The sequence below is a fragment of the Gardnerella sp. KA00718 genome, assembly GCF_049244285.1.
Taxonomy (GTDB): Bacteria; Actinomycetota; Actinomycetes; order Actinomycetales; family Bifidobacteriaceae; genus Bifidobacterium; species Bifidobacterium vaginale.
In genome coordinates this window covers 1,095,756-1,153,426 of record NZ_CP058370.1, presented here as the reverse complement: position 1 = coordinate 1,153,426, position 57,671 = coordinate 1,095,756, and the positions used below count along the sequence as shown (strand labels likewise).

42 protein-coding genes, 4 tRNA genes and 1 pseudogene (2 of these 47 cut by a window edge) are annotated in these 57,671 nt (G+C 39.4%); 29 read left to right on the top strand and 18 right to left on the bottom strand.

The window, feature by feature from the left end:
- Both HXT55_RS04670 and HXT55_RS04665 read right to left on the bottom strand, forming a co-directional pair.
- Positions 1-511 carry the 5' portion of an AAA family ATPase gene (locus HXT55_RS04670; protein ID WP_032812301.1) on the bottom strand. Its footprint begins 644 nt before the window's first position, so only the first 511 of its 1,155 coding nucleotides appear in the window; the start codon lies at positions 509-511; its stop codon lies beyond the left edge, outside the window.
- 61 nt (positions 512-572) lie between these two features.
- The gene (locus HXT55_RS04665) at positions 573-1,283 is read right to left on the bottom strand and encodes a uracil-DNA glycosylase (protein WP_421792587.1); all 711 of its coding nucleotides are present in this window, start codon (positions 1,281-1,283) and stop codon (positions 573-575) included.
- Positions 1,284-1,429: 146 nt separating this feature from the next.
- Here HXT55_RS04665 and HXT55_RS04660 point away from each other — a divergent pair, with 146 nt between their 5' ends.
- Together HXT55_RS04660 and groL are read left to right on the top strand one after the other, a co-directional pair.
- Positions 1,430-2,113 carry a LytR C-terminal domain-containing protein gene (locus HXT55_RS04660; protein ID WP_004115367.1) on the top strand — a complete coding sequence of 228 codons (684 nt, stop codon included), beginning with the start codon at positions 1,430-1,432 and terminating at the stop codon, positions 2,111-2,113.
- 273 nt (positions 2,114-2,386) lie between these two features.
- Positions 2,387-4,012: a chaperonin GroEL gene (gene groL, locus HXT55_RS04655; RefSeq protein ID WP_004112644.1), complete on the top strand. Its 1,626-nt coding sequence runs from the start codon at positions 2,387-2,389 to the stop codon at positions 4,010-4,012.
- Positions 4,013-4,130: 118 nt separating this feature from the next.
- On the opposite strand, the gene HXT55_RS04650 is transcribed toward groL, so the two are convergent.
- Positions 4,131-4,424 carry a WXG100 family type VII secretion target gene (locus HXT55_RS04650; RefSeq protein WP_004115363.1) on the bottom strand — a complete coding sequence of 98 codons (294 nt, stop codon included), beginning with the start codon at positions 4,422-4,424 and terminating at the stop codon, positions 4,131-4,133.
- Between the two features lie 186 nt (positions 4,425-4,610).
- On the opposite strand from HXT55_RS04650, the gene HXT55_RS04645 reads away from it, so the two are divergent.
- The 6 genes from HXT55_RS04645 to HXT55_RS04620 all read left to right on the top strand — a co-directional run bounded on the left by HXT55_RS04645 (position 4,611) and on the right by HXT55_RS04620 (position 12,589).
- A complete protein-coding gene (locus HXT55_RS04645) occupies positions 4,611-5,345 on the top strand; it encodes a hypothetical protein (RefSeq protein WP_421792584.1) in 735 nt (244 codons plus the stop codon).
- Positions 5,346-5,405: 60 nt separating this feature from the next.
- The gene (locus tag HXT55_RS04640; RefSeq protein WP_421792582.1) at positions 5,406-6,146 is read left to right on the top strand and encodes a response regulator transcription factor; all 741 of its coding nucleotides are present in this window, start codon (positions 5,406-5,408) and stop codon (positions 6,144-6,146) included.
- Between the two features lie 2 nt (positions 6,147-6,148).
- A complete protein-coding gene (locus tag HXT55_RS04635) occupies positions 6,149-8,182 on the top strand; it encodes a sensor histidine kinase (RefSeq protein ID WP_075038608.1) in 2,034 nt (677 codons plus the stop codon).
- A 189-nt stretch (positions 8,183-8,371) separates the two neighbouring features.
- Positions 8,372-8,761 (top strand): cold-shock protein, encoded by a 390-nt coding sequence (locus HXT55_RS04630; protein ID WP_004115360.1) that lies wholly within the window; start codon positions 8,372-8,374, stop codon positions 8,759-8,761.
- 18 nt (positions 8,762-8,779) lie between these two features.
- A complete protein-coding gene (locus tag HXT55_RS04625; RefSeq protein ID WP_421792579.1) occupies positions 8,780-10,030 on the top strand; it encodes a DUF3027 domain-containing protein in 1,251 nt (416 codons plus the stop codon).
- A 69-nt stretch (positions 10,031-10,099) separates the two neighbouring features.
- Positions 10,100-12,589 (top strand): ATP-dependent Clp protease ATP-binding subunit, encoded by a 2,490-nt coding sequence (locus HXT55_RS04620; protein ID WP_064623217.1) that lies wholly within the window; start codon positions 10,100-10,102, stop codon positions 12,587-12,589.
- A gap of 131 nt (positions 12,590-12,720) precedes the next feature.
- Here HXT55_RS04620 and HXT55_RS04615 read toward each other — a convergent pair whose 3' ends face one another.
- A complete protein-coding gene (locus HXT55_RS04615) occupies positions 12,721-14,901 on the bottom strand; it encodes a DUF2075 domain-containing protein (protein WP_014554642.1) in 2,181 nt (726 codons plus the stop codon).
- Positions 14,902-15,081: 180 nt separating this feature from the next.
- Here HXT55_RS04615 and HXT55_RS04610 point away from each other — a divergent pair, with 180 nt between their 5' ends.
- Positions 15,082-15,846, top strand: a complete 765-nt coding sequence (locus tag HXT55_RS04610; protein ID WP_101892076.1) for a helix-turn-helix domain-containing protein — start codon at positions 15,082-15,084, stop codon at positions 15,844-15,846.
- A 286-nt stretch (positions 15,847-16,132) separates the two neighbouring features.
- Here HXT55_RS04610 and HXT55_RS04605 read toward each other — a convergent pair whose 3' ends face one another.
- Entirely contained in the window at positions 16,133-16,819 is a 687-nt protein-coding gene (locus tag HXT55_RS04605; protein ID WP_014554640.1) for a DUF4190 domain-containing protein, read from the bottom strand.
- A 334-nt stretch (positions 16,820-17,153) separates the two neighbouring features.
- Positions 17,154-17,858, bottom strand: coding sequence for a hypothetical protein (locus HXT55_RS04600; protein WP_421792576.1), 705 nt, complete (start codon positions 17,856-17,858; stop codon positions 17,154-17,156).
- Between the two features lie 642 nt (positions 17,859-18,500).
- Here HXT55_RS04600 and HXT55_RS04595 point away from each other — a divergent pair.
- The 4 genes from HXT55_RS04595 (at position 18,501) to HXT55_RS04580 (ending at position 18,888) form a co-directional block, all read left to right on the top strand.
- Positions 18,501-18,573: transfer RNA gene (locus HXT55_RS04595), tRNA-Gly, on the top strand.
- A gap of 28 nt (positions 18,574-18,601) precedes the next feature.
- A tRNA-Cys gene (locus tag HXT55_RS04590) sits at positions 18,602-18,672 on the top strand.
- A 31-nt stretch (positions 18,673-18,703) separates the two neighbouring features.
- A tRNA-Val gene (locus tag HXT55_RS04585) sits at positions 18,704-18,775 on the top strand.
- Between the two features lie 40 nt (positions 18,776-18,815).
- Positions 18,816-18,888: transfer RNA gene (locus tag HXT55_RS04580), tRNA-Val, on the top strand.
- Between the two features lie 285 nt (positions 18,889-19,173).
- Here the strand turns inward: HXT55_RS04580 and HXT55_RS04575 are convergent.
- The 3 genes from HXT55_RS04575 to HXT55_RS04565 all read right to left on the bottom strand — a co-directional run bounded on the left by HXT55_RS04575 (position 19,174) and on the right by HXT55_RS04565 (position 21,957).
- A complete protein-coding gene (locus HXT55_RS04575; RefSeq protein ID WP_014554638.1) occupies positions 19,174-20,106 on the bottom strand; it encodes a LysR family transcriptional regulator in 933 nt (310 codons plus the stop codon).
- Between the two features lie 106 nt (positions 20,107-20,212).
- Positions 20,213-20,899, bottom strand: a complete 687-nt coding sequence (locus HXT55_RS04570; protein ID WP_050792604.1) for an HAD family hydrolase — start codon at positions 20,897-20,899, stop codon at positions 20,213-20,215.
- 14 nt (positions 20,900-20,913) lie between these two features.
- Positions 20,914-21,957 carry an ADP-dependent NAD(P)H-hydrate dehydratase gene (locus HXT55_RS04565; RefSeq protein ID WP_064623425.1) on the bottom strand — a complete coding sequence of 348 codons (1,044 nt, stop codon included), beginning with the start codon at positions 21,955-21,957 and terminating at the stop codon, positions 20,914-20,916.
- Positions 21,958-22,283: 326 nt separating this feature from the next.
- Here HXT55_RS04565 and HXT55_RS04560 point away from each other — a divergent pair, with 326 nt between their 5' ends.
- The 5 genes from HXT55_RS04560 (at position 22,284) to thrS (ending at position 28,375) form a co-directional block, all read left to right on the top strand.
- Positions 22,284-23,468, top strand: a complete 1,185-nt coding sequence (locus tag HXT55_RS04560) for a metal ABC transporter solute-binding protein, Zn/Mn family (RefSeq protein WP_004111898.1) — start codon at positions 22,284-22,286, stop codon at positions 23,466-23,468.
- Positions 23,469-23,563: 95 nt separating this feature from the next.
- On the top strand, positions 23,564-24,376 hold the full coding sequence (locus tag HXT55_RS04555; protein ID WP_004111896.1) for a metal ABC transporter ATP-binding protein: 813 nt from the start codon (positions 23,564-23,566) through the stop codon (positions 24,374-24,376).
- Entirely contained in the window at positions 24,366-25,298 is a 933-nt protein-coding gene (locus tag HXT55_RS04550; RefSeq protein ID WP_064623184.1) for a metal ABC transporter permease, read from the top strand. The genes HXT55_RS04555 and HXT55_RS04550 overlap by 11 nt, the downstream gene beginning before the upstream one ends.
- Positions 25,299-25,300: 2 nt before the next feature.
- Positions 25,301-26,200 (top strand): metal ABC transporter permease, encoded by a 900-nt coding sequence (locus tag HXT55_RS04545; protein ID WP_016635373.1) that lies wholly within the window; start codon positions 25,301-25,303, stop codon positions 26,198-26,200.
- Positions 26,201-26,344: 144 nt separating this feature from the next.
- Positions 26,345-28,375 (top strand): threonine--tRNA ligase, encoded by a 2,031-nt coding sequence (gene thrS, locus HXT55_RS04540; RefSeq protein ID WP_004117944.1) that lies wholly within the window; start codon positions 26,345-26,347, stop codon positions 28,373-28,375.
- Between the two features lie 118 nt (positions 28,376-28,493).
- Here thrS and HXT55_RS04535 read toward each other — a convergent pair whose 3' ends face one another.
- From HXT55_RS04535 to HXT55_RS04515, 5 genes are all read right to left on the bottom strand, one after another.
- Entirely contained in the window at positions 28,494-29,408 is a 915-nt protein-coding gene (locus tag HXT55_RS04535; protein WP_014554634.1) for a dihydrodipicolinate synthase family protein, read from the bottom strand.
- Between the two features lie 123 nt (positions 29,409-29,531).
- On the bottom strand, positions 29,532-30,305 hold the full coding sequence (locus HXT55_RS04530; RefSeq protein WP_421792571.1) for an amidohydrolase family protein: 774 nt from the start codon (positions 30,303-30,305) through the stop codon (positions 29,532-29,534).
- A 66-nt stretch (positions 30,306-30,371) separates the two neighbouring features.
- Positions 30,372-31,658, bottom strand: a complete 1,287-nt coding sequence (locus HXT55_RS04525; RefSeq protein ID WP_421792569.1) for an MFS transporter — start codon at positions 31,656-31,658, stop codon at positions 30,372-30,374.
- Between the two features lie 142 nt (positions 31,659-31,800).
- Complete coding sequence (locus tag HXT55_RS04520) at positions 31,801-32,592, bottom strand: SDR family oxidoreductase (RefSeq protein ID WP_004111884.1); 792 nt, start codon at positions 32,590-32,592, stop codon at positions 31,801-31,803.
- Positions 32,593-32,726: 134 nt separating this feature from the next.
- Entirely contained in the window at positions 32,727-34,010 is a 1,284-nt protein-coding gene (locus tag HXT55_RS04515; protein ID WP_174142820.1) for an enolase C-terminal domain-like protein, read from the bottom strand.
- 489 nt (positions 34,011-34,499) lie between these two features.
- On the opposite strand from HXT55_RS04515, the gene HXT55_RS04510 reads away from it, so the two are divergent.
- Positions 34,500-35,543 (top strand): LacI family DNA-binding transcriptional regulator, encoded by a 1,044-nt coding sequence (locus HXT55_RS04510; protein WP_004138220.1) that lies wholly within the window; start codon positions 34,500-34,502, stop codon positions 35,541-35,543.
- A gap of 155 nt (positions 35,544-35,698) precedes the next feature.
- Here HXT55_RS04510 and fucO read toward each other — a convergent pair whose 3' ends face one another.
- Complete coding sequence (fucO, locus tag HXT55_RS04505) at positions 35,699-36,850, bottom strand: lactaldehyde reductase (RefSeq protein WP_116692147.1); 1,152 nt, start codon at positions 36,848-36,850, stop codon at positions 35,699-35,701.
- Positions 36,851-37,427: 577 nt separating this feature from the next.
- Here fucO and HXT55_RS04500 point away from each other — a divergent pair.
- From HXT55_RS04500 to HXT55_RS04490, 3 genes are all read left to right on the top strand, one after another.
- Positions 37,428-38,255 (top strand): ABC transporter ATP-binding protein, encoded by an 828-nt coding sequence (locus HXT55_RS04500; RefSeq protein ID WP_004111879.1) that lies wholly within the window; start codon positions 37,428-37,430, stop codon positions 38,253-38,255.
- A gap of 17 nt (positions 38,256-38,272) precedes the next feature.
- Positions 38,273-40,966, top strand: coding sequence for an ABC transporter permease (locus HXT55_RS04495; protein WP_009994141.1), 2,694 nt, complete (start codon positions 38,273-38,275; stop codon positions 40,964-40,966).
- Between the two features lie 371 nt (positions 40,967-41,337).
- Complete coding sequence (locus tag HXT55_RS04490) at positions 41,338-42,789, top strand: hypothetical protein (RefSeq protein ID WP_004111876.1); 1,452 nt, start codon at positions 41,338-41,340, stop codon at positions 42,787-42,789.
- 205 nt (positions 42,790-42,994) lie between these two features.
- Here HXT55_RS04490 and HXT55_RS04485 read toward each other — a convergent pair whose 3' ends face one another.
- Together HXT55_RS04485 and HXT55_RS04480 are read right to left on the bottom strand one after the other, a co-directional pair.
- Complete coding sequence (locus HXT55_RS04485; protein WP_013399561.1) at positions 42,995-43,726, bottom strand: response regulator; 732 nt, start codon at positions 43,724-43,726, stop codon at positions 42,995-42,997.
- Between the two features lie 23 nt (positions 43,727-43,749).
- A pseudogene (locus HXT55_RS04480) lies at positions 43,750-46,279 on the bottom strand (histidine kinase).
- Between the two features lie 129 nt (positions 46,280-46,408).
- Between HXT55_RS04480 and HXT55_RS04475 the strand changes: the two are divergent.
- The 4 genes from HXT55_RS04475 to HXT55_RS04460 all read left to right on the top strand — a co-directional run bounded on the left by HXT55_RS04475 (position 46,409) and on the right by HXT55_RS04460 (position 50,742).
- On the top strand, positions 46,409-47,788 hold the full coding sequence (locus HXT55_RS04475; RefSeq protein ID WP_004111864.1) for an alpha/beta fold hydrolase: 1,380 nt from the start codon (positions 46,409-46,411) through the stop codon (positions 47,786-47,788).
- A gap of 135 nt (positions 47,789-47,923) precedes the next feature.
- The gene (proC, locus tag HXT55_RS04470; protein WP_004115289.1) at positions 47,924-48,727 is read left to right on the top strand and encodes a pyrroline-5-carboxylate reductase; all 804 of its coding nucleotides are present in this window, start codon (positions 47,924-47,926) and stop codon (positions 48,725-48,727) included.
- Positions 48,728-48,784: 57 nt separating this feature from the next.
- Complete coding sequence (ychF, locus tag HXT55_RS04465; RefSeq protein ID WP_004111854.1) at positions 48,785-49,873, top strand: redox-regulated ATPase YchF; 1,089 nt, start codon at positions 48,785-48,787, stop codon at positions 49,871-49,873.
- Between the two features lie 113 nt (positions 49,874-49,986).
- Positions 49,987-50,742 carry a L,D-transpeptidase gene (locus HXT55_RS04460; protein ID WP_004115287.1) on the top strand — a complete coding sequence of 252 codons (756 nt, stop codon included), beginning with the start codon at positions 49,987-49,989 and terminating at the stop codon, positions 50,740-50,742.
- Between the two features lie 80 nt (positions 50,743-50,822).
- Here the strand turns inward: HXT55_RS04460 and HXT55_RS04455 are convergent, their stop codons facing one another.
- A complete protein-coding gene (locus tag HXT55_RS04455) occupies positions 50,823-51,884 on the bottom strand; it encodes a YeiH family protein (protein ID WP_020759525.1) in 1,062 nt (353 codons plus the stop codon).
- 248 nt (positions 51,885-52,132) lie between these two features.
- On the opposite strand from HXT55_RS04455, the gene HXT55_RS04450 reads away from it, so the two are divergent.
- The 3 genes from HXT55_RS04450 to HXT55_RS04440 all read left to right on the top strand — a co-directional run.
- Complete coding sequence (locus HXT55_RS04450; RefSeq protein ID WP_004115283.1) at positions 52,133-52,501, top strand: DUF488 domain-containing protein; 369 nt, start codon at positions 52,133-52,135, stop codon at positions 52,499-52,501.
- Positions 52,502-52,845: 344 nt separating this feature from the next.
- Positions 52,846-54,135 (top strand): uracil-xanthine permease family protein, encoded by a 1,290-nt coding sequence (locus HXT55_RS04445; RefSeq protein WP_013399566.1) that lies wholly within the window; start codon positions 52,846-52,848, stop codon positions 54,133-54,135.
- A 132-nt stretch (positions 54,136-54,267) separates the two neighbouring features.
- Positions 54,268-57,671, top strand: the 5' portion of a protein-coding gene (locus HXT55_RS04440; RefSeq protein ID WP_248902379.1) for a UPF0182 family protein. Its footprint extends 151 nt past the window's final position; 3,404 of the gene's 3,555 nt are visible here — the first part of the coding sequence; its start codon is at positions 54,268-54,270; its stop codon lies off the right edge, out of view.

Sequence of the window (57,671 nt, the reverse complement as noted above, 5' to 3'; positions counted from 1 at the left end):
AACGATTAATTTCATCTAGAAGAATTACGTTAGCGTGAATAGGTCCAATTTGTGTTGTGAATCTTTGAGAAGCGAAGTCAAAAACTTGTGTTCCAACCAAATCTGCTGGCATTAAATCAGGAGTGCATTGCACTCTTTTGAAACTTCCAGACATTGCTGTAGCAAGAGTTTGAGCCGCTGTGGTTTTAGCCAATCCAGGAACGGACTCAATAAGAATATGTCCTCCAGCAGCAAGAGTTAAAATAAGTGATTCTCTGAGAGAATCTTGCCCAACAAGTGTTTGTGCAAACCTAGAACGAAGAATATCAGCGATCTGTTGAGCTCGTTTAATATCTTCATTAGAAACACCAGCAGATACTGGTTGATTTATAGAGTCAACAATTTGATTAGCTATTGTATTGCTGACCATTGTATTGTTAGGTGTAACTGCACGTGGTTGTGGAGGAAGATTAAATACGCCAGTATTAGCGTTATCGTTTTGTTTGCTTGGTTGTGGAGGGAATAATGCCATGCGTTTCATTCTAACTGATGTTTACTACTTTAGATGATTTTACTACTTTAAATAATCTTTACTATTCGCTAGGGAGAGTCCAATCTATTGGTGTTGATCCTAACGATATTAAAGCCTGGTTTGCTCTTGAAAATGGACGAGAACCAAAGAATCCTCTAGAGGCAGAAAGAGGACTTGGGTGAGGGGATTGAATAATGATTGCGTTTGTAAGAAGAGGAGCAAGACTTTGAGCATTTCTTCCCCACAAAATTGCAACCAGAGGAATATGCTTGCCGTTATTATCTACACGGTTATTCAATGCGGTAATAGCTGCATCGGTAATTTCTTCCCAGCCCTTTCCCTGATGACTATTAGGTCTACCTACTTCAACGCTAAGGCACCTGTTTAGTAGCATAACGCCTTTTTGAGTCCACGGTGTTAAGTCACCATTCTTTGGCATTGGTACATTTAAATCACTAACTAATTCTTTATAAATATTAATAAGACTTTTAGGTAATGGTTTAACGTTTGGAGCAACGCAGAAACTAAGCCCTACAGGATGACCTGGAGTAGGATATGGATCTTGACCAACAATAAGAACCTTTATTTCTTTAAAAGGTATTGTAAAAGCTCTGAGAATATTGTGACTTTCTGGCAGGAATCGCCTCCCGTTAGATAGTTCATCTCTTAAAAAGTCTCCCATTTTGTGAACTTGTGGTTCTACTGTCTCAAGAGCGTCTGCCCAATCTGGTTCTATTAAATCGTGTAAAGACTTTCGCTGTTTAATCTCCATGGTTAATAACTTTAAAACATAAATGACAAATATGTGCAGCAAATAATAATAATTTTTTATATTTCCATTTATCTTATGTTTTGTGCGAGGCATTCGCTAGTATGTATTCCATACTGTTTTAATGATTTTTTGGAAGGGATACAATTATGGCGAACAATAGCCAGAACGTGTCATTCACGACTGATGATTTCGATAATCCACCAGAAGGTCCTGTTGGAGTACATCGTGGAAATCGCGCGTGGTATGCTGTATTGTTCCCATATGTTGTTGTGCTAGTTGTTGCTGTTGTGTTGGGTCTTCTGGCATGGGCGGTTATGTCTGGAGAAATCAACAATATTCGTATGCCTTGGAGTGCAAATAATTCAGCAATTTCCAAGTCTTCTAATGGCAATAAAAATGGCAAAATTGATGAGAGCAAGAGTAAATCTGACAAAGCTGATGGCGATGATTCAGACGAGGATAAGGACCCAGAAGAAACAAATAAGTCAGATAAAAAGCAAGATAAAGAAGATAAGAATTCTTCTAAAGACTCTAATGCTAACAATGACTCTTCGACAGCAGATATTAACAAGACAGTTCAAGTAAAAGTTGTTAATGCAACTAAAATTCAGGGTCATGCAGCTCAAGAAGCTGGAAAGCTTAAGCAAGCTGGTTATGCAAATGTAGAAGCTGCAAATCCTAAAGGTAATGTTCCTTCGGATTCTGTTGTTTGGTACAAGGGAGATGAAAATCGTGCTGCTGCACAAGACATTGCTAAAACTTTGGGTATTAGCAATGTTGAGGCAACTAGTGAAATAACTACCACAATAGTTGTTGTTTTGTGCAAGTAAATTGCGATTTACTCATTTTGCAATAAATTTCAATAATAAATAATTTCTTAAATAGTCGAGTAGAAAGTCATCTAGAGTGGCTTTTTGCTTGGCTATTTTTGATTTTGCTTATAGATTTTTTCTATATATTTTTGAATATAGTTGGCACTCGGGCACTTAGAGTGCTAATCTTCATTTAGCACTCTAATGTTGCAGGTTTAATCAACAGCTGACGGTTGGTTAGATTTCGACGGTTTGAGTGAGTGTTCCATAGTTAAGTTATGTGGAGGAATAATGGCAAAGATTATTGCCTATGAAGAAGATGCCCGTCAGGGTATGCTTGCTGGTCTTGATAAGCTTGCAAATACAGTAAAGGTGACTCTTGGTCCAAAGGGTCGTAACGTTGTTCTTGATAAGTCTTACGGCGCCCCAACCATCACTAATGATGGCGTTTCAATCGCTAAGGAGATCGATCTTGAAGATCCATACGAGCGTATTGGCGCCGAATTGGTAAAGGAAGTTGCTAAGAAGACTGACGACGTTGCAGGTGACGGCACTACAACCGCTACCGTGTTGGCTCAATCTCTGGTGCACGAAGGCTTAAAGAACGTTGTTGCCGGTAGCAACCCAATCGCTCTTCGTCGCGGAATTGAAAAGGCTTCAGAAGCAATTGTTAAGGAACTTCTCGCATCTGCTAAGGATGTTGAAACCAAGGATCAGATTGCAGCTACTGCAACTATTTCTGCAGCAGATCCTGAAGTTGGCGAAAAGATTGCTGAAGCTTTGGATAAGGTTGGTCAGGACGGTGTTGTTACCGTTGAAGACAACAACAAGTTTGGTCTTGATTTGGACTTCACTGAAGGTATGCGTTTTGATAAGGGGTATATTTCCCCTTACTTCGTCACTAATGCAGAAGATCAGACTGCTGTTCTTGAAGACCCATACATTTTGCTCACTTCTGGCAAGGTTTCTAGCCAGCAGGACATTGTTCATGTTGCTGAACTTGTTATGAAGTCTGGTAAGCCATTGCTCATTATTGCTGAAGATGTTGATGGCGAAGCATTACCAACTCTTGTTCTTAACAAGATTCGCGGTACTTTCAATACTGTTGCAGTAAAGGCTCCAGGATTTGGCGATCGCCGTAAGGCAATGCTTCAGGATATGGCTATTTTGACTGGTGCTCAGGTTGTTTCTGACGACCTTGGTTTGAAGCTTGATTCTATCGACGCTTCTGTGTTTGGTCATGCTGCAAAGGTTATTGTTTCTAAGGATGAAACAACTATCGTTTCTGGCGCTGGCTCTAAGGAAGATGTTGAGGCTCGTGTTGCTCAGATTCGCGCCGAAATTGAGAACACTGATTCCGATTACGATCGCGAAAAGCTTCAGGAACGTCTTGCTAAGCTCGCTGGCGGCGTTGCTGTTATTAAGGTTGGTGCTGCTACGGAAGTTGAGGCTAAGGAACGTAAGCATCGCATTGAAGATGCAGTTCGTAATGCTAAGGCTGCTATCGAGGAGGGTTTGCTTCCAGGCGGTGGTGTAGCTTTGGTTCAGGCTGCCGCTAAGGTTGAGAAGTCTGCTGATATTGTTGCTCTTAGTGGAGAAGAAGCCACGGGTGCTGCAATTGTGTTCCGTGCTGTAGAAGCTCCAATCAAGCAGATTGCTCAGAATTCCGGCGTTTCTGGAGACGTTGTGCTCAACAAGGTCCGTGAGCTTCCAGAAGGCGAAGGCTTCAATGCTGCAACTAATGCTTATGAAGATTTGTTGGCTGCAGGCGTTACCGACCCAGTTAAGGTAACTCGTTCTGCTCTACAGAATGCTGCTTCTATCGCTGGCTTGTTCTTAACTACAGAAGCTGTGGTTGCTAATAAGCCTGAGAAGCCAGCTGCTGCACCACAGGCTGGCGCAGAGATGGGCTACTAAATAAAAGTTAGACGTATTGCTTAGCTTTTAGCTAGTTGTTATATGTGAGCGGTGAGTTGTTATAAAATACAAGTCATCGCTCACGTTTTTTATTTATTCTATTGTTTAATTATTTTGTTTATCCCATTGAAAACAAAGATGTAGCTTGCGCTTCTGTATCCATGTAAATGTTAGAAGCATTTTGCATAGCGAGTTGAATGGATTGCAATGATTGTTCCATTTGCTGGTGTGCTGCACGCCATTGCCCAGCTGTTGATGCAAATTGTGTAGCTGCAGGACCAGTCCATACACTTTGCAATTGTTGGAGATTTGCGTACATTCCATTTGTGGCGTCTCGAATCGCATTAATCGAAGATGCAACTGCTGCAGCAGATTGCTGAATTTGTTCTGAATCAACTCTAAATTGTGTCATTTTTTCTCCTCATTTAGTGTAGTTAATTTTCTTATAGTTATTCATTTAGTTTTTGCCGTGCAAACTTATCTTTTGTATAAATTAATTTGTATAAATCAAATTTATAATTTTTTAACTTTTGTTTTGCCTAAATTGCTCTATTTTGCGCTTGTTTCTTGTAATCTAAAAACACGGTATTATGAATATATGCCGTCGAGAAAGTTTATAAAAGATTTTTTTATCAATGTGGTTAAAGGCTTATCTGCTTTTGTAATTATTGTATTTTTGAGCGAAAGTGTTTTGTTTCCAACAACAGCTTTTGCTAATGATGGATTATCAAAAGCGGATTCTCAGAATAAAAACACTAAGAATTTGGGTATTGTTGCAACAGATTCTATTACGGATACAGAAAATCTTCTTGGAGATTCTGTTACAAAAGTTTCAGATATGATTTCAATAACCAAAAAACAAACAGGTGTATCGGTTAAATTACTTTATTTATCTAATTTTACTGGAAATAAAAATCCGTCAAAATGGGCTAGTGATTTACTTACAAGCACTAATCCAGATCGTAATACTGTTCTTCTTGCTGTTGCTACTCATGATGGAAAGCTTGTAGTAGCAGTTTCATCTAATTCTGATGAATGGCTTAAAAGAAAAACAACCGTGGATTTGCTTTCTGATGCGGCGTATCGTCCTCTTATTAGTTCTCAAGGTGCTGATTGGTCTCAATCTGCAATCATGCTTATGAAGCAGATTGCTCGGTCTAAGAAAACTTCTGTAACTTCCAGAACAAGTGTAGTTTCAACAATTGTTATGGTTGTTATTATTGTTGCTTTGTTTGTTCTTGTTGCACTTATTTTGTGGAGAAGAAACTATATTCTAAAACAAGTATCACTAGGGTTGAGAAGAGCTAAGAGACGCCATGCGGCGCGTAAATAAATCGATTTTTTTCAGGAAACACTCAGGAAACATTCAGTTTTATAAGTGATGCTAATCAGTATGGGTAAGAATGTAGAAGCATCTATTGTTGTGGTCGATGACGAACCTTCAATTCGTGAGCTTTTGGTAGCATCGCTACACTTTGCAGGATTTGATGTAGAAACAGCAGCTTCTGGATCAGAAGCTATTGATGTTATTGAGCGTGTACATCCAGATCTTATTGTTATGGACGTTATGCTCCCAGATATAGACGGATTTACGGTTATAAGGCGAATTCGCCAGAATGGTGTTGCTGTTCCTGTGTTATTCCTTACTGCTAGAGACGACACTCAGGATAAGATTATGGGTCTTACTGTTGGTGGCGACGATTATGTTACAAAGCCTTTTAGTCTAGAAGAAGTAGTTGCGAGAATTCGTGCAATATTGCGTAGAACTCAAGATCCAGATGAAGATACTCCTGTTGTGCGCGTTGCTGATTTGGAAATTAATGAGGATTCGCATGATGTCTCCAGATCTGGTGTTCCAATTGAATTAAGTCCTACGGAGTATAAACTGCTTCATTATTTGATGGACAATGAAGGTAGAGTATTGTCTAAGAGTCAGATTCTCAATCATGTTTGGCAATATGATTGGGGTGGAGATGCGGCAATCGTAGAATCCTATATTTCTTATCTTCGTAAAAAGATTGATGGTATTGAAATTAAAAATGAGGATGGAAGCTTAAAGAAGGTTGTTCCTCTTATTGAAACAAAGCGTGGTATTGGCTATATGATTCGCGTTCCGAAAGCAGGTCAAGCCTGATTATGCGTGAGAGCAAATCTGTGGATGGTTCGCTTTACAATAATGGTTCCAAAACATCTGGTTCTGATAACAGCGGATTAAATCAGTCCGAAGTTAGTGCTGATCGAAATGTTAAAGCCGAATTAGTGACTTATTCTGGTGATAATCCTAAAAAAACTAAGAATAAATCTAAGTCCAAATGGTTGCGGAGGCATATTGATGCTATACCGTTGAGTACTCGTTTGGTGGCGTGTACTTTGGTTGTTCTTACAATTGCTGCATTGTGTATTTCTCTTTCTATTAGGCAATTAGTTGGCAGTTATCTGCTGGATAAAACCGATGCTCAGCTTACAGATCAGGCTCAGCTTATTTACGACAATATAGATTTACTTCGTAGTAAGGATTCTGGAGAACAGGCTGCAGGTCCTAATGATTATTTCTTGCAGATTAGAGACACTAATAACAAGATTATTACTACACCTTTGATTCCAAAACTTAAGGGTGATGTTGTTTCTATGCCAACTCTTCCAGAAGATGGAGAAATTAATAATGTTGTTGTAAGACGTAGGCCTTTTACTGCTCCAGCGCGTGTACATGGAGATGTAAAAAGCATTGATGAAACAACTGCAAAAGCTGCGGAATCTCCTTGGCGAGTTCTTGTTCTTACATGGGGTCAGCGAAGCGGATATAATTCCGAAATGCATGTTAGAGGGTATGTTTATATAGCTCTTTCTTTAAGTGACCAATTAGATACTGTTAATACGCTTACACGCTATTGTGTGATGGTTAGTATAACAGTTATCCTTCTTGGTGCTGTTTTAGCCGCTCTTATTATTCAATCTACTCTTGTTCCACTAAAGAGAATAGAAAAAACTGCGTCGAAGATTGCTTCAGGAGATTTAAGTAGGCGAGTACCTTCCGCACCAGAAAACACGGAGGTTGGATCTTTAGCTGCTTCGTTGAACTCTATGCTTTCTAAGATTGAACAAGGATTTAACGACCAGGAAGCAATGACTGAGAAAATGAAACAATTTGTTTCTGATGCAAGTCATGAACTCCGTACTCCATTAGCTGCTATTCATGGATACGCTGAATTGTACTACATGTGGAGAGGTGTGCCTGGTCAGCAAGAAAAAGCTGATGATTCTATTGCTCATATTAAGGCTTCTAGTGAAAGAATGACGGAACTTGTAGAAGATTTGCTTTCACTGGCGCGATTTGACGAGGGTAGAGGAATAAATGTTTCTCAGACAGTTAAAGTAACTCCTATTCTTTCTGATGCGGCAAATGATTTGAGAGCGTTAGATCCAGTTCGAGTTATTCAGCAAGGCACTTTGCATTTAGCTGATGACTGGAAGTTGATGAATTGCTCTAAGCCAACAAATTGCAGTCTTGATAGAAAGTTTATTTTTACTCCAGGTGAGTTACCTAAAGTCACTTTAAAGGGTGACGGAGCTAGATTGCGACAAGTTCTTACAAATATTGTTGGAAACATTCATCGCTATACTCCAAGCGATTCTCCAGTAGAGATAGGTATGGGTGTTCTAAAGGCTTCTATTACTCCTGAAGCTCTTCAAAAAATGGGATCTGTATCTCGTTCATTGAAAGACTTCTTAGAAGCTGCGGAAGTGAGCCAATCTACTGGAACAGGCAGCTCATTTGTGGTTATTCGAGTGGTAGATCATGGACCTGGCGTACCTGAAGAATCTTTATCTCACATATTTGAGCGATTCTATATTGCAGATCCATCTCGTGCTAGAGAAAAGGGTGGTACTGGCTTAGGTATGTCTATTGCTCAGTCTGTTGTTAAAGCTCATCGTGGTTTTATATGTGCTACTACGTCTTGTGCATCTAGGACCAGCAGTGATCAGCTTATTGATGATACAATGGCAGGAAGCGAATCATCTGAATCTAAGCCTCATGGTTTAACTCTTACGGTTGTGTTGCCGAATGTGATATTTGACGATGAGAATAATAAGAAGGTTAAGAATAAAGATACTTCTAGCATGGTTACCGATAATAATATTGTAAAAATCGATAATAGTTTAAATTATTAATTATTTTATTTATAATTTTGCTTGTTTTGACATGTTTTTTCGGATAATTTATTGCTTATAGTTTTTGTTTTAGATTGTTCGGGATTCATGCGCTACAATTGATAAAGCGTGAGCCGAGTGAATGTTATGTGGATTATAGTAGAATATGATGATTCGCATAGAATTTAATGAATTCGAGTGAGGTGTGTTATGCCCAACGGGCGTGTTCGTTGGTACGATTCTAAAAAAGGATATGGCTTTATATGCGATGAGGAGGGCAAAGATGTATTCTTACCATCTTCTGCGCTGCCAGAATCAGTGAAAGAGCTGCGTAAAGGTACGCGTGTTGAATTCTCTGTTGTTGAAGGTCGTAAAGGGCCACAGGCAATGGGTCTCACTGTTGTGGCTTCTGCGCCTTCGCTAGTAAAAGCCACAAGACCAAAAGCTGAAGATATGGCTGCAATAGTAGAAGACCTTATTAAGCTTTTGGATTCTGCAGGCAATGGTTTACGACGTCGTCATTATCCGTCTACTGCTGAGAGTAAGAAACTTGCGCATTTGTTGCGTGCTGTAGCAGACAATTTTGACGTGCAGGACTGATATTTAACAGGATTTTTTATGGCAGATGAAGTAATTAATCCTCAGGAGCTTGCATATAGTATTGCTGTGGAAACTGCAGAGCGTGAAAACGCTGTTGGAGATTTCGTAAGTGCTACAGATCTTGGTAGTGATGTTACCGATTTTAGATTTGTTTGCAATATGCCTGGGTATGAAGGTTGGCAGTGGTCAGTAACGCTGTACCACGATGCTGATGTTGATCGTTGGACAGTTAATGAGTCAACTCTTGCCCCAACCGAGGATTCTTTACTACCTCCACCTTGGATTCCTTGGAAAGATAGACTTAAGCCAACGGATCTTTCGGTTATGGACTCTATTGGTACAGCCGAAGAAGATGAAAGGCTTGAGTCTGGAGTTAATCCAGAAGCTTTAGATTATAAAAAATCTAAAGCAAATGTTTCTGAAGATTCTGTAGAAACTGAATGCTCTGAATCGGAAAAGTCGCCAGCAACCGAACAGGATGACGAAACAGAGCAAAATAATGAATCTAAAGAAGATAATGAGTCTAAAGAATCTCAAGAAGATTTTGAAGAAGCAGTTGAGACTTTTAGATTAACTCGTAAGAGGGTTATGACTGCTGAGGCAATAGCTCAAACGGCGAAGCGATGGTATTCGGGACAACATGGTCCTAAATCGCTTTCTACTAAAATTGCGGATGGTAAAGCGTGTTCATCCTGCGGATTTATGATTCCGCTAGCTGGCAGCTTAGGAAACATGTTTGGAGTTTGCGCAAATATGTGGAGCCCAGACGATGGGAGAGTGGTGGCATTAGATCACGGGTGTGGAGAGCATTCCGAAATAGAGCCACCAGAGCCATCACAACTTTGGATTCAATCGACTCCAGCCTATGACGATTATCATATTGAGATAGCTCCTCAAGCTCCTAGAGACGAGAGAGCAGATGTAGAGCTTATCGAAGAAGCGATTGAAGATAGTAAGGAAAATCGTAAAAGACATCGCAGGTTGATAATTGAAGACGAGTCTGACGAGTTCAGTGAAAATAGCGAAAATAGCGAAAATAGCGATTCTGCAGAAATTGATTCAATTGATAGAAGTAATAATAAAGATAATAAAGCTAATGAAGATATTGAATCAGAAGATTTTGCAGATAGCACTGATAATTCTGATGATGTTGATAAGAGTGATGTTTCGGATGATGCAGATAGCGCAGATTATGCAGAATCTGGCGATGACTCGGATTCTGCAGACAATTCTGAAGATTTAAATAAGTCGTCATTAACCAATGAGTAACACTAAAAATAGTGTTAGAGTCATGGCAACTCGTTACCATAGAACGAAGGATAAGAACGGAAGGCAATTATGTTTGAACGGTTCACTGACCGCGCTCGGCGTGTGATTGTGCTAGCTCAGGAAGAAGCGCGCTCTCTTCAGCATAACTATATTGGTACCGAGCATATTCTCTTAGGTCTTATTAGAGAAGGCGAAGGAATAGCAGCAAAAGCTTTAAACGCCAAAGGCGTAGAATTAGACAATACTCGTAAACAAATAAAAGAAATGATTGGCACTGGTACTGTCTCGCCTAGTGGACACATACCTTTTACTCCGCATGCTAAACAAGTGCTTGAGCTTAGTTTGCGTGAAGCATTGCAATTGGGGCACAGCTATATTGGTACCGAGCATATTCTCTTAGGTCTTATTAGAGAAGGCGAAGGTGTTGGAACGCAGGTGCTTATTAAGATGGAGGTCGATTTAGGAGATCTTCGTAGCACTGCAATGGATTTGATTCGAGGAAATTCTGGATTACCAGAAGACGGTCAGAAGGGTGATTTGGCTAATGCTGGAGGAGTGCAGGATAAGAGGAATCAGTCTGGTTCTGCGCTGCTAGATCAGTTCGGAAGGAATCTTACTACAGAAGCTGAGCAAGGGAAGCTTGATCCTGTTATTGGTCGTTCAAAAGAGATTGAGCGCGTTATGGTTGTGCTTTCTCGCAGAACTAAGAATAATCCTGTTCTTATAGGTGAACCTGGTGTTGGTAAAACAGCTGTTGTGGAAGGTCTTGCACAGAAGATTGTTGCTGGAGATGTGCCAGAAACGTTAAAGGGCAAGCAGGTTTATTCTCTTGACTTGGGTTCGATGGTTGCTGGATCTCGTTATCGTGGCGATTTTGAAGAGCGCTTAAAGAAGGTGCTTAAAGAAATTAAGACTCGTGGAGATATAGTTCTATTTATTGATGAGATTCATACTATTGTTGGTGCTGGGTCTGCAGATGGTGCTTTGGGTGCTTCTGACATGCTTAAACCTATGCTTGCGCGTGGTGAGCTACAGACGATTGGTGCTACAACTACCGATGAGTATAGAAAGTATATTGAAAAGGATGCGGCTTTGGAACGAAGATTCCAGCCTATTCAAGTTCAAGAGCCTTCTATTGCAGAGACAATTGAGATTCTGAAAGGTTTGCGTGCGCGCTACGAGAATCATCATCACGTAACTATTACGGATGCTGCTTTGCAGTCTGCAGCAGAAATGTCTGCTCGCTATATTCAAGATAGGAATTTGCCAGATAAGGCGATTGATCTTATTGATGAAGCTGGAGCTCGCCTACGTATTAAGCGATTGACAGAGCCACCAGAGCTTAAGGAACTTGATTCTAAGATTTCTAAACTTTCAGAAAAGAAAGATGAAGCTATTAAGAATCAGGACTTTGAGAAGGCTGCCGACTTGCGAGATGAGCAGGAAAAGCTTGAGGAAGAACGTAAGAATAAAGAGCAGGCTTGGCGTGAGGGCGAGTCTAATGTGAATATGGTTGTAGACGAGGATGTTATTGCATCTGTTGTTTCTAATACAACTGGTATTCCTGTTTTTAAGCTAACTCAAGCGGAATCCAAAAAGTTGCTCGGTATGGAAGCGGAGCTTCATAAGCGTATTATTGGTCAAGATGAGGCTGTTTCTGCACTTTCTCGTTCTATTCGTCGTGCGCGAGTAGGATTGAAAGATCCAAAGCGTCCTTCTGGATCGTTTATTTTCGCTGGTCCTACAGGAGTTGGTAAGACAGAGCTTGCGAAAACCTTAGCTCAATTCCTGTTCGACGATGATGATGCTTTGATTCGTGTTGATATGTCGGAGTTTGCGGAAAAGTATGCGGCTTCTCGTCTTTTCGGTGCTCCTCCAGGATATGTTGGCTACGAGGAGGGTGGCGAGCTTACAGAGAAGGTTCGTAGAAAGCCATTCTCGGTGGTGCTTTTTGACGAAATTGAAAAGGCTCATCCAGATATTTTCAACACGCTTTTGCAAGTGTTAGACGACGGTCATTTAACAGATGGCCAGGGAAGAAAAGTTGATTTTAAGAACACGATTATTATCTTGACTACAAATCTTGGTACTCGTGATATTGCTAAGTCAGCGAATACTGGTTTTAGTCTTGGCAATAATGCGGATGCATCTTACCAGAGGATGAAGGATCAGGTTAATTCGGAATTGAAGCGTCAGTTCCGTCCGGAATTCCTAAACCGTTTGGATGATACGATTGTGTTCCGTCAGCTTACTGAGCCAGAGGTTCGTCAGATTGTTGATTTGGACGTTAAGCATTTGAATGACCGTCTGTTTGAACGTCATATGACTTTGGAGCTTACAGATGCAGCTAAGAATCTTCTTGCGCAAAAGGGCTTTGATCCTCTTCTTGGAGCAAGACCGTTGCGAAGAGTTATTCAGCGCGATATTGAGGATGCCATAAGTGAGAAGATTTTGCTTGGCGACTTAACAGATGGTGAACGCGTTGAAGTTGATGCAGAAGGCGAAGGTTTGCTGGGGGAGTTTATTTTCCGCGGCATAAAGTTTGATGTTGAGTCTTGATGTTGAGTTCTAAATAACGAAAATATTCTAAATAACGAAAATCCCGGTGTGTAAATCTCATCGGGATTTTTGGGTTTTATAAATCACTATTGTTCCGATAAATAAAATATGTTATTCCGATACTGTATTATTCAGATAAATGAATTACGCTGAGCATCTAATAATGCTTTTTCTAATTCCGTATCTACAGCAAAAATGTAGAGTCCATTAACTCCTCGTTTTAATAACACGTTAAGCTCATTTTTAAGATTATCAATTGAATAGTCTAACGTAATTTTCTTTTTTGCTGATAAATCTTTAGTGTGCCTTTTATTAGTTGCTTTATCGTTTCTACTATTTTCTGGGCAAAAAACAACTTTACCATTACGATACTGCACTGAAGGTCCAATTATTACCCCAGCATAATTTAAATCAAATCCTTGAACTGTAAATGTAGATCCAATCTCATTTATAGTATGAGGCTGTTCTGCCCATGATTTTTTTGTTTCCTTTATTGAATGTGAATGCTTCGAGCTATCTAACGATGACAATTGATAATTCCATGGATGGCTAAAAATTTTCCCTTCTCTTTCCAAAATTTCTAACTCGGAACTACTAGCATCAGCATATTCTCCAAGTCCCATATACCATTGTCCATTACTATCACAATGTAAATCTACATTCCAAGTACCATTTACAGCAGTAGGATTATTCTTATTGTTCTTATACTCCCAATCGTATGTTGCAACAATACGTGATAATCCGTGCCCATCGCACCCAGAAGCTTTTTCTTCAGATTTAGATTTGATAGCCTTAAACAGTTTAATAGGTGAATCAAATACCTTGAAATCAAAAGGTTTATCTGCATTATTCGAATCTGCATTTTTTATTTCAGAATTACTACATACTGGAAGAGTGCCAATACAACCATTGTATATAAAATTTTTAATCCATTCGAGAACATTTTTATTAGCTCTCATACGCATCTGATTTTCAAGAATAAAACGACGAACATTCACACTTATTGAATCATTTAAGGATAATGCTCCACAATCATTAGCACTATTACCAAAAGACTTCTTATCCTTGCAATATGTACCCAATAATTTTTCTAAGTCTTCTGAATTCCACCGTTGGTTACTTTGTAAAATTTGATTAGGATCAAAAGCTGCAATAACAACTCGAGACCTACATAAGATATCAGACAACATATTTGAACCAGAGTAAGCCTGATTAGCCTGTGTGTTCAGCAAGTGAGCTTCATCAATAAGAGCTACATCACAGCAACGCTTTGGTCTGTCAATAATACCACGACCTTGTTCGGTTTGCTCGCTAAAACGATTAATAAACTGAGAAGGTAGCATAACAAGTTCATCATTATTTTTTTGCAAACGTAATTTTGTTGCTATTTGATTGTATACATTCACTTGTTCTTTATGGTTTACAATTATGCAAGCAGTTTTCCTATTATTGATAGTTGAAAATTGTTTATATTCATAATCAGAATCTTCTTCGTTTTCTACTTCAACACTATCATAACTGTACTGGCGTAATTGATTTTTTATTTTGCTTAGCTTGTTACAAATTTTATAGAACAAATCACTAAGTAAAACTGTTTTTCCAGTACCAGCATCACCTTCTAGTAAAATAAGCGTAGACGAATCAGAGTCACACTTATTTTTTGATTTTAAAGCTTCATTAACGATATCTATAACTTTTCTTTCAATAGTCTTCTGTTCAGAAGTCAATTTATGAAATGGTGACGCCTTGAATAAAGCTGAGTCGCGAATAATTCCTTCCTCTGGAAATAAATCTGGATCCATGTCATGAAGCTGAACCCATATTCCAGAAAAAATACGTTCGAACTCTTCTTCTGGATAATATTCACCCTGAGGATTGGTTCTGCGATTAGTAACTTCATTAATTGAATCAACACTTAACAAATACTGCATGAAGCGGTTTTCAACATCTAAAGTAAGTGATTTATTAAAATGTTCATTAGCAATAATATATTGTTTTACTTCGCCTTCAGATAGTTTTTCCCAATCATCTCTGATTTTGGTATCAGCATTCAGATGTTGTTTTGTTCTCTCCTCAATATTATTAGTTTCACCAACATAAACCGTATATCTCTCATATTCTTTTTTATGAACAATATAAACAGTTGGAAATTTCAGCAAGTAATGCTTCAAAACTTGAATAGTTTGGTTATCAAGATCACTTCTTTTATACTTTAGATTTTCATTAATGCTATGTTCTAATTCATTATCTTTGAAAACTTTATAAGGTAAATTAACAATTATGGACTTAGGGGGAACAATAGCTTTCATCATGATTTAATGATAGCTATTTGATAAGAAATATTCTATTAATAAAAACTAGTAGCAATGGCGAATTTACAAATGTTTTTGAATTAGATATTTCTAACTCAATTTATAAATTTTCGATTATGAAAATTTAATCCGCGTATCAAAACTGTTTCCTTAACGCAACAATTTTGATACACTCGTGTTATGTCTATTTTTGTGAATGATACTCTTCTTACGCGTGAGGAAGCTGCAGCCAAGCTAGCAGTTAGCACTCAAAGAGTTAGCGCATTATGCTCGAATCATTTACTAACAACGTACACATTTGGAAGTAGGAAGATTTTAATTTCACTAGATTCTGTAAATCGTTATAAACAACAAAACTCTAAAAGCGGTAGGGCATATGCTCCGTCATTAGCTTTTGCAGCATTGTTTATGCTTAGCGGTTGTGAAGGTTCGTGGATCAATAGGCAGCAGAAGTATCGTATAGGAGCATATTTGCGTTCAATTACTCCGCAAGATTTGGTTAACCGATCTAAAAATCGCGCGAAAACAATGGAGTATTGGTGTAGAAAATCGCGTTTAGTAGAACTTTTAAAGCACTTAATACTTTCTGCTGCAACTGGAAATATGCACTCACAATTCCAGCTTAAGCAAACTGACAAAATAGAAGGATATATAAGCAGTAATAATTTAGAAGATTTGGTAAATAAATTTCATCTTAAGAATAAAGAAGACGGCGTAGATAATTCAATAATTAACGTTAAACTTCGCGTTATTGATTCTAAAGTTTTCGATTTTATTCGCCAAAATGTTTCTTCATGCATTACTGAAGACACACAAGAATCATCGACAAAATCCTTTATGCCAATCGCAGTGTGCTCTGTAGATTTGTCTGAATCTCTTGATGTTCGCGAGCGCCAAGCAGGATTAACCAAACTTGCGGAATTGATTGCTAAATATAATCACTAAACATAATCATGCAATAAAAGAATAAAAAATTATACCTTTTGCTAAAATTTAGAAACAATATTGGGGAGTTTTTGGGGGAATTTAATGATTGGCATAAGTGTATCTACGCCTACAGTTGAAGTTTCTAAGAGTGATAAAGAAGTTAAAGCAAGCAATATTGCCGAGTTATAAAAATAGAAGATTCAATAATAGCAAAATTAAATCTGTCTATATCTTACATGCATAAATAAAGAAAAAGCCTGATTAGAACGATAATCAGGCTTTTATTTTGTTATAAAACATTTTATTACTTAGTGGTTGTATCGGATGCCATGCACATTACGTTAGCAGCTGTTCCTGTTGCGCTTTTGTGAGATATTTGCTTTCCGTCAACGCTAATGGAACATTCAACTTGATAATTATCTTGCGTTGGATTGTTGATATCAAGTTTTGGTGTAGCCATAACAGTCCAGTCTTTTTTAGCATCTTTGCCAGTTAAAACTTTTTCCCAAGTACCATTATCTGAACTCTCATTGCTACTGGAACCAGCAACTGACAAATTAATATCAGTTGGACCTGTTCCTTTTACCTGAAGTTTCATTTCTTTAGCGTTTTCATTAGCAATACCTTTTGTCATATTATCTATTTTCTTGCTTGCCTTATCTAAGCTTGATGTAGCTTTATTTAGAGAATTGCTGAAACTCGCTTGCATGCACAAAGTAATCACTATTGAAAGAATGCCAAGAACGAGTCCAGCAACTACCATTCCGCGTCCTCGTTTGCTTCCATTCTTTCCTGTTGAGTGGAACGAGCAACCAGAAAATATAATGGCTAATATTCCCAAAACAAGACATATATTATTTATAATCGGAACGAATGAAAATACTATACCTATAATTCCTAATACGAGTGCAGATACACCAAGTCCACTTAAATGTTTGTATTCAGATTGAGAATTTTGATTTGTATGAATGGTTTCATTTCCTTCAGTCATCTTTCTTCCTTACCTAGTTTGATCTAAAATATGCAAAAAATAAAAGTAAATTTACAATTGCATATGCAAGATAAATTTTATTCGTTTTTTTTTTATGCAAGTAGGCATAGAATTGTGTAAAAGATGTGTGAATTGCTTGCAAATATTTTATGCAAGAGTATACATTTGCACTCTGCTGATGTGAGCTTGCAGAAAGTATTTAGAATACAAGCTAGTCGTTAAAATGTAATCTAAATAAAGTTGAAACCACTCGTTTATGTTTAGCAGTTTGTGTTAGGTGAGTAATAAGCGTGTAGATTCTAATTTGCTTATATTTTGTTTTATACTGTATATACTACCGTACTTTGCGCCAACGCAATCTTCCGTCGTTTACTCCTTCCTTACACATCATAAGAGTTCCTCGTATAGTCACTCCTTGTTGTCCAGAAGTAGAGCAGAAGCTTCCAGGATGTACTAGAGGAAGTTGCTGTTGTTGAGGCTGCTGCTGAGGTTGTTGCTGAGGAACGGGAGCTGGTTGTGGGGTAGGTGCTGGCGCCTGCTGCTGAACTGGTGCTTGGGCAGGTTGTTGATTATCTTGCTGTTCTTCTGCGTTCCTATTTTCAGATTGCGTAGAATTTGAATTGGAATTATCTACAGATGATTTGTTTGTTGGATTCTTTTTTGTGCCTGTCTTGTTAGTGTTAGTTTGATTTTTATTGTCAGAATCCCCATTTGAAGACGACTTATTGTCTTTGGAATCCTTGGATTTGTCATCTTTATCTTTTTGGGCAAAAATTGAATCCTTTTCAATTTCGCAAGACAAGTCGTTCTTTTTTACGGAGCAGATTTCGTCAGAGTAATGATTTATGGCAAATTCTATTTCTGCTTCATCAAACTTAAGGTCTTCAAGTTTTGACTTTGCGTCTTCTTTAGTTAAATTATTATCATCTTCTACGAGTAGCCTTAATTTTCTTACTGCCACATTGTTGAAATCGTAAGTGTCGTCCAAATAATTTATAGCAGATTCGGAATCTTTCGCAGAGCATTCGGAAGTTGTCATCTTTTTCTTAATAGCGGTTAAGGACAAAAAGTTATCGGCTACATAGTTTTTTGCTATATTTTTACATTCTGATGCACTTAACTTGGTTTTAGTGTTGTTTGGTTTATTTTGCTGAATTGAACCTATGACACCAGCTGCTAAAACGATTATTAATATAGTTAGGAGTATATGTTTAAGTTTTTTAGATTTTGGATTTTTTGGATTATTGGGCTTGTGGGACATATTACTCGGGTTCTTATCATATGATGTAGCGCTGTTATTTATAATTTGAGTTTTTTGTACGTCGATATTTTTGTCAGAAACATCATTGTTATTCATAGAATATCTTTCTCTACTGTAAATATTTGATATATCTTATTACCGTCTTTATGAGTACTGTTACAGTTTAACCGCATTTTGCTTATTTTGTGAATAGAATTTATGTTAAATATTTTCTATTCTTCAAATTAGAAAAATTTGTAAGCTTATGAAGATTAAGCACGTATCAAAACTGTTTCCTTAACGCAGCAATTTTGATACAGTTGCTATGAATATATGACACGCCAAGCGACACGCCAAAAGACGCAAAGCTTGCATTTGAGAATATTTCGGGTATAGTAGTTACTCGTGCTTCGGGCTGGCGGTGGTCAGTGTGAGAGCATTGCGGACATAGCTTAGTTGGTAAAGCGCAACCTTGCCAAGGTTGAGACCGCGGGTTCGAGTCCCGTTGTCCGCTCTAGGTCCGGTGAGTTATTCGACCTTACGGTGGGTTAGCCAAGCGGTTAGGCAGCGGCCTGCAAAGCCGTATAGATGAGTTCGACTCTCGTACCCACCTCGATTAAGCGGGTTAGCTTAATAAACAACCTGGGCGGTTGGCGCAGTGGTAGCGCACTTCCCTGACACGGAAGGGGTCACAAGTTCGAACCTTGTATCGCCCACTCGAAAGGATTGCCTTTCACGCATAATTAAAAAAATTTTGGGTGATTGGCGCAGCGGCTAGCGCACTTCCTTCACACGGAAGGGGTCATAGGTTCGATTCCTATATCACCCACAATATTGTTCAGTTTCGCGGTATGATATACCGCATTTTTTGTATCTACTGGTATGCCTCGGTATTAGTCAGCATTTTGTTAAGACATTTTTCGCGTATAGGTTGATTTAAGAATAAGCGTAGCGTCAAAATTAAATACTATTTTTGAGTTATGCACAAAAATAGTATTGGATAATGTAACGGTGCTGAATAGTGTAATTCCCAAAATCTCGCAGTTACGCTGTTCAGTTACACTGCTCGGTTACACTGCTCAGTCATGTTGCTTAATCACGCTGCTCAGTTCTACTATTTAGCTCTATTTATTACTTGATATCCGTGTTTAATTAACACAGATTCGAGTTGAGAAAGATACGCAATTGCTGCAGGGGAAAGATTCGTGCGCTCATTCTTAATCCACCCAACAAGCATGGTTTCTTCGCAATCCAGCGGAATGGTCACGATTTTCTCGTTATTCAAGTCGCCATTGTCGATTCCAGTGCAAATCGTAAAACCATTAAGACCAATAATAAAGTTCAAAATGGTTGCGCGATCAGTAACATTAATCTTTTTAGGTGGATGTTGAGGCCATACTGCTTCTTCTGTAAAGAAGAAGCTACCATCCTCACCCTGCTCATACTGAATAAACGGATATGGTCGCAAATCCTCCAAAGTGAGTTTTTTATGACCCGCAAGTGGATTGTTTCTAGAAATAAACACATGCAATTTAGCGCGGAAAAGTGGATGGAATTCAAGATGCTTTTCTCGAAGCATTTTTCCAATAACGTCTTTGTTGTAGTCGGAAAGATAAAGCAAACCAAGGTCTGCGCGCATTGAAGTCACTTGATTAATAATATTTTTTGTACGCGTCTCCCTTAGTGAAAACTCGTACTCGTTAGAATCAATGCTGCGAATCATGTCTACAAAAGCTTCAACAGCAAACATGTAGTGCTGAGTTGCAACGCTGCAAAGCTGTTTTCTAGGCTTAGTGCTGTTGTATCGCTCTTCAAGCAAATCTGCCTGGTCTAAAACTTGTCGTGCGTATGTTAAAAACTCAGCTCCGTCAACAGTTAATGCAATTCCTTGAGAAGACCTTGTAAAAATCTCAATGCCAAGCTCTCGTTCCAATTCTTTTACGGAAGAACTTAACGCTGGCTGTGAAACATAAAGTTCATGCGAAGCTTCGTTCATAGATCCACACTCTACGATTTTCACAATGTACTTTAATTGCAGCAGCGTCATTATTAAGAGCCTTCCGATTTTGGGATTTATACTTGACTATTTCCAACTATTACAACTATAACAACTATAAACTAACGCCTATAATCTTGCGACTTTGGCTTAGTGCTTATAATTTAACGCCCAGCGATGCTAAATCTTTGCGAGCTTGTTCGGTAGTAGTAAAAACAAACCCATGCATTCCAACATTATGCGCGCCATTAATATTTACTGGCTTATCGTCGAAGAAAACAGTTGTTTGCGGTTTCAATCCAAATCTGTTCATAGCAAGCTCAAAAATCTCAGGCTGTGGCTTATGCAATTTTTCAACGCCAGAAATAACCGTACCTTGTAAAAGCGTTTTCAATTCTGGGAATTTACGCAATGCGAGTGGGAAAGTTTCTTTAGACCAGTTAGTCAATCCCCAAACTCCGTAGCCAGCTTTGCGCAAATCGTGCAATAAATCAACCATTCCAGGCATCATTTGCGTAAGAACTTGGTCATAGTGTGCGCAATACCATTGAAAAGCGTTACTAAGCTCCTTGCCAAATCGCCTTTCATATTCTGGCAAAAGGTCTTTTAGTAGTTCGCCGCCGTCCATGCGGTCTTCAAACTCATAAAATCCAGCCAAATCGTCTTTTCCAAAAGTGCCATTAGGACAAATAGTGTCTACTAAATCTGGGAACTGTTTTTGTAAACAATTCCTGCAATTCCACTCGAGTAAGACCTTACAATAATCAAACATTACGTCGTGAATTTCAACAGATTCTACATTTTCATTTGTGTTGATATTTGTGTTGATATTTGTGTTTTTCATTTTTTCTTCTTTCACTAATTAAGATTCATTAAAAGACCAATAATGTAAGGCAGCGCATTAATAATATCGCTTGCTACAATTGGGTGATCTGAAGTTGAAGCATCATTTGATTCCACTATGTCTTGCGCCAATTGAGTGTAATTGTTTTCGCTGTTGATTTTAGATGCTAATGATGCTGAAATTCCGTGGATTACAGCTGCGCTCGCTGCAATAAAAGCATAGTTTTCGTTTTCTGCGTAATTCGCGTAGTTTTCTGCATAATTTTCTGCACAATTTTCATTATTTTCTTTTCTTTCGCGTTGCGCTAATAATGCTCCTAGAATTCCTGCCAGTACATCTCCTGAACCTGCGGTTGCGAGCCAAGATGGAGCGCATTTTGCAATATAAATGGGAGAGTGTAGTTCTGATGGTGATGCAACTGCTGTTGTTGCGCCTTTAACTAGCACAGTTGCTCCAGTAAGATCGGCTGCTTTTTGAGCGTAGTGTGTTGGATTGCTAGATATTTGTTGTGCGCTTATATTCAAGTCGTATCTAGTAAAAAGTGAGCTTAATTCTCCTGCGTGTGGAGTGAGAACTACTTTTGTGCAAACCTGTTTTGGCAGTAAATCTAACGCTCCAGCATCTACGCATATTGGTGGAAGATTATCTTTTTGACTTACTGATTGTTCTTTCGAATTATTATTTTCTTTCGCATATTGCGCAAGAATGCTCGCAATGTATTTTCTTTGATTTGCGCTAGCTTCAGTATTGCAATGATCCGCATCTGGTATTCCAGATCCAACTGTTATAGCGTCGATTTTTCCAGTCAATTGTTCCGAGGCTACTACTTCTGGAGATGTTTGTAATACTAAGTTTTGTGCGCGAAGAGGACCGGCATAACGAACCATTCCAATATTTGCGTGTGACGCAGCACTCGCGCTTAATATTGCAGCTCCAGGATACTCATTAGAACCTGTGACTAATCCCAGAACCCCACGCGAGTATTTATTGTAAAAAGGCTTAGGCTTTTTTAGACATTTGTTTACATCTTTTGCTTCTATGTTTAGAAGTTCACTCATGCTTACGATTGTAGTGAATATCTGGGATTGTTATTTGTGGTTTTGTTATTTGTCACATTGCATTCGCTATATACACCATTTATTTATATAACGCAAGAAAAATCGCAATTATATCAGACAAAAAATTTGCGACACGCCACTTTTGAAAAAATATAATAAATTTTCAAAATTTCATTGACCATCCATCATATTTTTTCTATGCTTTTAAACGTTATTGCTAACGATAATCTTTCCTAATTAAAAATAATGGAGAAAGTGAAAACGCTTTTTAAACAGATTACAAGACTTGCAATAATGTGAATTCATAGATTCCGGAAAGGAAAATAGTGAAAACTGCACGAATTTTTGCCACCGCAGCCACCGCCGCTTTGCTAACTGTTGGCTTGTGCGCATGTGGATCAACAGCTAAGACAGCAGATCAAAAGACTAACGGTAATCAAGTAAACGTAGTTGCAACCACCACTCAAATCTGCGATTATGTAACTCAAATCGCATCCACTGCAGATGCAAAATCTGGATTAAGCCTTAATAAAACCGATTCTCAAGGCAAAAAGTCTGTGATTGGCGCGCCTCAAGACAAAGCAAAGTCAACAATCAACCTTACATGCTTACTCGCTCCAAACGCGTCTGCACACGAGCATGAGATGACTCCAGCGCAATCCAAAGCGCTTTCTAAAGCAGATTTAATGCTTGTTTCTGGAGTAGATCTTGAGCACTTCTTAGATCAGGCTGTAAAAGCTACTGGATTTAAGGGCACAATGGGTGTAACTTCGGGCATTCTTACAGCAGACGAAATCAAGGATTCAAAGGCAGAAGCTGCTAAAGAAAAGAATCTTCCTTACAAGATTGACCGCGGTGTTGAAAAGGTTCATGCTGAAAAATGGCCATTCCCACCAGAAGAAGGCGAGAAAGAGCCAGAATTCCAGTATGATCCACATATTTGGACTAGCACCAAGAATACTATGATTCAAGTCAAGAATATTGGTAACTTCCTTGGCAAAGCTCTTCCAGAAAGCAAGTCAATCTTCGATGAGCATGTTGAAAAGTTCGTTAAGTCTCTTGCTGATTTAGACTCTTGGGCAACTAGTGCTTTGAACAGCGTGCCGCAGGAACATCGCGTTCTGTTTACTTCGCACGATGCATTCGGATACTTCTCACGCGACTACAATGTTAAGTTTATTGGCGCAGCTCTTTCTGACTTCAACAGTCAGCAGGATGCAACTGCAGACCATATTAAGGAGGCTGCAGAAGCTGTTAAAAAGTCTGGTGCCGTAGCAATTTTTGCCGAAAATTCCAACAATTCAAAGTCTATTAAGGCTGTGGCTGCTGCTGCAGGCGTAAAGGCGATTATTGGCGACGATGCGCTTTATGGCGATTCCCTTGGTCCTGTTGGCTCTGCTGGCGAGACCTATATTGGTTCCATTGTTCACAATGTTCAGACTCTTGTTAAGGCTTGGGATGGCAAAGTTCCAGACCTTCCAGAATCTGTAAAAACTGCTTTGAAAAAGTAGTTAAATAGGTGGCTATATAAGTAGCTGAAAATAATAAATCACTACAAAAGTAGTTACAAGAAGGTTAATTTATAGTGAATAAGAGCGTCCTAGCGATGAAAGATTGCGACCTAGCATACGGTTATAAAACTGTTGTGACTGGGCTTAACGGAAGTGTAGAAGCTGGAGAGGCTTTAGCTTTAATAGGACCTAATGGTTCTGGAAAAACAACGTTTTTGCAGGCGATTATTGGTATTGTGCGAGTAAGCCATGGAAGCTTAACAATGCCAAAAACGGTTTCTATAGGCTACGTTCCTCAACAAGTTGATTTGGATTTGACTTTTCCAATCACCGCTCGTCAGGTTGTAGCAATGGGCTTAAGCAGGCAAACTGGATTCCTCGGTTTGCTCAAAAAAAGCCAGAAAAAATCTGTTGAGGACGCTCTTAATCATGTTGGTTTGCTAAATAGGGCAGATGTGCGATTTGGTGATCTTTCTGGAGGTCAGCGCCAGCGAATATTGCTTGCTAGAGCTATTGTTGCGCGCCCTACGTTAATTCTTTTAGACGAGCCTTTTAACGGATTAGACGAGCCGAATCGAAAAGAACTGCTCAATATTATGAAGTCCGCAAAAGAAGATGGGATTTCGTTTGTTGTCTCTACTCACGACTTGGTAATCGCGGACGCGATTTGCGAAAAAGCCTTGCTTTTGGCTGGTCGTCAAGTATCTTTTGGGCCTCTTAGAAAAGTCATGACTAAAGAAAACATATCTTTGGCTTATGGTGGAAGTATGCCAGCTGCAAGTGCGGGTATTACTTTGAATCAATTAGCAAACAAAGATGATTCGTTAAATGCGGCGAGTGTCACAAGCACTTTTAGTGATTCAAGCATTTCGGGCACTTCTTCAGGAGACGAATCCAATGCTAGCTGAATTGGTTGAGTCTTTGCGCAAAATCCTCGAGCCAATACCAGGATTTGACTTTATTGCATCCGCTCCATACATTTTCAGACCTTTCTGTCTTCTTATTGTTCTTGCGATTGCTAGCGGAATAGTTGGTGTGTTTGTTAACTTAAGATGCGTCGAGTTTAATGCGGAGGCTTTGGTCCACGGGATTTTTCCTGGAATCGTAGTCGGAGCGTTATATGGTGGAATTGGGCAAATTATTCCAGGAGCTTCGATTTGCGCAATTTTTTTGGTCGCCGCTCTTGTGTGGGCATCTAGGTCTCAAAAAATCAACGAGTCAATAATTGCAACAGTTTTAACAACATTTTTTGCGCTTGGAATCGTAATATCTCTTAAAAAGGGAGATATGTCTGGCCAGCTTGAAGCACTTATGTTTGGACGTTTGTTAGATGTTACAGACGATAGAATGACTCAAGCAATGCTTATTTGTTTATTTGCAATCGCATTACTTGTTCTAACTTGGAAGAAGCAAATTGTTGTTGCGTTTGACCGCGCTAGTGCTCCTTTAATGGGTGTTAATACTTTACTTGTAGATATTGTGCTAAACGTTGCAATTGCGTCTGTTGTAGTTTCTGCATCTTCGGCTGTTGGCGTACTTCTTGTTATTGGATACCTTGTTATTCCTGGAGCTAGCGCAAGATTGGTTTCTCGCACTGTTGGGCGTATGGCGTTTGTTGGCGTTGCGGTTGGTATTTTTGGCGTTTTATTAGGCATGTACGCTATGAACTTGGAACTTGATCATCCAGTTTCTCCGCAAGCTGCAGTGGCACTAAGTATTTGCGCAATGTTCGTAGTCGTTTTGATTTTAAGATTCTTATACAGAGTTACATACGCACTAGTGTTTTCTAAAAAGAAAAAGTCTAGCGCAATAGATGGTGGTGGAAAGTAATAATGGTAAGTATTTGGCAAATTATTGCTCTTCCGATTGTAGAGGCAATCGCTGTTGGAGCATTATGCGGTTTTGTTGGATCCTTGGCTTTGCTTAATCAGCGTATTTTCTTCACCGAGTCTATAACTCACGCTGCTTTTCCAGGAGCTGTTATTGGAGTTGTAGTTACATCTGTTTATACGATTGACCAAAACGTTTTGTCTATTGGTCTTTTTATTGGCGCTGCTTTGGCTTGTATTGTTTTGTCTTTTATGATGCATGTGCTTTCTAAACTAAAGGGCATATCTTCTCAAGCATCTGCTGGAATAACTCTTACTGTTGGTTTTGCAAGCGGCTACTTTTTAAACAAGTGGTTTGCTCCTCTTCCATTGCGAATTGAGGGTTTTTTAACAGGATCTTTGCTTAATTGCACTCCTGCAGACGTGATTTTTGCGATTATTGCATTCGCTCTTGCACTAGGATTGTGGAGTTTTAATAGTGCTAATTTGATTCACTGCTCTTTTGACTCCACTAATTACAAAGCTTTAGGAGGCAGAAGCGGATTAATGCAAGGAATTGTTCTTGCGCTAATAATCATTACAGTTTCGGTAATTATTCCAGCTGTTGGAACTGTTGTTTCGGTATCTTTAATCGCAGCTCCTGCAGCAGCACTAAAGAGCAGAATGCGTTCCATTAACAAATTTGTGTTTGCGTGCGTATTGTCTTCTATTTTTATAGCGCTTTTAGGACTTGCCTTAGCTGTGATTTTAAGACTTTCTGCTGGCGGAACTATCGCGATTTGCGCTGGATGCTTCTATTTAGTTGTAAAGCTTAGTGAAAGCATCTTTTTGAAAATACATGAGATTTATTCTAGTTTTTGCAAAAAATCATTGTTAAAAAGTCGCTCTGTTGTTCTAGAGTAACAGAGAATTGCGCGTGAAAAATGCGTGCGATTGACGTCGTTTTTTGCGCGTTTTATTTATGTTTTAATCGCGTAAGTTTATCGACGCCACACAAGTCCAGGTCTGCACATTAGTAACGCAAGACCCCGATAGAAAAGGACAATTATGGCTGAAAATACCATCTCCATCACAGTAAACAATGAGCGCAAGGAGGTGGATGCAAGCTTCACTGGCGTTGAACTTTTCGCGGAAGATAAGAATATTATTGCCGTGCGTTTAAATGGCGAGTTGCGTGATTTGTACACGTCTCTTCATAACGGCGATACCGTGGAATCAGTAGCACTTGATAGTGAAGATGGCATCGCAATCATGCGTCATTCCGCTACACACGTGATGGCTCAAGCTGTTCAAGAAATTCGACCAGACGCAAAGTTGGGCGTAGGTCCTGTAATTAAAGACGGCTTTTACTACGATTTTGATGTTGATACTCCATTTACGCCAGACGATTTGAAGCAAATCGAAAAGCATATGCAGCGCATTATTAAAGAGTCTCAAAGCTTCCGCCGCCGCGTTGTAACAGAGGATGAAGCGCGCGAAGAAGAAGCAAATCAACCTTATAAGTTGGAGTTGATTGGAGATAAGGAAGCGGATCTTGATCCTGCTGCTGCTGGCGAAATCAGCAAGCATGAGCTTAGCATGTACGACAATTTGGATCGCGAAGGCAATAAGGTCTGGAGTGATTTGTGCCGTGGACCTCATTTGCCAAATACGCGCTATATTAAGGCTTTTAAGCTTGAGCGTGTTGCTGCAGCTTACTGGCGCGGTTCGGAGCATAATCCTATGCTTCAGCGCATTTACGGAACTGCATGGCCTAGCAAAGAAGAGCTTAAAGCTTATACAACTCGCATGGAAGAAGCTGCTAAGCGCGATCATCGTAAGCTTGGCCAAGAAATGGATTTGTTCTCATTCCCAGACGAGATTGGTCCAGGCTTAGCAGTGTTCCATCCAAAGGGTGCTGCAATCATTAACGCAATGGAAGATTATTCGCGCGAACAGCACAGAAAGCATCACTACAGCTTCGTACAAACTCCGCATATTACTAAGGGCGGCTTGTATGAGACTTCCGGCCATTTGCAGTGGTACAAGGATGGCATGTATCCTCCAATGAAGCTTGACGAAGAGCGCGACGAGAATGGCAATGTAACCCGCCAGGGTGCTGACTACTACTTGAAGCCAATGAACTGCCCAATGCATAATTTGATCTTCAAGTCTCGCCAGCGTTCGTATCGCGAGCTTCCTTTGCGCTTGTTTGAGTTTGGTACTGTGTATCGTTACGAAAAGTCTGGCGTTGTTCATGGCTTAACTCGCGTGCGTGGATTGACTCAGGATGATTCGCATATTTACTGCACTCGCGAGCAGATGCGCGATGAGTTGAAGAGCTTGCTTAACTTTGTGCTTGGTCTTCTTAAAGATTTCGGTTTGAACGACTTCTACTTGGAGCTTTCCACTAAGGATGAGCACAAGTTTGTTGGTTCCGACGAGATTTGGGAAGAAGCAACTAACACTTTGGCAGAGGTTGCTAAAGAGTCTGGTTTGGAACTTGTGGACGATCCAGGCGGAGCTGCATTCTATGGACCTAAGATTTCTGTGCAAGCGCGAGATGCAATCGGCCGCACTTGGCAGGTTTCTACTATTCAGCTTGACTTCAACTTGCCTGAGCGCTTTAAGTTGGAGTATATTGCAGCTGATGGTAGTCACCAGCGCCCAGTTATGATTCACCGCGCACTCTTCGGCTCTATTGAGCGTTTCTTCGCTATTTTGCTTGAGCATTATGCAGGAGCGTTCCCAGCATGGTTGGCTCCAGTTCAGGTGACTGGCGTTCCTGTTGCAGACGAGTTTGCTCCGCACTTGCAAAAGTTTATTAGCGATTTGGAAGAGAATATGGTTCGTTGCGAAATGGACAGCTCCGACGATCGCTTTGGCAAGAAGATTCGTAACGCTTCTAAGTCTAAGGTGCCTTTCACTTTGATTGCTGGCGAAGAGGATGTGAACAACAATGCTGTGAGCTTCCGCTTCCGCGATGGTAGCCAATTGAATGGTGTTCCAGTTGAGCAAGCTAAAGAGTGGATTTTGTCCATTATTAAGCAGCGCGTTCAAGTGAATACTGCAGAAGATTTTGAGCGCTACACAAAGTAGCATTCGCGATGCAACTTACGTAGCATAAATCAACGTAAGTCAATACAAAACAAACCCGCACTTCTTAACGTTGTGCGGGTTTATTCCTTTTATTCTTGATTTATTACGAGTGACTTAGTTACTTAAGCAGCGCACGAATTGCTTCGATTTGCTCGCTATTAACTTGACTTGCAGGCTCGCGAACAAGCGTGCTAATCGGCAATCCCTTAAGATTTACAGCAGCTTTAATAGCAGAAATAAACAAGTCGGTAGTGTTGTAAACTGCCATCAAATGGCTGATTCTTTTAGCACATTCAATAAGATGTGCAAAATCGCCAGCCTCATACGCCTTATGCAAAGATGCAAAAGTTTCTGGCTCTACATTTGTAAGACCACAAATCACGCCGTTTCCTCCAGCAATCCTGTTAGGAGTGTAATACTCATCAAATCCAGAGAAAACAACGAAATCTGGGTTTACGCGTCTAGTGGCTTCAATCATTGCGCGAGTATGGCTTATAGTATCTACCGTATCTTTAATACCAACAATATTCGGGTATTTTTCAGCAAGACTTGCAACTAAGCTTGGTGTTAAATCGCTGCCAGTTCGAGCAGGGAAGTTGTATAGAATAACGGGCAAGCTAGTTGCGTTAGCTATTGCGCCAAAGTATCGTTCGGCAGTTGGTGCAGTTGGTCCAAAGTAGTATGGAGATACAGCTACAACAGCGTCTGCTCCGCAACTTTGCGCAAACTTAGTAAAGTCAAGTACTTCGTTAAGATTTGTGTTTCCAACGCCTATAAGAACTGGAACTCTGTGATTAACATGTTCAATAGCAAACTTAGCAGCTTCCTTTTTTACGCTAAGTGGATATGCGTAGAATTCGCCGATGCTGCCAAAAATCAATATGCCATTAATCCCAGCATCAATCAGATGGTCTAAGTGCTTTGCCCATAAGTTGTAGTCAATGTTTCCGTCATCTTTGCTTACAGTTATTGATGGGCAGAAAACGCCCTTAAAAGCATGCAAATCAAGCTTTGCGCTACTAGAAGTAGTCATAAAATTCGTCCTTTTATTAATTATTTTGTGTATTGAATTATGGGGTATAAGACTTTAACTGGCAAAATCTTACACCCCATAAGCAATGATTATTCAAATCGATTATTCAAATAACTTAATTAATTACAGTTTAATACCATACGCCTTCTTTGCATTATTCATAAAGAAATCTTCGTCGTCGCCGAAAAGCTCAACCATTAAGTCAAGATGCTGCTTAAGTGAAGAATTCAACTTAACAACTGGCCAATTGGAGCTAAAGAGTAGGCGATCAGGGCTAAAGGTGTCTTTTACAAACTTAACAATATCTGGATTTACTGGATTATCTCCCGAAATCTTAATATAGCTGTGTGGAAGCTTTGCAAACGCACGCAAAGCATTGCAAGAATCGTCGTCTAATCCTGGAACATTGCCCAAATGGTTTAGAACAACAGTAACTTCTGGAACTTGCTCAAAAGCTTTAGCCATATCTCCAAGTTCTTCGCCACGATTGCAAAGCTCGAAAGGCATGCCATTCTTTGCCATTGCCTTAAGACCACCAATAAACGAAGGCTCTAGGCAACGTCCGCGTGGCTCGCTTGGAATATGAAGAGGCTCGCGAATACCGGTTGCGTGAATTGGAACGCGCATAAACGGATCCAACGTGACTCTAAGCATTTTAGCTAGAATTTTAGGATTAGGATTTTCGCCAATAAGCCTATCTTCTAGCTCGTGGTCTGCAGCATCAACCTCAACGTATACGCCGCCGAGGAAGTCAACTCCTAAATCTACATACTCTTTTTCTAGCTGCTCTAGAGTAAAAGTGTGGTTTAACTTGTCTAAGCCATCAAGCCAAGGCAAGACTTGCTTTGTTGGATCCCAAATATGAAAATGTGAATCCAAAATACGAAGTTGAGACATAATAAATTTTCCTTTCTAAAGACTTTCAAATAAAAACTTTGTAAAGACTTTGTAGTTATTCGCGAATTATTTAGCTTCTACAAGACCAATCTTTGAGCCCCAAAGAGCGTACCAAGCAACATACAAGAATCCTGGAACTGTGAGCAATACGGCGGCTTCGATCCCAGCAAAATCTTGTACCAAACCGAAAACTAACGGAATGATTGCAGCGCCAACAATGCTCATAACGAGTGCAGAAGAACCAGTCTTTGCTGCTGCTCCATGAATTCCCTTAAGAGTAAGAGAGAAGATTGTTGGGAAGCCAATGGAGATAAACAAGTACGCTACAATGTAGGCGATTACAGAAATCTGACCAAGTCCAAGGAATGCAACAAACATAAGCACTGCGCTTAAAGTCATGTACAATCCAAGAATCTTGCCACCATCAAACTTTGCCATCAAAGGAGTTGTAACAAAGCGGCCGATTGTAAACATTAAGGAAACGATTGCAAGCATAGAAGCAGCAACACCAGTGGTGATTCCAGTACCCCAATGCTTTAGAGCAAAGTCGGAGAACATTGCCATTCCAGCAACTTGAAGTCCAATAAAGATGAATTCTGCAATAATTCCAAGAGTAAAGTATGGCTTGCTCATAAGATGAATGAAGGAAGAATCACCCTTGCTTTCCTTGTCTGCCTCAACGTCTCCTGGAGGAGTAGGGAGTTTAAAGCAGAAGAAGATTGCAATAATCGCAATAAGAACAATGCCAATAACAATGTAAATCAAGCGAGTATCGCCAAGGAACTTTAGCTTAGCAACGTCGAAGCCTGGCTCGTTCTTTGCAACAGTTTTGCCTAAAATTTGACCAAGAATAAGAGGTCCAACAATGTTTCCAACTCCGTTGAAGCTCTGTGCCATGTTGATTCTAAATGATTCGCCCTTCTCATCGCCAAGCTTAGTAATGTAAGGGTTGCAATTCGTTTCCAAAGTTGCTGCGCCCAACGCTATAACAAACATTGCAACTAGGAACATTGCGTAGCTTGCGGTAGCTGTTGCAGGGATTACCGCAAATGCGCCAAGAGCAAAGAGTGCGAGGCCACTAATAACGCCGCCCTTGTATCCAAAACGCTTTGCGATTAAGCCTGCAGGAATTGCCATAACGAAGTATGCGCCAAAATATGCTACCTGCAGCAATGCTTTTTGAGTATTATTCAGTTCAAGATAATTGCCAAATGGTGAATTCAGTGCATTGACCAAATTCATGGTCAAGCCCCATACAAAGAACAAAGATGTTACCAATACGATGGCAATCATAGCTTTTGAGCCATTTTTACTATTCTTAACGACGGCATTGTCGTTTTCTTTTGTAGTCATCGTCACTCCTGTGTGAGAATAATTCTAAAAGTTTAAGATTTTAAGTTCTTAAATGATTTTGTGCAATGGTGCGCAAACACACATTCGCATTGCGCACCATTTACTAGCTAAACTGCATTAATCTTAAATTTGCATTTGTGATTTAAGACAAAGCGCGATCAAGATGCACGTAGCCTCCATCAACGAATACCCACTGACCAGTGGTGTGCGAAGAGCGATCCGAAAGCAGGAATGCAGCTTCGTTTCCAATCTCTTCCGTAGTAGTCATGCGGTTTTCCAGAGGAATCTTGTCTGTAATAACCTTCAAGCGAGCTTGCTGAGCAGCTTCGTCACCAAATGTCTTAATCCAATCTGCATACAGTGGAGTCCAGCATTCCGAAACAACAATCGCGTTTACGCGCACGCAATCATGGACAAGAGCTGCAGCCCATTCGCGAGTCAAGCCTAAGATTCCGCCCTTTGCAGCAGCATAAGCGCTAGTTTTGCCCTGGCCAGTTAGAGCAGTCTTAGAAGAAATGTTCACAACAGCTCCGTGGCTTTCCTTCAAGTACTTTACAGCAGCATGAACAGTTTCGTAGTAGTGAGTGAGGTTTCCGTGAATCGACTTCTCGAAGTCGCGCCAAGAAGTGGATTCCAAATCCTTGTTGTCGTTAACGCCAGCGTTATTTACAATGCCGTCAATATGACCATACTTCTTATAGGTTTCTTCAATAATTGGTGCAATCTCGTCCGTGTCGTTCAAGTCGAGAAGATAAACATCGTAGTTCTTTGTGTATTGCTCAATATCTTTGCGGAATGTTTCTTCTGCAGCATCTGCGCGGTTAATAACTACTGGAATTGCGCCTTCTCGAGCAAGTTGAAGCGTAATGCCTTTACCAATTCCCTTGAATCCACCTGTTACAATGAAAACCTTGCCTTCCAAATGCAAATCCATAATGAACTCCTTTGTTAAATGATGTGGTTTGCTTTTAGTTAATTTTTAAATTATAAAATTTTATGATTTATTTTTTACAAGTGGCTAATCGTTAATCACTATGCGACTAGCCACTTGTTTTTTTTTTACTATTTTTAGCCGCGATAAAGGTACTTTTCGGCTGTTTCCAGCGTCATCTCAGTGCCATTACCTGGGGCGGTTGGTGCAACGTAATTGCCATTCTTGATTTGTGTTGGATGTACAAAGTGCTCGTGCTGATTGTCTACGTATTCAATCATGCGACCTTCCTTTGTTCCAGAAACTGCAACATAATCAAACATTGCAAAGTGGCATACGGCTTCGCACAATCCAACTCCGCCTGCGTGTGGGCAAACTGGCTTGTTAAACTTACGAGCAAGCAAGTATTCGAGAACAACTTCTTGTGGACCTGCAACTCGAGTTGCGTCGATTTGCATGATTCCAAATGCGTTTGCTTGCAAGTATTGCTTGAACATGATTCTGCTTTGCATTTGCTCGCCAGTTGCAACTGGTATTGGGTTGATTGCGCGAGCGATTGTTGCGTGTCCAATAACGTCGTCTGGGCTTGTTGGCTCTTCTACCCAAGCTAAGTCGAAGTCGTGGAAGCGATTAATCCAAGTAATTGCTGTTGGAACATCCCACACTTGGTTTGCGTCTACTGCAAGATGAACATCTGGACCGATTGCTTCGCGCGCGAGTGCGAGTCTTCTTAAATCGTCGTCTACATTTTGACCAACCTTAAGCTTAATTTGCTTAAAGCCTTTAACTTGCGATTCTTCCTTAGCGATTGCAACCATCTTCTCGTCACTGTAACCGAGCCAGCCTGCAGCAGTGGAGTAGCCTGGGTAGCCGTTTACAAGCAAGTCAGCAATTCGATCTTCCTTGCCTTTTTGACCATCTTGCAAGAACTCGATTGCTTCTTCTGGCCTTAATGCATCGGTCATGTAGCGGAAGTCAAGGGTAGAAACTAATTCCTTTGGATCCATCTCGGCAAGTAAACGCCACAATGGCTTCCCAGCTCGCTTTGCTTTAATATCCCACAATGCGCTTAAAATCGCGCCAATTGCCATGTGTTCTACGCCTTTTTCAGGACCTAGCCAGCGAAGTTGTGAGTCGTGAACAAAAAGATCCCATGCAAGTCGCATGTTGTCTAGCAATTCTTCCACGTTCCTGCCAATAAGCACTTGAGACATGGAGTCGATTGCTGCGCAAACAACATCGTTTCCGCGACCAATCGTAAATACAAATCCAACGCCTTTAATGCCATCGTCTAGACTTGTTTTGATTTCTACGTATGCTGATGAATAATCTGGATCTTTGTTCATTGCGTCGGACCCAGAAAGCGTTTGCGACGTAGGGAATCTAAAATCATAGGTTTTTACTGATGTGATTGTACTCATAACGATTCATGCTCCTTTGCTTTAACATCGTTGTGACCTACTCCTATATTCTATAACTAAATAATAGAAAAATGTTCTAATCGTTAGGAAATTTTCGTAAATAATTTTTTGCGAATTTTTCCTAATCTCACGTTTTGTGATAAATGTCATATTTTGGATTTTAAGAATATTGAAAAATTGAGCTTTTATCTTTTATAACTGTTAAAAAATGATCACTTTTAGCATCGAGGTTATCTTTTAAATTCTGATTATTCGGCGTGTCGTAAGAAAATTTCTCGACTTTGTGTAGTCTGTAGCGAAATAACATATGATACTATTTCTATTAGGCCTGATAAGTCAAGCAATAATGCGATTTTTCTATTTTTTGAATTTTCGCATTGCTGCGGATTAATGCAAAATTAAGCAAGAAATTTTCTCTGCATTTGTTTGTGGTTTAAGAAAAATTTTGCGGCTTATAAGCATATGAGCATAGGAATTAGGAGAGTGCATATGCCAACTCGTAGTCACGCAACTAGCATTGCTGAAAATGAATCTTCAAAACCTCGCATAACGGAGTTGGCTAAAAAGGCGGGGGTATCGCCTTCTACAATTTCAAAGGTTATTAACGGTAGAACTGGCGTTTCAGATGAGACTCGCAAAAAAGTAGAAGAAGTTCTTTTAAAAAGTGGGCGCGAGTATTCGCTTGTAAGCACTAAGGTATCTCCGACAATTGAATTATTAGTAGATTATGTGGCAAATAATGGCACGATTGAGATGATTACTTACGCATCTCGTTGGGCGCAAAGAGAAGGATTAGCTCTTACAGTCGCTCAAACCGATAATGGTAAGAAACGTGATGAGTGTTTGCGTGGAATTGTAGATAGAAATCCTCTTGGTGTTATATCTCAAATGTCTGATCTTACGCAGAAAGATAAGGAATTTTTGCGTATGCGAAATATTCCGTTGATTATAATTGATCCCGTGTCTCTTTCTAATGGGGAAGATCACACGATTTCAATCGATAATTGGACAGGAGCTTATGAGCTTACAAAACATCTGATTAATCTGGGGCATAAGAGAATAGGCGTTATAACTGGTCCTCTTAATGTTCAATCTGGTGTAGCCCGATTTGCTGGCTATAACGCTGCAATGGAGCAGTCTGGCTTGACGATTGATAAAGATTTGGTTAAAGAGGGGGATTATCTTCCTGAACGCGGCTATGAAATGGCTTGTAAGATTTTGGATTTGCCTGAAGAAAAGCGTCCTACTGCTATTTTTGCTTGCAACGATATTACAGCTGTAAATGTGTATCGTGCTGCTCGCGAACGCGGTATTAAGTTAGGATCTGAGCTTTCTGTAGCTGGGTTTGATGACGTGTATCCTGCACAGTATTTGATGCCATCTTTAACAACTGTTAATCAGCCTTTTGACTCAATAGCAAAGAATGCCATTAGAATGATTCTTGAGATTAGGGAAGGTAAGGAGATTGAGAATCAACTGGTTCTTCCTGCACATGTTGTTATTAGAGACAGCACTCAGACTGTTGTCGATTGATAGAAGAGTTATTAGATATAGAATTTGACTTATGATTTATGGCTTATGACATAAATCAAATAAATGTGGACGCAGCCTAAATCAAGAGCTTAAATCAAGATAAGTTGCGTCCACAAATATTGCGTATTTATTTATTATTTTATTATTTTAGAAGACTACATCAAGCTTGTGTAAATCTTGCGAATGTCTTCCAAAGTGGCCTTGCGTGGGTTTCCTGGAGTGCAAACATCTGCCAAAGCGTCGTGGCTTAATCCTTCAATATCTGCCTGTGTAGCTCCAACTTCGCTAATCTTAGTAGGATTTCCAAGCTTAACCGTTAAGTCGTGAACAGCCTTTACAGCAGCATTGCGTACTGTTTCGAGGTCATCGGTGTATGCGTTTGGAACATCGAATGCAGCAGCAATATCGCGATACTTTTCGCCACTGTAATCCTTGTTATATTCCATAACAGGAGCGAGCAAAATTCCGTTTGCAACGCCATGAGCAACGCCAAGGCGACCGCCGAGTGGGTGAGCCATGCCGTGAACCAAGCCCAAACCAACGTTGGAGTATGCCATGCCAGTTATATAGCTTGCGTAAGCCATTTGTTCGCCTGCTGGAACATCTCCATCTGCGCTCTTTGCAAGGTTTTGTGCAATCATGCGGATTGTTTGCAAAGACAAGCAATCCGAAAGGCTCCATGCGCCTGGAGTAATGAAACCTTCGATTGCGTGGGTGAGTGCGTCCAAACCAGTTGCAACCTTAAGCGAACGTGGCATGGAATCGGTGAGGTCTGGGTCTACGAATGCAACGATTGGAATATCGTGAGGATCTACTGCAACGAACTTGCGAAGCTTTGCTGTATCGGTAACAACATAGTTGATTGTTGTTTCGGATGCGGTTCCTGCTGTTGTTGGTACGCCAAAGATTGGCACAGAAGGATTCTTTGTATCTGCAACGCCTTCTAGAGAAAGAACATCGCCAAACTCTGGGTTGGCTACAATAATTCCAATGCCCTTGCAGGTATCTTGTGGAGAGCCGCCGCCGAGACCAATAAGGAAGTCTGCGCCAGATGTCTTAAACTTTTCTACACCGTCTTGAATGCATTCAACAGGTGGATTTGGCTTTACATTGTCGAATACTTCGTATGGAAGACCAGCGGATTCTAGAACGTCTGTAACTCTTTTAACGGTTCCCGTCTTTACAAGAACTGGATCTGTTACTACAAATGCTTTTTTAAAGCCGTGTGCTTTAGCAACGTTTGGAATCTCTTTGATTGCTCCGCGGCCGAAGTAAGCAGTCTGGTTGAAAATCATTCTATAGACCATGCGAAAATCTCCTTTGAGTTTCATATTGGCATACGCCAAATTTTTGGTAGTCGACTAATATTTTACAATATTGCATGACATTTGGCGAGTGTGTTAAATAAGTGTTTTGTTACTAAAATTAACAAATAAACAATTAAAATGAACATAAACTAACTAATTTTATGCATTTTTATTTATTTTAGATATAAATAAGCACATTTATAAAAATTCGAGCACATGATTTGCAATGAATATGTTGAAAGAAAAATATTAATCACGTTAAGAAAAATTCTTTAATTGATTGGTGTTTTAGTTATCTAATTGATTTATTTTGAATTAAATAATCTATTTGGAATGCAAATTTAGATCTGTAATATTACGCCTGTGAATTTAAGCCTCTCATACTGGCTCTCATACTAAAGTATGACGATTTTATATAAGAGCATTTTTATATCAAAATTTAATATCAAAATTCCTATTATTTCAATGAGAATATCAGCCTTACGCACTATAGAGAATGCGTTTTTAATCCCGTAAATTGTAATTGTAAGGTAATTCCAATACTTGTAAGGAACTGCAAAAGTAAGCGAGGTGCAAAATGAGTGTTGAAAATAGTCAAGATACGCGTTTTACGCAAATGAATTATTCCGCTCAAGAAGGTTTGATTGGCGAGACTGCGGTTGCAGCTTTGCATGTTGTTAAAGATTTTGGCAAGGGTGCAGGCATTGTTCACGCTTTGCGAGATGTAAGCGTTAGTTTCGAGCGCGGCAAGTTTACTGCGATTATGGGTCCTTCGGGTTCTGGAAAGTCAACTTTAATGCATTCTTTGGCTGGTCTTGACAGCGTTAATTCTGGAAAAGTTTTGGTTGACGGCCTAGATATTACAGGCATGAGTGATAAGCAGCTTACGCTTATGCGCCGCGAGATGGTTGGTTTTATTTTCCAAAGTTTTAATCTTCTTCCAATGTTTAGCGCTGAGCAAAATATTCTTATGCCTCTTACTTTGGCAGGCAAAAAGCCAGATAAGCAATGGTTTAATACTTTGGTTAATACTCTTGGCTTGCAAGATCGTTTAAAGCATAGGCCTGCTGAGCTTTCTGGTGGTCAGCGTCAACGCGTTGCAATTGCTCGAGCTTTAATCTCTAAGCCTTCCGTAGTTTTTGCAGACGAGCCTACTGGCAATCTCGACTCTGCTTCCAGCTTGGAAGTTTTGCATTTCTTGAAGAAGTCTGTAACGGAGCTTGGTCAAACTGTGATTATGGTTACTCACGACGCTGTTGCAGCGTCTTACGCGGATCGGGCAATCGTGTTTGCAGATGGTCAAATCGTTGAAGACGTGCAAAATCCTACTGCAGAAGGAATGAGCAAGATGCTTATGGAGCGTAGCGAGGCTGGCGTTAATAATCAGCCTGCTCAATTGCAATAAAAGGTGGTGAACTTAGAATGTGGAAAATCGCACTAAAACTTATGCGTAAAAGCGTGCGCATGCTAATCGCCTCTGGAATTGCAATTCTTATAGGCAGCATGTTTATGAGCGCTACTTTGCTTTTTGCAAACAGCGTTGATGACTTGATGGTTCGAAACGCAACAAATGAATTCGGTAGCGCAAATTATGCAATCTCATTTAGAAATCCTAACAGTTCTCCGAGTAGTGAAATTCATTATAAAGATCTTCATTTAGACGAAATATCGAAGATGCCTGGTGTTAACGGTATTCGTAGTGACGATGCTACTGCGCTTGTAAGAGTAGAAAAAGGTGATAAATCAGTTACGAGTATTGCTTGGTCTAATGGTTTGTATGGAAATCTTCCTGTGTATAAATCAACAGAAGGTAGAGATCCGCAAGAAATAGGCGAAATCACGCTTATTAAAAGTATTGCTAAATCAATACATGCAAATATTGGCGATACTATAACTTTGGTTAAAGTAGATGACACTGGCGGAGATAAAGAAAAATCGTACGATGTTCGTGTGGTTGGTCTTGTTGACGATGGAGAACATTCTCAAATACCATTTTCAAATCGCGGCACGTATCTTGGTGGCATAACGAACGATTTTTGTGCAAAACTCGAAAATATTGAGAATTTTGACAATCAAGTTGTGCAAAGCAAAGTGTACATGAGTATTGATGAATCTAAAATAAACGATTTATCTCCTAAGATTAACGCTTTGCTTCCTTCGAGATTCTCTCTTATGTCTAGGCACGAAGTTGGTGTGAGATCTGTTCGAAATGTGTCTAACGGCACTAATTTTGTGACTATGTTTTTGCTATCTTTTGGTATTCTAGCGTTGCTTATTTCTTCGCTTGTTATAGCAAACACATTCCAAGTGCTGGTTGCTCAACGCAGACGAACTCTTGCGCTTTTGCGCGTAATTGGCGCACAATCTCACCAGCTTTATGCTGCAGTTTTGCTTGAAGCTGCAATACTTGGAGTTATTTCCGCGGCTGTTGGTGTGCTTTGCGCAATCGGATTTATGGGCGCAATTAGTAACGTGAATATTAATTCTGGACCGTTATCTAAGATTCCTTTGATTGTTTCACTTCCGGCAATTGTGTGGCCAATAGCAATTGGCACGATTGTAACAGTTCTTGCGTCTATGAGTGCTGCGCGATCTGCTACAAAAGTAACGCCTATGGAAGCGCTACGACCAATGGATTTGATTAAAGATAAGCGTGCAAGCATTATTCGCGCTGTTTTTGGCGTTCTGTTTATTGTTGTAGGTATTTTAGCTACTGCTTTAAGTGCTACTTCTTTAGCGAGTATGATTGCTGGGAAGTCACCTAATGCTGGTTCTGACTCTTGGATGACTTTGCTTGGAGCAATGTTTGGTTGTGCGCTTGTTTTCATCGGAATTATTATTACAGCAACATTCTGGATGCCGTTCGCTATGAAGGCAACTGGCGCAATCATGGCACTTTGTGGGCCTGCTTCTAAAGTTGCCAACGCAAACGTGCAACGAAACCCTAGAAGAGTTGCAGCAACTGGAACGGCTTTGCTTATTGGCGTAACGCTTGTTTCTACAGTAGTAACGGGCGCAATATGTGGTAAAGCAACTCTTAAAGGTGTTGTTGATGACCGTTACAGTGTTGACATTATTATTCAAGGCAAGAATGTTGATGAATCTCTAGCTGCCGATATTTCAAAGATTAGTGGAATAAAGCATACTGAGTTGCTTCCTGCAGTTCCTATGACTTTTAAGAACGCTAAGGGCAAAACTGAGTATGCTATGGCAGCTGGAGTTGATAATGTAAATCAACTTAAAAATGTAATGCACACTGACCTTGATGGCGTTAATATAAACAAAGATTCTATACTTTTGCCTAAGTTTAATGAAGAAGGTGGAGAACCTTTTGAGCTTAAAAAAGGAAACCTTGATCTGCAAGCTTACGTAGAAAAGTACAGTTCTGGTGAAACAGACAGTGATAATATTACGCCATTTACTGGCACGAATACAGACTCTAGTAATAACGATAAGAGCATTACTGTAAAGCAAGTTCAGTTTAAGAAGTATAGAAATGTTAATATATATTCAAGGAATACTGCTTTTGTTAGCAAATCTTACTTCAATAACTACCTTAAGCCTACAACGCATATTCTGCTCATTTCGGTAGATTCTAGCAAAGCTAATCTTGTAGATATTGTTAAAAATATTAGAAATATTACATCTAGCTATGCGGAGGTTATGGCTGCTGGAAGCGTGTTTGAGCGAGCGCAGTGGGAGAGTGCTATCGACGTAATGATGATGTTGCTTGTTGGCTTAATAGCAGTAGCTGTTGTGATTGCTTTAATAGGCGTTGCAAACACATTAAGCTTGTCTGTTATTGAGAGAACCAAAGAATCTGCAACTTTGCGCGCAATAGGCATGACAAGAGGCCAGGTTAGAAGATCTCTTGCGTTGGAAGCAACGTTGATTTCCTTAACAAGCACCGTTTCTGGCTTGATTGTTGGAACAGTGTTTGGGTGGATTGGATCCTACATGGTGTTTAGCGTAATTGGCAAAGTTCCGTTTGTAGTTGATTGGGCTATTTACGCGGTTCTTGCTCTAATCGCTTTGCTTGCAGCGCTTCTTTCTAGCGTTCTTCCGGCTCGTAGAGCAGTGAAGTCTTCGCCAGTAGTTGCGCTCGCAGAAGAATAAACTATATGTTGTTATAACATATATTAAGTTAATTATAAAAACAGAAATAATGCTGGTGTAGTTGTGCATCAGCATTATTTTTTTCTACATAACGTGCGACACGCAGAAAAAATAATGTGATGTACATCAAAAAAATAAATAAATTTTATGCATAAAATACAATTGTTTAGATATTATTAATATGGATTTATATTTTTATCGGGAAAATCGAAAAAATTAAGTATTAAATATTTGTTATAACAAGTTAATCGAAAAATTTTTCGATTATTTGACGTTGGAATCTTATTTATTTCTCTGTTATGCTCTTTGGTTGACTGCTGACATAAGCATAAATTAAATATGAGGCCGCTACGAGCAAGGAGTAGAAGAATATGGTAACGGTCAATAAAAAATCTGCCGCAGTGATTGCAGGAATCGTGTTGTTATTAATGCAAAGCCCAATGCCAGCGTGGGCACAAGAAGCTGTAAGTGGATCAGAACCAAATAATGTTGTCGATGCTTCTGATAACAAATTCGGTAAATTAGAAGATTTAGATTTGGGTGCTAAAGATCCAGAGACACAAGATGAATTACTTTCTAGTCGTAAAAGTGCAAAAAATAATTTAAAGATTTATGAAAACAAGTTAAAAGAATTAGAAATAAAAGTTAAGACTTTAAATGAACTTGTAAAAAAAGAATTGGAAGATAGTAATAATAAAACTGATAAAATTGAAGAATTAGAACGCAGAATGGAATCTGCTTCTGAATCTGATTTTGATCGTCTTAATGGAGAGAAAATCAAGCTAGATGAAGATAGAAAAAATATAGAAAACAATCTTAGAGACAATACTAAAAAGTTGAATTCTGCTGAAGAGGATTTGAGAAAATATAATATATATTCACAAAATGCAAGGCAACAAGTAGCAGAATATGAACGAAAACTTAAGGATAATTTTGGTGTAGATATCAATGATCTTAATAAGGAAGAAAATAAGGTTCAAGAAGAAACAATGAAGCCGGATTCTCCTACACCAGCTCCACGTACAGAGTCAGATACTACAGTTGATACGCCAAATGACTCTACTAAGTCGAAGAAAGAAGTTGAGAAGTCCATTCCAGAAGTAAAATCTCCGGATACTAAAGTTATTGAAGAAAAAGCTGCACAAGAAAAAGATTCTGTGCAGACTCAGCCGAAGGATTCTAAAGTTGATTCGCGGTCTTCAGATAATAAATTTGCATCTTCTGAATATAGATCTTCGCAAGTAGAATCATTAGAATCTAAGAAATCTAAAGCGAAGAGTGTTGAAGTTGAATCGACTACTTCTTCATCTGTAGCAGCACGCCCAGCAGAATCCTCTGTAACACCATTTGCTCCAGTTTCTGAATCAAAGGTTATCCCACAGAATGCTACATCCAAGGAAATTCCTGCGGCTTCTGTTGGAAACTCACAAAATGCATCTGCTGTTTCTCCTGCGTCAGATGTTTCTGCTGCTTCCGCAAATGTGAGCACTACTGCATCAGTTGCAGCGCAGACAGCATCGCCAGTATCTCATCCAGCAGAATCCGAAGCAAATAACGCTTCTAGTAGCGAAAAAAGCGATTCTCAAAATACTGAAGAAGATAAAAAAGATGAAAATACGGAAAATGAAGAGGTAAAAGAAGATTCCAAAGCTGTTGAAGAAGCCGATAAGTTATCTGAAGCTAAAAGCGATAACGCAAAAGCACCATCGAACAACAATAATCTTGTAGTTGCTGGCGCTGTTGTAGGAACAATGGCAATAGGTGGTTCTGCAGCTGCAGGTATTTATATGAGTCGCGGTGGCAAAATTCGCTTTTCTAAATAAAACTTAGGATTGCTGATAATCAAATACAGATAGCAAAATAGCTTAATGCGAATATAAATAGCACAAATAATATAAAAAAATTAAAATGCGGTTGCAATTCGATCGTTCAATGAAGAATAGATTAATTTTGCAGCCGCATTATTTTATAGAAAAGATTTATTGTTTATAAGAACAGCCGCATTATTTTTTATTTTTATAAGAATAATTAAACAAGACCATTTTCGTAAGCGAACACAACAGCTTGAACTCTGTCTCTTGCGTCGATTTTTCCCAAAATATGAGCAACATGCGTTTTAACTGTTGGCAAGCTAATAAACAGTTTATCAGCAATCTCTTGGTTAGACAGTCCGTGAGCAATTTCAATGAGTACTTCGCGCTCGCGATCTGTTAAATCATTTAAGTAAGAATTGTAAGCGTTTGCGTTTTGTTTGCTTCTAGACGCATTTTCTGTATTTTCTTCTTCCGATGCAATACTTTCGTTGCTCGGCTTAGAAATCATCGACTCAATTAAGCGCTTTGTAGCAGTTGGAGCAATAATTGCGTTTCCTTGATACACAGTTCGTATTGAATTAAGCAATGTTTCTGGCTCTGTATCTTTAAGCAAGAATCCAGATGCGCCCGTATGAATTGCAGCCATAACGTATTCGTCTAAATCAAAAGTTGTTAAAATAATAATGTGCGTGTTGCTATTAGCATCTTCTTGCAAAATTTTGCGAGTTGCTTCCAAGCCGTCCATGTTAGGCATGCGCACGTCCATCAAAATAACGTCTGGATTTTCCTTTGACGCAACTTCTACAATTTCATTGCCATTTGAAGCTTGCGCAACAACTTGCATGTCTTTTTGCGAGTTGATTACCATAGCAAATCCTGCGCGCACAAGCTCCTGATCGTCTGCTATTGCTACGCGAATTACTTCATTGTTTTCCATATGTTCCATAGTATCAACTTACTGTTGCTTATTTAATGTGTTGTGTTTAATGCGTTGTGTTGAATTTGCTCATCAAGTGGTGCAGCAGGGCGAACCGCAATCTCAGAAACATTTGCACTATTATTTGCTGAATTAACGCTTGATCCTGTTTCTCGCAAAATTCCAAGCAATTTTCGCATATATTTTAGTGCTGAACGACCTTCGTCACTAATATTTTTGAAAGCTTTACTAATTGCTTCACTTTGTTCTTGTAGTTGCTCAGGTTCTTTTGACTTTTGATTTTCTGCATTACTATTTGTTTTTTCGTATTTATTAAGCATATCAATTCCGCTATTTGCGGCATCAATTACTTTATGCAATGTAACTGCAACTTTTTGCTGAATATTTGCGCTAATACGCTGCCTTTCGGCATTTGCTGCAAGTACTTCTAGCTGTTTTTGTTCTTGTTCTAATTCTGTTCTGCGCGCTTTTAGAATCAGCAAATTATTGTCATCGTTTCTGCGGTAATAAGCAAATGCAATAGCAGCAAAACAAATTAATGCAACTATAAAACCAAAAATTAATCCTACGGACGCCATTTGCATAATGTCATAAAAATTAGTTGTGTACGCATTAGATGCAAAAAATCGTATTGGAGTTTCATTTTGTGGAATATTTTTTGATGCAACACCAATTTTTACAGCAAAAATAGCAGATTCGGCGAGCACTACTGCGCTAACCCATTGCCATGCGTGCTTTTTGCCATAGAGCACAGCCGCATAAACAATGGTTGGTATAAAGAAATTAGCAAATAAAATATTAGGCAAGCATATAAGTTGTATTGCAGAAAATGCTGCTGCAACAATTGCGCACGTAGTCGGAGCTTTTCTACGAAACATAAATGGAATCATAGTAGTAAGCGTAAGTATTCTATAAAGTATTTGTAATGAAAGCGAGCTTGAATATTGTGAAGTCATTCCAGTTCCAACAGTAAAATCGTAAGTTGGTATAAAAAGCATTAGAACAGTCCAAGGTGATGCATAAATAACATCGCCAATAAGCCAATGTTGTTCAAACCATTGTGATACTTTCTCAATCCTATTTTGTGAATTATTTGTCGCTGGCAAAACTTTTGATGAGGTTTTATCGCTTGTATTTTCTGGTTTTTCTTGCGTTGATAATGGATTATTAACTTTTACGTTTTTATAACTAACATTAGGAATACTATTTAGTGCAGAAGCAGTAGTGTTTGATTGGTCTGTGCTGTAAGAATATGGAATAAAAGCAACAATACTAAATGTTCCATCATTGAGTTTTCCATAATCAAGCGTTCCGTGAAGATTTTCAATGCGCTCTTTCATGCCAATCAAACCATAACCATTTTTATGTGGCACACCACTATTTTGCTCTTGATTAGCTTCAAGCTTGTGTACTTCGTTTGTGATTTTTAGTGTTAATTCTTGTTCGTTCCACTGTTCGTGAATGTTTATTTTAATGCCATTTCCTGCGTGCTTCCGAATATTAGTAAGAGATTCTTGAATAATGCGGTATGCAACGGTTTGTGCGTCCGTGTTAAGTCTATTTTGAGAATTTATGCCATCAACAGTGTGCCAAAAAATGTTATTAGGAGATGCAATTTTTGCTTGCTCAATAAGCGAAGGTATGTGATTAAAATCCAATTGAGCGGATGGAGCGTCTGTTAAAGCCTCTAGCAGTCGACGCATGTCGTGAACGGCGCGCTCTGCTTCGTTTTTAATAATATGCATTGTTTTTTTTAGCAAGCGAAATATCTTTGGTTGCTGCATAACGACCACCATCTGCTTGAACAATAATAATAGAAAGCGTGTGAGCAACAATATCGTGCATATCTCTTGCGATTCTAGCGCGCTCTGCAGTAACAGCAATATTTTGAGCTTTCTTTCGGTACGCGCGAATAGCATTATTGTTCTCTTGTAAAAGTTGAATAGTATGCACGTGAGTGCGCTGCCAGTAGCCAATAATAACCGTAATTGTAGTAATAATAATCGCAAAAATTATGGAAGGAATTGCAAAATCAAGTACATTTGAAAAGCAGTTTCTTATGTTGCTGCTATTTATATTTTGTACACTACAAGAATAACTAGCTTTTAAATGATTGATGCCATATATTGGCCCCATTACAATATTCCACGATATTGCTGCGCAAGATAATACTGTTGTTACGTAAGCTGCAATAACAAAAGCTTTTGAATGTTCTGGATTTCCGCGAGCAATAGCATTAACAAGCAGCACAAAACCAAAGAAATCAGCAAAAAGTTGAGTAGGGCCAAATATTACTTGCAAAATGCATGCAACAATAAAAATAACAGCTGTGTGTTCGGGCCATATTCTTCGTACTGAAAGTAATGATGCAACAACAATATTTATAAGATAGGTTGTAATTAGTGAACTTTGCGTCAAGAATCCGTCAACATTGTTTATAGGATACCGATTGCTTGAAAGTGTAAAAAGAATAAGTGGAATAATGCCCCACAATATATCGTTTAGCGTAAGCTCAGTGCGTAAGCGTTGTATGGCTTTGTTAAACGTGTGAGATATTTTCATAACTACTAGGCTAGTACACGGCACTTTATAGAACAATCGAACTTGAGTATGATTTATATAAGAGTGTGTATTTTTGTATGTGATTTGTTATTGCAACGTTGCATGCGAGTGCAGAAAGGAATGTTTACAATGGCACTGCTAGCAAAGTATTACGTACCAGGATTGTATGTAGAAGAGCGCGCAATCGATGTTCCTTTAGACTGGGAGCAAAACACTCCAGGCGATTCTATTAAAGGGGAGACGATTCGCCTATTTTGCAGAGTTATTTGTGCTCCAGAACATGTGCATGACGATTTGCCTTTGCTAGTGTTTTTGCAAGGAGGCCCAGGGGGTCAGTGCCCTCGTCCGCTTTCGCCGTCTAGCGATGGTTGGATTCAAGAGGCAATTAAGCATTTTCGTGTTGTTCTTCCAGACCAGCGTGGCGTTGGGCGCTCTTCTAGAGTAGATGCTTCTACGATTAAGCGCATGGCAGACGACGGCGTGAGTGTAGAGAGGCAAGCATGGTATTTAAAGCGATTCTTAGCTGATTCTATTATTCGCGATTTTGAGCATTTGCGCTTAACTGAGTTTAATGCAAAGCCGTGGGTTTCTTTGGGTCAAAGTTATGGTGGATTCTTAACGCTTACGTATTTGTCTCTTTTCCCACAGGGCTTACTTGCAAGCTTTACAACGGGCGGTATTCCTCACATTCCAGCTAATGCTCTAGAAGTTTACGAGCACACGTTCCCGCGTATGGCTAGAAAAACTGAGCAATTCTACGAGCGTTATCCGCAGGATGTTGCGCGCGCTGCAGCTATTGCAGATAGGATTTCTCAAGGAGATGTTTTCTTGCCTAATGGCGAAAAGCTTACGGTTGAGCGCTTTCAGACTCTTGGTTCATCTTTTGGCATGAAGCCAAGTTTTGAAAGAGTTCATTGGCTTATTGACTCTGCATTTTCGGATGGAGATGGCTCTCTTAAGGCGTTTAAACATGGTGGTGGAACAGCAGATGGCTATTTAAGCGATGAGTTTCTTTATGGCGTTATGGATGCAACATCTTCTAGTCCGCTATATTGGCCACTACAAGAGTTCATTTATGCGGATGGCGAATTAGATCATCCAATTCGTTGGGCAGCTCAGCAAGTTCGAGAAACAATGCCAGAGTTTGCTGGCAGTGCGCGTCCGCTTTTGTTTACTGGCGAAGCTGTGTTTCCGTGGATGTTTGATCAGCAAAAAGCTTTGCAACCGTTCTTGCCAGCTGTTGATTGCATGATGAACGATATGCAATTTGGCAAGATTTACGACTTAGATCAACTCGCAAATAATGAAGTTCCTTTGCAAGCAGCGGTTTATTTCGATGACTTGTATGTTGATTCTGGTCTTCAGCTAGACACTTTGTCTCATATTTCTAACTCTCATTATTGGACTACTAACGAGTTTGAGCACGATGGTGTTCATGGCGACTTTGTGTTCCGTCATTTGCTAGAAGAGGCAAAGAATCGTGGAGATTTAGAGACTATATATAAGTGATATAAGTCGTATAAGTAACTTTTGATTAAAGTACCTAACAAATGATTAGATATACAAGTTGTATGTACAAATGATTAGATGCTTAATAAAAAGTTAGTGTTTAGTTTATTGTTTACTTATTAGGGAGATTTGTTAATGAGTTCTAACTCAATTGGAACCGTTGGATTTATTGGCTTTGGAAACATGGCTCAAGCGATTGCGCAAGGCTTGATTCGCGCTAATGTTTTGCAAGGAAAAGATATGGTTGCATGCGCAGCCCACTTTGAAAAACTTGTTAATACTACGAGCAAATTTGGAGTAAAAGCGTTAAAAAGCGCGTGTGAAGTTTGTGATGCTAGTGATATTTTAATTCTGGCTGTAAAACCAAATCAGATTGAAGAAGTTCTGCATCCTATTGCAAAAACTATTGTGGACAGAAAAATAGCAATCATATCCGTTGCAGCAGGCTGGAGTCTTAAGCATTACCAGAATCTACTTGGCAAAGATGCTAACGTGCAATGCATTATTCCAAACACGCCAATCGCAGTTTGCCAAGGAGTTACTTTAGCAGAAGACGAAAATACGCTAACCGATAGTCAGCTAGAAGCTTTTAATGCGATTTTTAATCCGATTTCTTTAGTCGAGCGAGTAGATAGCGAGCACATAAATATTGCAATGTGTGTTTCTAGTTGTGCTCCGGCTTTTACTGCTATGTACATGGAAGCTTTAGCGGATGCTGGCGTAAAGTATGGTCTAAAGCGAGATTGCGCATATCGTTTGGCTGCAAAGATGATTGAGGGAGTCGGTGCTCTGTATATGGATACTCGCATTCATCCAGGCGTTATGAAAGACGCTGTATGTTCTCCTGGCGGCACTACGATTCGAGGTGTTTCAAAGCTAGAATCGTGTGGTTTTAGGGGAGATGTTATTAGCGCGGTTGATGCAATTCAACAAAAATAAAACAATACGAGTATAGTAGAGTCGTCAATTCCTCTAGCTGGTCTAAAGTAGGTAATTATGTCTTTAACAATTGGAATCGTAGGTTTACCTAACGTTGGTAAATCGACTATGTTTAATGCTCTAACAAGAAATAACGTTTTAGCAGAAAATTATCCGTTTGCAACAATCGAACCAAATACTGGTATTGTGCCTTTGCCAGACAAACGTTTGCCTGTTTTAGCGAAGCTTGTTAAAACCGAGAAAATAGTTCCAGCAACCGTTACATTTGTTGATATTGCAGGAATCGTTAAGGGTGCAAGCGAAGGCGAAGGCTTGGGCAACAAGTTTCTTGCTAATATTCGTGAAGCAGATGCCATTTGCGAAGTTGTTCGTGCATTTAACGATGATGACATTGTGCATGTTAATGGCAAGGTAGATCCAGCAGACGATATTGACACAATCAACACGGAGCTTATTCTTGCTGATTTGCAAACAATCGAGAATGCTTTGCCAAAGTTAGAAAAAGATTTACGTGGCAAAAAAGTTACTCAAGAATACGTAAATGCTGTAAATAAGGCTAAGGAAATTCTTGAATCTGGTAAGACGATTGATCAGGCTCATAATGAGAAGTTGATTAATAAAGACGACGTTTACGATTTGCATTTGCTTACTGCTAAGCCTTTTATTTACGTGTTTAACGTTGACGATTCGGAGCTTTCGGATGACTCTTTAAAGTCTAAGCTGGCGGCATCTGTAGCTCCAGCAAAGGCTATTTTCTTGAATGCGCAATTTGAGTCGGAGCTTACTGAGCTTGATGAAGAAGATGCTCGAGAAATGTTGGCTGATGCGGGCTTGCAAGAATCTGGATTGGATCAGCTTGCGCGCGTTGGCTTTGATATTCTAGGTCTTCAAACCTATTTGACGGCTGGCGTTAAAGAAGTTCACGCATGGCAAATTCATAAGGGTTGGACAGCTCCGCAAGCTGCAGGCGTTATCCACACTGATTTTGAGCGTGGATTTATTAAAGCAGAAGTTGTTTCTTACGATGATTTTGTTGAGGCTCAAGGCTCAATGGCAAAAATCAAGGAAGAAGGAAAGCTTCGTCTTGAAGGACGCGATTATGTTATGCAAGACGGAGATATTGTTGAATTTAAGTTTAATGTGTGATTGTCTAAACAATTCGTCTAAACAATAATCATATTAATGTGTAACGGCGCTGCTTAGGTACTGTAGTATAGTATCAAAGTAGCGCCTTTTATCTTGTTTATTATGGAGATTTTATGAATATATTTTGTGCTTTAAAAAGCGTTCTAAGGTCACTTATTGCGCGATTAGTGAAATATATTATTAGCTTAAAATCTCCAGAAAATCGCAAAATTTTCTATAAGCGCGTTTCTACTGTTCTAGTTATTTTAATCTTTTTCAGCTTTGTCGGTTTTCAGGTATCTCACGTAATTGAAGAAGCAAATAGTCGAATCTCTAATAACACAAAATCTTATTATTCAAAACGCAAAAACAATAAGAGTAATAAAAACAATAAAAAATCTAAAACAAAGATAGATTATTCAAATAAGTCTTTAGATAATCCATTAATTAAATCTTCTGATTTATGGAAAATTCCTACAGGAGGTCAGTATCCGAATCTTTCTGGGGTTGATGCAAATCATTTACACGTAAAAGTAAATCTTAAAAAACAACGTGTTTATATTTATGCGAATAATAATCTTGTTTATACGATGATTGTTAGTGCTGGAATGGATGAATCAACTCCTAAAGGTGATTATAAAATTGGTGCGCGAGGTGACCATTTTTATAATGATAGAGAAAAGATGGGTGGCGACTACTGGGTTGGCTTTATAGGTTCCGAATATTTATTCCACTCTGTGCCAACCAGGTTTAATTTTGGTGATTATATTGTTCCAGAGGCTCAAAAGCTGGGTGTTCCTGCATCTCATGGATGTGTTCGATTAAGTGTGCCTGACTCTAAGTGGTTCTATTCGTATATTCCAGATGGAACTTCTGTACACATTGAATAACTAAAATATTTATTGATTATATATGCAAAGAGGATTCCCTTAAAGGGAATCCTCTTGTTTCTTTTATGATGTCTGTTCTATTAGAAGAACAAAATACTTGCACCACAAGCTAACACAACTAGCACTATAGAAGCCAAGAAGCTTGCCAAGAATGCTGCTTTTCCTTGCTTAAATATAACTCTAAAGTTTACGTTGATTCCAAGAGCAGCCATAGCCATTCCAAGGAAGACGTATCCTGCGTCAACAAGGAGGGATGCGTAAGACGAAACAAAAGGCACATACGTACCAATAACGGATGCTGCAATAAATCCAAGCATAAACCATGGGAAGTTGATTTTGCGCTTTCCGTTATCTTCTACTTGGCTGTGACGAGCATTCCACCAAATTGCAATAAAGATTGATGTAGGAACAAGCATAAGAACTCGTGTAAGCTTCATGATTGTTGCAACGTCAATACTCCCAAAAGCTCCGCCTGCTGCAACAGCGTGTGCAATTTCGTGAAGGGACGCTCCAGCAGCAATTCCAAGCTGCTGCTTAGTCATTCCAAAATGAGGAAGAATAAAGATTTCTGCCAAAGCGTAGATTGTGCCCATTATTGCAACTGTTGCAACAGCCATAACTTCGTTTTGTTCTTTTTCATCCTCTTCTTGTGGAGGTACAGGCATGGAGCCAGAAAGACCCATAACAGCTGCCGCTCCGCAAATACTTGTTCCACCTGCTGTTAGCATTGCAAGCTGAGGACTTACTTTAAGAAGTTTTGCAATGTTATAAGTAACGCAAACCATAACAGCAACGAGTACAGCTGCGATTGGTAGGCACTTTAAACCTTGAGTAAATAGAACGTGCAAATTTAGCTTAAAGCCTAGCAAAATAATACCTAGTCGAAGTAGTTTATTTGCAATTAGACCAGCAGAAGATTTAACTCCAGCTCTTCTAGAATCATTATTCAACTTGTATACGTGCAAAGGCAGCTGCAGGGCCATGCCAATAAGCAACGCAATGATAAGTGCTCCCAAAAGGCTTAAGCCTGGGAACTGCTTGAGCCAGCTACCAATTAAGGAAGCTAGAAGAGTCAACACTGCTATAAGAGCCATGTTGATGGTGCAGATTTTCTTTTTCCATGTATCAAAGAAATTAACCATTTAGCTAAGTATTCTCTCATAATCGGACAAAAATGAACAAAAATTCAAAAAAATTTAAACATTTATTTGCATTTCGGCTTGATTACAAGCAACACGCTAAAAATAAAAATCACATAATAAAACATATTCGATAAAAATCTATCGTAGTTTTGTATTAGTTCCATTCGGATTGTGATTAATTAAATCTTGTTGAAAAAAATCATAATTGTGTAATCATTATATGTAGTTAAAGAGGTAATGAGGTAATTATGTGCAATATTAATATTCAAATTAAACGCATTTATGAATCATCTGATGAACATGATGGCTTGCGAGTATTAGTAGATAGATTGTGGCCTAGAGGAATAAGTAAAGAAAAGGCAAATCTTGATTTGTGGTGTAAAGATATTGCTCCATCAAGTGATTTGCGAAAATGGTTTGGGCATAAGTCTGAGCGTTTCGAAGAATTTGCTAATCGTTATATTGAAGAGTTGGACGAGAATCAAGATTGTGTAAACCAAATCGTAGATATATGTAGAAAAAATAAAAAAGTAACGTTTTTATATGGCGCGAAAGATCTGCGTATAAATCATGCAATTGTGTTAAAAGATTACATTCAAAATGTTTTGCAAAATTAAGATTGTAATAAGCAGATTTAATACGTAAGCAAAAGTTTATAAGTATAAACTTTTATTAGTATTAATTAGTTGTGTTTTATCTGTTTTCGACACACCGATTTTCCTTGATATTTCAATGAAAATCACATGTAAATTTGTTATTTTTAAAATTGCCTCGACACTTTATGATTAGTACATTAGAATGACCATTTGGCTAAGGGGCGGCGGTTGATGGCGACCTCTGCGGAAGCTGCCAAACCTGCGCTCGAGTAGTGCTTGTTTTTTTTTTTTAAGCTGGCGCTTGTTTTTTGTAGTTGTTCGACTACAAACATATATACGAACTCGTTTTACACAAGGAGAAAACGATGAAATCGTTGTTTACATGGCAGCTTCATGGTGACGGAAAAACTTTGAAGCCAGGAGAAGTAGTAGAGCCAGATGAGCGTCTAACTTGGACTCGTACTGCTGGTATTGGCGCTCAGCATGTTATTGCTATGTTTGGCGCAACATTCTTAGTGCCAATTCTTACAGGCTTTGATCCGTCTACTACTTTAATGTTCACGGCTCTTTCCACAGCACTGTTCTTGTTGATTAACGCAAATAAGCTTCCTAGTTATTTAGGAAGCTCTTTTGGTCTTATAGCACCTGTTATGGCTGTAACTGCTGCGCATAAAGGTATTGCTGTAGCAAGCTTTGGCATTATGTGCACAGGTATTCTTCTTGCTTTAATCGGTGTGCTTGTGCATTTTGCAGGAGCAAAGTGGATCGACATTATTATGCCTCCTGTTGTTAACGGTGCAATCGTTGCAATCATTGGCTTTAACTTGGGTCCAGCTGTTTGGGGTAACTTCCAAAAGGCGCCAGATACTGCTTTAGTAACTTTGGTTGCAGTTATGCTTATTGCAGTAATTTTCCGCGGTCTTCTTGGACGTTTAAACATTTTGCTTGGTGTTCTTGTTGGCTACGCTTACGCATGCTTCCAGGGTCAAGTTGACTTTAGTAAGATTGAGCAAGCTTCTTGGATTGGCTTCCCTAAGTTCCACACTCCGCAAGTCGACTTCTCTGTTTTGCTTATGTTCTTGCCAGTTGTGCTCGTTCTTATTGCAGAAAACGTTGGTCACGTTAAGTCTGTAGCTCAGATGACTGGCCGCGACTACGATTCCAAGATTGGTACCGCTTTGTTTGCAGACGGCTTAGGTACTGCAATTGCTGGGTGCTTTGGCGGCTGCGGTACTACAACATATGGCGAAAACATTGGCGTTATGGCTGCAACAAAAGTGTATTCTACTGCCGCTTATTGGTGCGCTGCATTCTTCGCATTCGTATTAAGCCTCTGCCCAAAGTTTGGTGCAATCGTAAACTCCATTCCAGCAGGCGTTTTGGGCGGCGTAACCACTTTGCTTTACGGCATGATTGGCATGATCGGCGTGCGCATTTGGGTAGAGAACAAAGTGAACTTCGATAAGCCAGTTAACATTATGATTGCTGCAATCGTTATGATTATTGGCATTGCTAACTTCCAATTTGCTGTTTCTGGAATTCAGTTTAACGGTATTGCAATCGGCACTGTTGTTGTGTTGGTTGTGTATCACATTATGAAAGTAATTGGAAAGCTTACTGGAACAATTGCTAAAGATGATCCAGATGTTGCTTAGCATAAATGCTTCAATATGATTTAATTTAATCAAATTAGGCGCGTTCGCTACTTTGTGAGCGCGCTTTTTTGTAATTATTTTTGATTACACAACAAGTAGATTGGGAATAATTAATATAGTATTATTAACTTTATGTTGAAAGTCATCATAGAAATAATCATTGGCGTTGCATGGGCTGCTTTTGGCGCGTATATGGCTAAAAAACCTGAAAACACTAAGGTGTATAAGCGTTCTGATTATTCAAGCGATGGAAAGAAAAAGAGCAATCAAAATAATGATTTTGCCGATACTTCTGCAGATGATTCTATTGACCAAGATGTAGTTGTAGAAAGCATTGATGAAGATAATAGCAGTGTCAATGTTGTTGATAAAGATGCTTCTAAAGATGAGTCTAATAGTGAAAACAAAGATAAGACTTCTTCAAAGTTTGCAAAAAAAATAAAAGATTTGGCAGACTATTATAGTGACGATGATGACCTTGGTGACCTCTTTAGCGATATATTAGAAGCTAAGAAAAAACTAGAAAACGAAGGTGACTCGCCCAAAAATAGCGATACTAGCAATGCTAGCGAAGATAGTAAAGATAGTAAAAGCAATAAAAGCGATAATAAAAGCTCAAACAGTAAGGAGAATAATCGCTATATGAGAATAGATTTTGATGTAAATAAGTTTGTTGGAAAATCAAGAAAATGGCGTTGGATTATTGTTGCAATAGTAGTAGCAATAGCTTTTATATGCTCAATTATTTTTGGTTTTTCTACTTTTATTACAGATTGCATGTGGTATGCGCAACTTGGATTTGAGAGCGTAATCTGGATTCAACTAGCTGCTAAAATCGGCGTTTGGGCTTTGTACGCTCTGCTTATGGCTGCGTTTGGGTATTTGTCTGCATATATTGCGATTAAAAAACGCCCTGGAAGCGAAGATGGCGTATATGTTAAAGAAAAAGGCAATATTTTAGACACTAAAAAGGGAATAAGTTCTAAGCTTGCAATGCATGTTGCAGGAGTTGTGTCTTTGATTGTAGGCGCTGTGTTTGGAATGCAATTCTACAATCATTGGGTGCAAATTTTGCTTATGTTTAACTACCAATCATTTGGTATTAAAGATCCGCAATTTGGATTTGATAACGGTTTTTACGTGTTTGTTTTGCCAGGATTGCGTCTTTTTACTAGAGCGTTTATTGTTCTTCTTGCTGTTTCTTTGCTATTTAGCGTTATAACAAACGCTTTAATGGGAGCTGTAAGGATTACGCTGCCTGTAGGAGGCAAGGGCATTTTTAACATAACTAAAAGTGCAAGGCGCCAAATTTCTGCATGGTTTATGCTCGTTATTATTTTCTGGTCCGTTTTGCAAATATTAGATGTATTTGCGATTGTAAATTTGGATGGTTCTAAGATTACTGGCGGATCTTACACAGATATGAATGCTGGCGTTCCTTCCAGCATTGCAATGGCTGTAATAACACTAATTGTTGGAATTGTTATAACAACGTGGCTGCTAAAGTCTCATGCTCTTAATGGAAATGTAAAAATCGGTACGCGTTTTGCTGTAGCTGTTAAAGCTTGGCGCACGCCTGCTATAGCTGTTGCGTCTTTAGTCGTATGCGCTATGGTTTTGTCTTTTGCTTGGCCTGCTCTTTTGCAACGTTTTAAGGTAGCACCGAATGCTCAAGAATTAGAAGCCACTTATATTCAGCGAAATATTGATGCAACTAAGTTTGCGTATGGCTTAAATAATGTTAAAAAAGAATCGTATAACGCTACTTCGGAAGGAAAGTCGGGAGCGCTTGCAAAAGAAGCGGAGTCTACTGCACAAATCAGGCTTTTAGACCCTCAAGTTACTTCTCCAACATTCCGCCAATTGCAGCAATCTAAGCAATACTATACTTTTGCAGATACTCTTTCTGTAGATAAGTATGACATTGATGGCGTGAGTCAAGACACGGTTATTGCTGCAAGAGAGCTTGATTTAGCTGGAAACGATAATCGAAATTGGGTTAATGACCATACTGTTTACACGCACGGATATGGCGTGGTTGCAGCATACGGAAATAAGGTTACTGCAGATGGTCAGCCGCAATTTATGGAGTATGGAATTCCAACTCAAGGAAAGCTTACAAAGTTGAAGAAGTATGAGCCGCGTATTTACTTCTCGCCAAATGCTCCAAAGTATTCTATTGTTGGTTCTCCAAAAGGCACTGCTCCTTGGGAATTTGATTATCCAACTGGTTCAAATGGTGCTTTAACAACGTTTAAGGGAAATGGTGGACCAAGAGTAGGAAACTTCTTCTCTAGGTTGTTGCACGCTATTCGTTTTGAGTCAGATCAGATTCTGTTCTCTGATAGAGTTACTTCTGATTCGCAGATTTTGTATGATCGTGATCCTAAGACTCGCGTTTCTAAAGTTGCTCCATACTTGACTTTAGATGGACGCGTTTATCCAGCGGTTGTTGACGGACGAGTTAAGTGGATTGTTGACGGATACACAACGTCCGATTCTTACCCATATTCGCAAATGACTGATTTTGGTCAGGTGACTCAGGATTCTACAACCACAACATCTCGTTCTATTAAAGGCTTAACGAATCAGCGAGCAAACTATATTCGCAATTCAGTTAAAGCTACTGTTGATGCTTACGACGGTTCGGTTGATTTGTATGTTTGGGATAAAAAGGACCCTGTGATTAAGGCTTGGAGATCAATATTCCCAGGTCATTATCACGATATTTCTAAGATTTCTGGCGATTTGATGAGTCATATTCGATATCCAGAAAGCTTGTTTAAAGTGCAAAGGCATTTGCTTGCAAAGTATCATGTTGACAGCGCAAGTCAGTTCTTCTCGGGAGAAGACTTCTGGCAGACTCCAGTAGATCCTACAGAATCTCAAAGTCTTCAGCGAGAAGATATTTTGCAACCTCCATACTATTTGACTTTGCAAACTAGAGGAGCAAACAAACCAGTATTTTCGCTTGTTTCCACATATATTCCTGCTGGAAAAATCACTCGAGAAATACTAACTGGATTCTTGTCTGTAGATTCCGATGCTGGAAATGTTGCTGGAAAAGTAAGCGAAAATTATGGCAAACTAAGACTTCAAGAGTTACCTAAAGTTTCAAATGTTCCAGGACCTGGTCAAGCTCAAAACAACTTTAATGCTAATGCAAATGTTTCTAAAGAGTTGAATTTGCTTGAATCTGGCTCAACCAAAGTTAAGCGTGGAAACTTGCTTACATTGCCTCTTGGTGGAGGATTGGTTTACGTAGAGCCTGTTTACGTACAATCTAGCGGTTCTACGAGCTACCCATTGCTTAAGAAAGTATTGGTTGCTTTTGGAGATCAAGTTGGATTTGCTGACACTTTGGATGAAGCGTTAAACCAAGTGTTTGGAGGAAACTCCGGCGCAAACGCTGGCGATGCTTCCAATAATTCTGGCTCAAATGAAAATGTCTCCAATAAAAATAATGCAAATAATGCCAATAAGAGCGATGCTAAAAGTAGTGCAAATGCACCTGCAAAATCTAATTCTATTAGTGA

What these genes read in the sequence shown, in the direction of transcription:
- HXT55_RS04460 (WP_004115287.1), top strand. Translation starts at nt 49,987, where the DNA reads ATGAATATATTTTGTGCTTTAAAAAGCGTTCTAAGGTCACTTATTGCG.
- HXT55_RS04535 (WP_014554634.1), bottom strand. Translation starts at nt 29,408, where the DNA reads ATGACTACTTCTAGTAGCGCAAAGCTTGATTTGCATGCTTTTAAGGGC.
- HXT55_RS04555 (WP_004111896.1), top strand. Translation starts at nt 23,564, where the DNA reads ATGAAAGATTGCGACCTAGCATACGGTTATAAAACTGTTGTGACTGGG.
- HXT55_RS04450 (WP_004115283.1), top strand. Translation starts at nt 52,133, where the DNA reads ATGTGCAATATTAATATTCAAATTAAACGCATTTATGAATCATCTGAT.
- HXT55_RS04645 (WP_421792584.1), top strand. Translation starts at nt 4,611, where the DNA reads ATGCCGTCGAGAAAGTTTATAAAAGATTTTTTTATCAATGTGGTTAAA.
- HXT55_RS04630 (WP_004115360.1), top strand. Translation starts at nt 8,372, where the DNA reads ATGCCCAACGGGCGTGTTCGTTGGTACGATTCTAAAAAAGGATATGGC.
- HXT55_RS04570 (WP_050792604.1), bottom strand. Translation starts at nt 20,899, where the DNA reads ATGAAAAACACAAATATCAACACAAATATCAACACAAATGAAAATGTA.
- HXT55_RS04490 (WP_004111876.1), top strand. Translation starts at nt 41,338, where the DNA reads ATGGTAACGGTCAATAAAAAATCTGCCGCAGTGATTGCAGGAATCGTG.
- HXT55_RS04600 (WP_421792576.1), bottom strand. Translation starts at nt 17,858, where the DNA reads ATGACAACTTCCGAATGCTCTGCGAAAGATTCCGAATCTGCTATAAAT.
- groL (WP_004112644.1), top strand. Translation starts at nt 2,387, where the DNA reads ATGGCAAAGATTATTGCCTATGAAGAAGATGCCCGTCAGGGTATGCTT.
- HXT55_RS04510 (WP_004138220.1), top strand. Translation starts at nt 34,500, where the DNA reads ATGCCAACTCGTAGTCACGCAACTAGCATTGCTGAAAATGAATCTTCA.
- HXT55_RS04500 (WP_004111879.1), top strand. Translation starts at nt 37,428, where the DNA reads ATGAGTGTTGAAAATAGTCAAGATACGCGTTTTACGCAAATGAATTAT.
- HXT55_RS04620 (WP_064623217.1), top strand. Translation starts at nt 10,100, where the DNA reads ATGTTTGAACGGTTCACTGACCGCGCTCGGCGTGTGATTGTGCTAGCT.
- HXT55_RS04495 (WP_009994141.1), top strand. Translation starts at nt 38,273, where the DNA reads ATGTGGAAAATCGCACTAAAACTTATGCGTAAAAGCGTGCGCATGCTA.
- HXT55_RS04545 (WP_016635373.1), top strand. Translation starts at nt 25,301, where the DNA reads ATGGTAAGTATTTGGCAAATTATTGCTCTTCCGATTGTAGAGGCAATC.
- fucO (WP_116692147.1), bottom strand. Translation starts at nt 36,850, where the DNA reads ATGGTCTATAGAATGATTTTCAACCAGACTGCTTACTTCGGCCGCGGA.
- HXT55_RS04640 (WP_421792582.1), top strand. Translation starts at nt 5,406, where the DNA reads ATGGGTAAGAATGTAGAAGCATCTATTGTTGTGGTCGATGACGAACCT.
- HXT55_RS04530 (WP_421792571.1), bottom strand. Translation starts at nt 30,305, where the DNA reads ATGTCTCAACTTCGTATTTTGGATTCACATTTTCATATTTGGGATCCA.
- HXT55_RS04520 (WP_004111884.1), bottom strand. Translation starts at nt 32,592, where the DNA reads ATGGATTTGCATTTGGAAGGCAAGGTTTTCATTGTAACAGGTGGATTC.
- HXT55_RS04475 (WP_004111864.1), top strand. Translation starts at nt 46,409, where the DNA reads ATGGCACTGCTAGCAAAGTATTACGTACCAGGATTGTATGTAGAAGAG.
- HXT55_RS04525 (WP_421792569.1), bottom strand. Translation starts at nt 31,658, where the DNA reads ATGACTACAAAAGAAAACGACAATGCCGTCGTTAAGAATAGTAAAAAT.
- HXT55_RS04610 (WP_101892076.1), top strand. Translation starts at nt 15,082, where the DNA reads ATGTCTATTTTTGTGAATGATACTCTTCTTACGCGTGAGGAAGCTGCA.
- HXT55_RS04575 (WP_014554638.1), bottom strand. Translation starts at nt 20,106, where the DNA reads ATGACGCTGCTGCAATTAAAGTACATTGTGAAAATCGTAGAGTGTGGA.
- HXT55_RS04650 (WP_004115363.1), bottom strand. Translation starts at nt 4,424, where the DNA reads ATGACACAATTTAGAGTTGATTCAGAACAAATTCAGCAATCTGCTGCA.
- HXT55_RS04455 (WP_020759525.1), bottom strand. Translation starts at nt 51,884, where the DNA reads ATGGTTAATTTCTTTGATACATGGAAAAAGAAAATCTGCACCATCAAC.
- ychF (WP_004111854.1), top strand. Translation starts at nt 48,785, where the DNA reads ATGTCTTTAACAATTGGAATCGTAGGTTTACCTAACGTTGGTAAATCG.
- HXT55_RS04515 (WP_174142820.1), bottom strand. Translation starts at nt 34,010, where the DNA reads ATGAGTACAATCACATCAGTAAAAACCTATGATTTTAGATTCCCTACG.
- proC (WP_004115289.1), top strand. Translation starts at nt 47,924, where the DNA reads ATGAGTTCTAACTCAATTGGAACCGTTGGATTTATTGGCTTTGGAAAC.
- HXT55_RS04605 (WP_014554640.1), bottom strand. Translation starts at nt 16,819, where the DNA reads ATGACTGAAGGAAATGAAACCATTCATACAAATCAAAATTCTCAATCT.
- HXT55_RS04665 (WP_421792587.1), bottom strand. Translation starts at nt 1,283, where the DNA reads ATGGAGATTAAACAGCGAAAGTCTTTACACGATTTAATAGAACCAGAT.
- HXT55_RS04550 (WP_064623184.1), top strand. Translation starts at nt 24,366, where the DNA reads ATGCTAGCTGAATTGGTTGAGTCTTTGCGCAAAATCCTCGAGCCAATA.
- HXT55_RS04485 (WP_013399561.1), bottom strand. Translation starts at nt 43,726, where the DNA reads ATGGAACATATGGAAAACAATGAAGTAATTCGCGTAGCAATAGCAGAC.
- HXT55_RS04635 (WP_075038608.1), top strand. Translation starts at nt 6,149, where the DNA reads ATGCGTGAGAGCAAATCTGTGGATGGTTCGCTTTACAATAATGGTTCC.
- HXT55_RS04445 (WP_013399566.1), top strand. Translation starts at nt 52,846, where the DNA reads ATGAAATCGTTGTTTACATGGCAGCTTCATGGTGACGGAAAAACTTTG.
- thrS (WP_004117944.1), top strand. Translation starts at nt 26,345, where the DNA reads ATGGCTGAAAATACCATCTCCATCACAGTAAACAATGAGCGCAAGGAG.
- HXT55_RS04625 (WP_421792579.1), top strand. Translation starts at nt 8,780, where the DNA reads ATGGCAGATGAAGTAATTAATCCTCAGGAGCTTGCATATAGTATTGCT.
- HXT55_RS04660 (WP_004115367.1), top strand. Translation starts at nt 1,430, where the DNA reads ATGGCGAACAATAGCCAGAACGTGTCATTCACGACTGATGATTTCGAT.
- HXT55_RS04615 (WP_014554642.1), bottom strand. Translation starts at nt 14,901, where the DNA reads ATGATGAAAGCTATTGTTCCCCCTAAGTCCATAATTGTTAATTTACCT.
- HXT55_RS04565 (WP_064623425.1), bottom strand. Translation starts at nt 21,957, where the DNA reads ATGAGTGAACTTCTAAACATAGAAGCAAAAGATGTAAACAAATGTCTA.